Genomic DNA, 57,671 nt, shown 5'->3' with positions numbered 1-57,671 from the left:
GACGATCAGGCCGAGCGCGATGGGGAAGGCGGTCTCACCGGCCTGGTACAGGCCCATGAGGACGGTGCCGCCGGCCATCGCGCCGATGTTGCGGCGCAGGGCGGTGCGCAGGATGTCGGACCCCGGGCGGGGCCTCTGTGCGTCAGGAGTGGTCATCGATGTGGCGGGCAATCGCTTCCGGGGTGCGCAGGGTGAACAGGTCGCGGATCGTGACGACAGGACCGTACTCCCGGCGGAGCAGCCCGATCAGCCGCACCGCCAGCATGGAGTGCCCGCCGAGGGACACGAAGTCGCTCACCGCGCTCACCTCGTCGTCGTCCAGGTCCAGTGCCTCGGCGAAGAACTCGCACACCACGGTCTCGGTGCCGGCCCGTGGGCCCCGCTCCCCCGCCGTGGTCAGCGCGCCCAGCGGCTTGGCCTCCGGCAGCGCCTTGGTGTCGGTCTTCCCGTTCACCGTCAGCGGGATGGCGTCGACCTGGGCGTAGTGCGTCGGGCGCAGGAAGTCCGGCAGCCCGGCGCCCGCTTCGGCGGCCACGGTCGCCAACTCCGCCCCTTCCAGCACGAGGTAGGCGGCCAGCCGGTACGCGCCGTCGACCTGCGGGTCGGGCTGGGCGACCGCGGCGGCGAACCGCACCGCCGGATGCGCCGCGAACACGGCCTCGACCTCGCCGGGTTCGACCCGGTGGCCGCGTATCTTGACCTGCTGGTCGGTGCGGCCCAGGTACATCAGGTTGCCGTCCGGCCGGCGGACCACGAGGTCCCCGGTGCGGTACATGCGCTCGCCGGGCGCACCGAACGGGCACGCGACGAAGCGGTGCGCGGTCTGGGCCGGCTGCCCGAGATAGCCGCGCGCGATGCCGATGCCCGACACGTACAGCTCGCCGGGCACCCCGTCCGGCAGCGGCCGCAGCCACGGATCCAGTACGTACACGTCCGTGTTGTCGATGGCCACGCCCACCACCGGGTCCTGGCACTCGAAGGTGCCGACGCCGAGGGTGTTGATGGTGTACTCGGTGGGTCCGTACAGGTTGTAGCCGGCCGTTCCCTCGGTTTCGGCGAGCCGTCGCCACAGCGTCGGGGTGACGGCCTCGCCGCCCAGCAGCACCAGCGCCGGCCGCCGCCGCGGGTTGTCGAGCAGGCCCTCCGCCACGAGCTGCTGCGCGTAGGTGGGGGTCACGTTGACGACGTCGATCCCGTGCTCCAGGCAGTACGCGACCAGACGGGGCGCGTCGCGGCGCAACTCCTCGTCGCAGATGTGGACTTCATGTCCGTCGGCGAGCCACAGCAGCTCCTCCCACGACATGTCGAAGGCGAACGACACGGTGTGCGCGATCCGGAAGACCCGGTGGCCGTGTTCCGCCAGCACCGGCTCGAAGATGCGGCGCTGGTGGTTGACCAGCATGTTGGTGAGCCCGGCGTACTCGGTCACCACGCCCTTCGGCTTCCCGGTCGATCCGGAGGTGTAGATCGTGTACGCCGGGTGCCGCAGGCGGTGCGGGTCGTCGGGCGCGAACGTCGGGTACGGCTCGGCCTCGGGCAGGGGGCGGTCCAGCTCGATCAGGTCACCGGTGAGCCCGGCCAGCCGGGGCGAGACGGAGCCGACGGTGAGGATCACGTCCGGGCGGGCGTCCGCGACGATCGCCGCGATGCGCTCGTCCGGGTGGTCCAGCTCCAGCGGCACGTACCCGGCGCCGGTGCGCAGTACGGCGAACAGGGCGACGATCGAGTCGAGGGAGCGCGGGACCGCGAGGCCCACGGTCGTCTCGGGGCCGAGCCCGCGCCCGGCGAGCACGCCCGCCACCGCACGGCTGCGGTCCCGGAGCTCCGCGAAGGTCATGGACGAGCCGTCCGCGACGAGCGCGGTCCGCTCCGGGGCGCGGTCCGCCGCCCGGTCGAACCGGTCGACGACGGTGTCCGTGCCGATGTCCGTGCGCTCACCCGGCGACGGCTGCGCGCCGAGGCCCGGCAGTGCGCCCACCGGTCCGGTGGCCCGGGCCAGGTCGTCGAGCACGCGCAGGTAGTCGTCGAGGAGACGGCGGGCCTTCCCGGTGTCGCCGTCGCGGTGCTCCAGCTTGACCGTGAGCCGGTCGCCGGGCGTGACGACCCAGGTGAACGGGTAGTGCGTGGAGTCGTCGGCCTGCACCGAGGTGATGCCGTGCCTGGCGTTCATCTCGGCGAACGCGTCCATGTCCAGGAAGTTCTGCAGCACGAACAGGTTGTCGAACAGGGTGTCGTGCCCACTGGCCCGCTGGATCTCGCCGAGCCCCAGGTGCTCGTGCTCCATCGCCTCGACCCTGGCCGCCTGTACGGCCGACAGGTACTCCCGGACGGTGTGGCCGGGCCGTGCCCGGGTCCACAGGGGCACGGTGTTGAGCAGCACGCCGACGATGCCGGACAGTCCCTCCCCCTCGCGGCCGGAGACGGTCACGCCGAACACCGCGTCGCCGCGGCCGGTGTGCGCGCCCAGCAGGAGGCCGAACGCTCCGGTCAGCACGGAGTTCAGCGTGACGCCGTGTGTCCTGGCCGCTTCCCGTACCCGGTCGGACCGTTCGGCGGACAGGGTGTGCACGAGGGCGCGCGGAAGGTCGTCCGAGAGGGCCGGCGCCGGTCCGGCGAGCAGGGTCGGGCCGGGGAGTCCCGCCAGGTGCTCCGCCCAGAAGCGTTCCGACGCCGCGGTGTCCCTGGCGGCGAGCGCCCGGGCGTGGTCCTCGAAGCCCGGCGTCGCCGGGACCGGGTCGGCCAGCTCACCTGCGACGGCGGCCCGGTAGGCGTCGAAGAGGTCACGCAGCACGATCTCGCGGGACCAGCCGTCCCACAGCAGCAGGTGGTAGCTGAGCAGCAGGCCGTCGCGGTCGCCGGGCAGGCGCACCACGGTCAGCCGGATCAGCGGCGGCTCACCCGGATCGAACCCCGTGTCGCGGTCCCGGGCACGCAGCTCCTCGACCTCCGCGTCCGTCGACAGGGTGACCGTGCGGACGCCGGCCCGCCGGCCCGCCCTGAGCACCTGGACCGGGTTGCCGTCGTCGTCGGTGGTGAAGCCGGCGCCCACGACCGGGTGCCGCCCGATGACGTGGGCCATCGCCTCGGCGAGCGCGTCGGTGTCGAGGCGCCGGTCGAAGGTGAACCAGTTCTGCGCGACGTAGTGCCCGGCGGTGCCCGCCATCTGGGCCTGGAAGAACAGGCCCCGCTGGAGCGGGGTGACCGGCGCCGTGCGCTCGGCCGTGAGGGAGGCGTCCGCGATGTGCTCCAGCGCGCCCAGCCAGTGCCCGGTGATCTCGTCGGGGACCCCCTCGGCGAGGGTGAAGGCCGCGCGCAGGGTGTGGGTGGTCTCGTCGAGCCAGGCGTTGACCTCGACGGCGTAGGGGCTGCCCGGTTCACCGCCGGTGATGTGCAGCGCCCGGGACTCGCTGCCCCGGCCGAGGTAGTTGAACAGCACCTGCGGGCGGGTGGTGAGCAGCGGTGCCGTCTGCGGGTCGAGGTACCTGAGCCCGCCGTACGCGACGTGTGCGTGCTCGTCCGGCCGGCGCTCGGCCACCTCGCGCGCCGCCGCCACGGGGTCGGTGTGCGCCGTGAGGCGTACGGGCGCGATGGAGGTGAACCAGCCGACCGTGCGGGTGTAGTCGTGGTGTTCGAGGGCCGGGACCCGGCCGTGCCGCTCCAGGTCGACCGCGAGATCGGTGGGCGACGGCTGGATCCGGGTCAGCGCGGTGCGCAGGGCGCCGCACAGCAGTTCGGTGAGGCCGACGCCGAGCGCGGCCGGCGCGGTGCGCGTCACGCGGTCGGTCACGTCGGGCGGGAGGACGGCCGTGATGTCGCGCGGTCCCTGTGCCGTGGGCAGGAGCGGGGGCGCCCGGAGCGTGTCGAGCCAGTGTCCGAGGTCGTCGATCGCGTCGGCGGACCGGAGCGTCAGCGCCTCGGCGTATTCGGCGTACGGCGTGCTCGGCGGCGCGAGGGTCTCTCCGCGCAGGGCGGCGGCCAGGTCGTCGAGCAGGATCAGCCAGGACACCGAGTCGACGGCGAGGTGGTGCACGGTGACCACGAGGGTCCGGGTCGCCTCCAGCCACGCGAACGCGACGACGTCCCCGGACTCGGGGTCGAGCCGCCCGGCCGCCTCGTTCGCGACGGCCGTCGCGTCGGTGGTGTCCGGCCGTGCGACGGCGACTTCGCGGGCGGGCTCGGTGCGCAGGGTCCACACGCCGTGTTCGGTGCGCAGCCGCAGCCGCAGGACCGGGTGTGCGGCGACCACGGCGTTCGCGGCGCGCCGGACGTCCGTGTAGCCGGCGCCTTCGGGGACGTCGAGGGTCCTGGCCTGGACGAACCGGGTGAGGGAGCCGCCCAGTTCGCGTTGGCGGAGGATGATCGGGGTCGGTGGCAGGGGCCCGTCCTCGTGGCGGGCGGGAGCGGGCGCGGCACCGGCCCGGAAGGTCCGTGACCCCAGGCGCTCGGCGAGTGCGCGGGGTGTCCTGAGCAGGAACACGTCCCGGGGTGCGATCGGCAGGCCGAGCGCCCGGGCCCGGTTGACCACGGTGATGGCGACGATGCTGTCGCCCCCGGCGCGGAAGAAGTCGGTGTCGGCGTCCACGTCCGCGCCGGGCAGCGTCCGGGTGAAGACGTCCACGAGCGCGGCGGTGGCCGCGTGTTCGTCCGCGGGTGCTTCGTGGCCGGTCGCGCCGTCCCCCGCGTCCGTTCGGGCGTGTTCGGCCAGGGCCTTGCGATCGAGTTTGCCGTTGACCGTCAGTGGCAGGGCGTCGACCGTGCGGACCCGGCCCGGGACCATGTGCACGGGCAGCTTCTCGGCCAGCAGGACCGTGAGGTCACCGGGGACGCGGCCCACCACGTGCGCGATCAGGTGGTCACCGGTGTCCGCCACCGTGACGGCGGCGTCGACCACGCCGTCGAGCTCCCGGATCGCGGACTCCACCTCGCCCGGCTCGATGCGGAAACCCTTGAGCTGTACCTGGTCGTCGGCACGCCCGATGAACTCCAGCTCGCCGTCGAGGGTGCGGCGGGCCAGGTCGCCCGTGTGGTACATGCGGGAGCCGTCGCCCGCGAACGGGTCCGCCACGAAGCGGCCCGCGGTGAGGCCGGGCCTGCCCAGGTAGCCGAGCGACACCTGTTCGCCGGCGACATAGATGGCGCCCACCCGGCCGGGCGGCACCGGCCGGAGCCGGTCGTCGAGAAGGTGGGTGACCAGGCCGGGGAGGGGGCCGCCGATCGGGCTGACGTCGCCGCCGGGGCCGAAGTCCCCGTCGGTCAGCACCCGGTGGGTGACGTGGACGGTGGTCTCGGTGATGCCGTACATGTTGACCAGTTCGGGCGATGCGGTGCCGTGCCGCTCGACCCAGCCGCGCAGCCGGCCGAGGTCCAGCGCCTCCCCGCCGAAGACGATCCGGCGCAGCGCGGGCAGCGGCTCGCCGGCCAGCCGGTCGGCCTCGATGAACTGGTAGAACGCCGACGGGGTCTGGTTGAGCACGGTCACTCCGCGTTCGCGGACCAGACGGTGGAAGTCGACCGGGGAGCGGGTCAGCCCGTACTCGGGCACCAGCAGCTCACCGCCGTGCGCCAGCGCGCCCCACAGCTCCCAGACCGCGAAGTCGAAGGAGAAGGAGTGGAACTGGACCCACACGTCGTCCGGGCCGAAGTCCATGTCCGGCTGTGTGCCGGCGAGCAGGGTCACCACACTGGAGTGCGGGACGACGACGCCCTTGGGGCGGCCGGTCGATCCGGAGGTGTAGATGACGTACGCGGGATCGTGCCAGTCGGCCTCGGGTGCGGGCCCGGTGGCGCCCGTCGGTGGCGGCGCCTCTCCCTGGACGAGCACGCGGGCCGCGACACCGGCCCGGTCCAGGAGCTCCGTGAAGCGGTCGCGCTGCTCGCGGTCCACGAGGACCACCTGCGGGGCCGCGTCGGCGAGGACGTACTCCAGCCGTTCGTCCGGGTACGCCAGGTCGAGTGGTACGTACGCGCCGCCCGCGCCGACGATCGCGGCCAGCGCGACGACCTGCTCGACGGAGCGCGGGACGGCGACGGCGACCAGCTTGCCCGGGCCGACCCCGGCCGCGCGCAGGGTGGCGGCCAACTCGTTCTTCGCGTCGGACAGTTCACCGTAGGTCAGGGACCGGGTGGTGCCGTCGAGGCCGCACTGGGTGACGGCGGTGGCGGCGGGGTCGCGGCGCACGGCGGCGTCGAGGAGTCCGCCCAGGGTCGTCGGGGTGATCGGTGCGGTGCGTCGCCCGCGCTCCGGCTCCAGGTCCGCGACCGGGGTGTCCGGGCGGGCGAGCAGGCGGGTCAGCGTGCCCGTGAAGGTGCGCAGGATCGCCCGGGCGGTCGCCTCCCGCAGCAGTCCGCCGTCGTGGATGAGGTTGAAGCGCGGGCGGCCGTCGGGTGCGCGCTCGACGACGAGCGTCAACGGGTAATGCGGGGCACCCTCGTTGACGATGCCGGTGATGGCCAGGGTGTCGCCGGGCCGCCGCAGGGAGGCCACGTCGGTGGCCACGTCGAACACCACGAGGGTGTCGAACAGGGGACTCACGCCGGCCTGGCGGCCGATCCTCGCCAGTGACACGTGTTGGTGCGGCAGGACCGCGCCCTGGTGGTCGCGCACCGAGGAGAGCAGGTCGCCCGCCGTGGTGCCGGAGGACCAGCGGGCGCGTACGGGAACGGTGTTGATGAACAGGCCCACCATGTCGCCGATGCCGGGCACCTCGGCGTCGCGGCCGGACACCGTGGAGCCGAACACCACGTCGCTGCTTCGCAGGATGCCGCCCAGGGTCAGGGCCCAGGCGCTGTGCACGGCCACACTCAGCGGCACGCCGGCCTCGCGGGCGGCGGCGTCGATGTCGTCCGCGGGCTCCACGGTGGTGTCGGCGAACCGGTCGGACGGGGTATGGCCCTCGGCGACCAGCGACGGGCCGGGCAGCCCGGCGAGTTCCTCGCGCCACACCCGGTCGCTCTCGTCGGCGTCGTGTCCGGCGAGCCAGTGCACGTAGTCGGCGAAGCCGCCGGCCGGGTACACGGTTCCCGGCGCGTGGTACTCGGCCAGCAGCGCGCGGAGCATCGGCGGGACGGACCAGCCGTCGGCGATGATGTGGTGCACGGTCTGCACCAGGACGCTGCGGCCGGGGCCGCCGCGGACGAGGGTGCAGCGCATCAGCGGGCCGGTGGCCAGGTCGAAGCCGGCACGGCGGTCGCGTTCGGCGAGGTCCCGTATGTCCTCGTCGGTGATGCCGGGGCGGTCGATCACGGTGAAGGGTGCTTCGACGCCGTTCTCCAGCACGGAGACCACACGGCCGTCGGCGAGGGCCGTGAAGCGGGCGGCCAGGTTGGGGAAGAGCGTGAGCAGCCGGGTGGCGGCCGCCGCGAGCCGGTCGGCGTCCACCTCGCCGTCCAGTGTGAGCAGTTGCTGCTCAACGTAGGCGCCCGCCGAGTCGTCGTCGAAGACGGAGTGGAAGTACAGGCCCTCCTGCAGCGGGGTCAGGGGGAGGATGTCGCGCAGTGCCGGGCCGTCCAGGGCGTCGACGTCGCTCTGCGTGAGCGGCACCAGGGGGAAGTCGCTGGGCGAGTGGCCGCCCCGGTCGAGGGCGGCGAGTCCGGCGAGGGCGGTGCGGAAGTGGTCGCCGAGGGTGGTGATGTCCTCGTCGGTGAACATCCCGTCGGGCCAGGAGATCGTGGTGACCAGCTCGTACGCGCCGTCGGCGGCGGGCTCGGCGATCGCGTTGAACTCCAGGGCGCGCGGCAGGCGCATCCGGGGGTCGCGCTTCTCGCCCAGTTGGCCGGTGGTGCCCGCCAGTTGCCAGTCGCCGGGGGCGCCGGCGGCGAAGCGGCCGAGGTAGTTGAAGAGCACCTGGGGTGCGGGGGTGTCGAACTCCATGTCGGCCAGGTACCGCAGGGCGCCGTAGGAGACGCCGTTGTCCGGTACCCGGGCGAGGTCCTCCTTGACGGCCTTGAGGGCGGCGGTCAGGTAGGCGGGCGCGGTGAGGTCGGGCGCCGTTCCGGGGTCCACCGTCACCGGGAAGAGGGTGGTGAACCATCCCACGGTCCGGGACAGTTCGGGTTCGAAGCCGGCGGAGTCCGCCACGAACCCCGCCTCGCGGCCGTGGCCCTCGAGCTCGATGTGCGCGAAGGTCTGGTCCTGGCCGAGGTCGCGGCGCCGGCGGGCGAGGGCGACGGCGAGCGCGGTGAGCAGGACGTCGTTGACGCCGGCGTGGAACTTCGCGGGGATCTCGCCCAGCAGCGCGGCGGTGACCTCGGGGCCGACCGTGACGGTCCGCAGGCGCTCGCCCGCGACGGTGTCGTCCTCGGACAGGGAGCGCCGGCCCAGCGGCAGGTCCTCGCCCGGCAGGGGACGCCGGTAGGAGGAGCTGTCGGCGTCGAACGCGGCGCGTTCCAGCAGTTGCGTCCAGCGCCGGAACGACGTGCCCACCGGGGGCAGTTCGACGGGCGTGCCGGAGGTGAGCTGTTGCCAGGCGGTGGCCAGGTCCTCCATCAGGACCCGCCAGGACACTCCGTCGATCACCACGTGGTGCGCCACGAGGACGAGTTGGCGTGCCGCGCGGCGCCAGACGGCCCGCAGCATCACGCCGGCCGCGGGGTCCAGCCCGTCGGTGGCGAGGGCGAGGCACTCGTCGAGCGGACGGTCGCTCTCCTGCCAGCCGGCCGCGGCCCCGTCCGCCTCCGGGATGTCGAAGCTCCAGCGTTCGCCGCGCACCAGCCTGGCGCGCAGCATGTCGTGGTGCCGGACCACGGCGGTGAGGATCTCGTCGAGGCCGTCGGCGGTCAGGTCCGCCGGGGTGTTCAGCACCACCGACTGCACGAAGCCGTCGATCGCGTCGGTGGTCTCGCCGAGCCACCGCACGACGGGGGATCCGACGACGGAGCCGGTCGGGACGTCGCGGTGGTCCACGGTGGAGACGTCCTCACGGCTCGCCACCGCCGCCAGCGCCCCCACGGTGGTGTGGGTGAAGATCTGCCGTGCCGTGACGTGGAGACCGGCGGCGCGCAGCGCGCTCAGCAGCGAGATCGCCAGGATGCTGTCCCCGCCGAGCTGGAAGAAGTCCTGGTCGGTACCGACCTCTTCGAGCCGCAGCACCGCCGCGACCGCCGCGCACACCGCGCGCTCGTTCTCGGTGGCGGGCGGGACGAGCGTGCCCGTGGGGACCGCGGGTTCCGGCAGGGCGTTCCGGTCGAGCTTGCCGTTCGCGGTGAGCGGGAACTCCGTCAGGACGACGATGTGGGCGGGCACCATGTACTCGACCATGTGCTCGCCGGCCCACGCCTTGACCTCGTCGGCCCGCAGGTCCTCGCTTCCGGCGGCCGGGATGACGTACCCGACGAGATAGGTGCCGCCCGCCGTGTTCTTCTTCGGGACGACGCAGGTGTGCCGTACCCGGGGGTGCTCGGCGAGTCCGACCTCGACGTCCTCGATCTCCAGCCGCATGCCGCGGATCTTGACCTGGTTGTCGGCGCGGCCGAGGAAGTCCAGTGATCCGTCCGGGTTGTACCGTGCGAGGTCGCCGGTGCGGTACAGCCGGGACCCGTCGTCGGCGAAGGGGTTCGCCACGAACCGGGAGGCGGTCAGGCCGGGCGCGCCCACGTAGCCGCGCCCCAGGAGGAAGCCGCCCACGTACAGTTCGCCGCCGGCCCCGAACGGGACCGGGCGCAGTTCGTCGTCCAGGACGTACAGCCGGGTGTTGGGGTTGGCCCTGCCGATCGACGTGGACAGGCGTTCCGCCGCGCCCCGGTAGATGACGTGCGAGACGCCGATGGTCGTCTCGGCGGGGCCGTAGCCGTGGTACAGGGGGATGTCGAGCCTGGCGCGGAACCGCTCGTACAGCTCCGGGGTGAGCACCTCGCCGCCGCACCACACGTGCCGCAGGCTGTCCAGCCGGCCGGAGTCGCCGGCGATCTCCAGCAGCACGTCCAGCATGGACGACACCAGGTAGGTGAAGGTGACGCACTGCTCGGCGATCACGCTCAGCAGGTGGTGCGGGTCGCGTTCGCCGCCGGGCCGCAGGACCACCAGCCGGCCGCCGGAGACCAGCGGCAGGAAGATCTCGTTGATGGAGATGTCGAAGGACAGTGGGGCCTTGAACAGGGACGCGTCGTCGGGGCCGAAGCGCAGGATCTCGTCGACCTGCCACAGCAGGCGCTCGCTGATCGCCTCGTGCCGGATCATCGCGCCCTTGGGCCGCCCGGTCGAACCGGACGTGAAGATCACGTAGGCCAGGGCCTCACCGGGGAGGGGGACGCCGGTCCCGCCCGTGGGGTGGGAACCGTGGCGCCAGTCGGCGAGGTCGACGGCGACGGCCTCCGGTTCGGCCGGGTCGTGCTCGCCGGAGTCGTTGAGCTGCAGGACGACCCGGGCGTCCTCGACGACGACGGCCCGGCGCGCGGCCGGCCACTGCGGGTCGAGGGGGACGAACGCGCATCCCGCCTGGAGCACGGCGAGCAGGCCGATCACCATGTCGGCGGAGCGGCTCAGAGAGATGCCGACGACCTGTTCGGCGGTGAGTCCCCGGTCGATCAGGTGGTGGGCCAGCTGGCTGGAGAGCTCCGCCGCCTGACGGTAGGTCAGTGAGCGGTGCTCGTCGACGACGGCGACGGCGTCCGGCCTGGTGCGCGCCTGCTCGCGGAACATCTCCACGACGGTCGGGCGGGCCCGGTCGGTGTCGGTGTCGTTCCATTCGGCCAGCGTCGCGAGCCTCGCCGCCACACCGGACGGGCCGATGGTGCCCAGCGGCCGGTCCGGGAAGTCGGCGAGGTCGTCCAGGGCGAGCTGGGCGCCGGCCGGCAGGACGCCTTCGGGGGCGGTGACGCTCAGGCCGTCCGCACCGACCCGCCAGCTGGCGGGTGCGGTCCCGCCGTTGTCGACCCAGCCGAGGACGTCGGCGAAGAGGGTGCCGGGGGTCAGGTCGATGCCGTCGGGGCTCAGGCCCGTCGCCCAGTACGACAGCCCGATGGCACACGCCTGGGCGATGGTCCGGTCGGAGTAGTCGCCGACGCGCCGGCGTACGTCGGCCAGGCGCGCGGGAGAAAGCAGTACGACACGAGCGTTCGGTTCCATCGACGAATCAACGCCCCTTCTCGGCATGTAAGTTAGCCCAACCTAACTTAGGTTTACCTAACCACCTTCTCGCCAGGCCCGCCACAACCGCGCGTACCGGCCGCCCAGCGCCACCAGCTCCTCGTGCGTGCCCAGTTCGACCACGCGTCCCGCGTCCAGTACGGCGATCCGGTCCGCCGCCATCGCCTGGGTCAGCCGGTGCGCCACGAACAGGGTGGTCCGGCCGGCGCACGCGGCCAGCACGGCCCGCTCCAGCTCGGCGGCGCCCTCGCTGCCCGCCTCGGCGGTCGACTCGTCGAGCACCACCACCGGCGACCGGGCCAGCACCAGCCGGGCCAGGGCGATCTGGGCGACCTTGGTGACGTCCAGGCGTTCACCGCCCTCGCCGACCGGGGTGGCCAGACCGTCGGGCAGCGCCTCGGCCCACTCGCCCGCGCCGACCGTGCGCAACGCGTCCATCAGTTCGGCGTCGGTCGCCGTCGGCGCGGACAGCCGCAGGTCGTCGGCGAGCGGACCGGAGAACACGTGCGTCTCCTGGGTCAGGATGCTCACCAGGGCCCGCGCCCCGGCCTCGTCCAGTCCGGCGAGGTCGGTCGGCCCGATGCGCACCGATCCGGCCTGCGGGGTCCCGATGCCCGCGATCAGCGCGGCCAGGGTCGTCTTCCCGGCACCCGTCGCCCCCACCAGCGCGAGCGAACCACCGGCCTCAATGGTCAGGTCGACGTCCCGCAGGACCGGCTCGTCGGTACCGGGATAACGGAACGTCAGCCCCTCCACCGTCACCGGCAACGGCTCGGGGTCCGCCGGCGCGACCGCCGGGTCGCCCACCAGCCTGCCCTCGGCGGCCTCCCCCAGCACCCCGACCAGCCTGGTCAGGCTCGCGCCCGACTTCTGCGCCTCGTCGAAGGTGAACATGATCAGGCCCAGCGGGCCGAACAGCCGGTGGAACAGCAGCGGGGCCGCCGCCACCTCGCCCAGGCCGGCGGCGTCGGCCTCCAGCAGGGCGTACCCCACCAGGAGGATCAGCACCAGCCCGATGAACTCGGCGCGGTTCTCCCGGCCGACGAACCGGCCGAAGAACCGGAACACGTCGATCCCGAGGTCGCGGACCCGCCACGACTCCTCGGTGACCTTCTCGCGGAAGGCACCCTCAAGGCGGTAGGCCCGGACCGTGTCGATCCCGTTCAGGCCGCTGATCAACGCCTGCGCCCGGTCGGCCTGGGCCACCCGCTGCTTCTGGTACAACGGGGCGGAGCGCGGGAGGTACCAGCGCAGGGCCAGCGCGTACGCGGGCAGCGCGCCGGCGCCCGCCAGGCCGAGCCGCCAGTCCAGTCCGAACATGCCGAACGTGGCGATGGCGACCAGCACTCCCGCCGAGAACACCGTGGGGACGGCCGTGCGGATGCCCTTGGAGACGACGGCCACGTCGTCACCCACCCGGGAGAGCACGTCTCCCCGGCCGACCTGTTCGATCCGCGCGCTCGGCATTCCGAGGACCGCCCGGACGGCCCTCTCCCGCAGCCGTGCGAGCAGGTCCGCGCCCAGCCTGCCGATCAGATAGGTCGACACCGCGGTGGCCGCCGCTCCGAGCAGGGCGGCGGCCACCATCAGGGCGCCGATCGTGACGAGGATCGAGCGCGACTCACCCTCGGCCACCCCGTCGACGACCCGGCCGAGCAGCAGCACCGGGAGCACCTGGAGGGCCGCCCCGGCCACCGTGGTGAGCACGGTGGCCGTCGTCAGACCGGGCGCCTGCCGGCAGTGCGCCGCGACCCATCGGGCGGCCTCGCGGCCGGTCGCCGTGCGCAGGGCCGCCGGGGCGACGCGCGTGTCGGTCGTGCTCACACCGTGCCCCGGGCGGGCCGGCGACGGGACGTGTCGGCCGTCATCCTCAGCCGGCCGCCGACTCGACGAGCTCGTCGACGGCGTACGGCATGGACAGCAGGGTGCCCTGGGAGATGGCCGCGCCGACCGCCGGGCCCTCGCTGTCCAGCAGGTAGGACACGTTCCCCTTCTTCACGGCGTCCAGGTTGGCGAACAGCTTGAACTTCTTGAGGGCTTCCGTGTCCGCCTTGTCGTTGATGACGAAGACGCGGTCGACGTCGACGAGGTCGACACGCTCGGGAGAGAGCTTGGTGTAGAAGCCGCCGTCCGCGATCTTGTCGATCTCGGTCCGGTACGTGAAGCCGATGCCCGACACCAGCCGTCCGCGCACGTCGGTGGAGGTGAACGGCGCCACGGAGTTCTCGTACCAGGACAGCACGACGGCGGTCTGGTCGGCGAACTCCGGGTGTGCCTGCTTGGCGTCCTCGAGCTTGCCCTCGATGTCCTTCACCATCTTCTCGCCCTCGTCGGACTTGCCGAGGGCCTTGGCGATCTGGAGGGCGTTGTCCTGCCAGGGGGCGCTGAACGGCTCCTTCTCGGTCTTGGTGCGGCCCACCGTCGGAGCGATCCTGGAGAGCTTGTCGTAGGCGGCCTGGTCGACCTCGGAGTAGACCGCGATGATCAGGTCCGGGCGAAGGGCGGCGATCTTCTCGTAGTTGGGACCGGAGTCGCCGTTCTTCATGATGACCTCGGGCTTGGTGTCGCCCCACTTGTCCTTCACCCACGGCCACTGGGTGTTGATGTCGGGGCTCCGGCCCGCCGGGTTCGGGTACTGGTCGGTCATGCCGACCGGCTTGACGCCGAAGGCCAGCACGGACTGGTCGTCGGTGTAGCCGACGGTGACGACCCGCTCGGGTGCTTCGTCGACCGTCGTGGATCCGAATGCGTGCTCCACGGTGACCGGGAACGCGCCGGCCTGAGCGGTGGACTTGTGGTCGCCCGCCCGGTCCGCCGAGTCCGAGTCCGAGCCGCAGCCCGCGAGAAGACCCGCGCCGAGCGTCGCGGCGAACAGTGCCGCCGCCGGCCGCCGCCATGGCTTCCTACGCGTCGTTCCGTGGAGGAGCATCCGCAATCCCCTTGCTTCTCGCGCTGTCGCTACGCCCCGTGCGCAGGGCAGGCAAACCGTACCGCATCGAGGTAAGGCGAGCCTAGCCTAACTTGAACAACTTTCCTGGAAGCTAATCGAGTTGGACGTGTGTACGACCGATCGGCACGATGAGCGGCCGGTCGCCCACCGGATCGTCGATCACCTTGGCGCGCAGTCCGAACGCCTCGTGCAGCAGGTCGGCCGTGATCACGTCCCGCGGGTGTCCCTGGGCCAGGATCGACCCGGCCCGCATCACCACGAGGTTGTCGCTGTAGCGGGTGGCCAGGTTGAGGTCGTGCAGCACCATGACCACGGTGCACCCCGACTCGTGCAGGTCGTTCACCAGGTCGAGCACGTCGATCGCGTGCGCCAGGTCCAGATAGGTGGTCGGCTCGTCGAGGAGCAGCAGGTCGGTGCCCTGGGCCAGGGTCATGGAGATCCAGACGCGCTGGCGCTGTCCGCCGGACAGCGTGTCGACCGGACGGTCGGCGAGGTCGGACACCCCGGTCATGGCCAGCGCGCGCTCCACGACGGCGGCGTCGTCCGACGACCACTGCCGCAGCCAGCTCTGGTGCGGATGGCGGCCCCGGGCGACCAGGTCGGCCACCGTCAGCCCCTCCGGTGCGACCGGTGCCTGCGGCAGCAGGCCGAGCTTCTTCGCCACGTCCCTGGTCCTGAGCCGGGCGATGTCCTCGCCGTCCAGTACGACCGACCCCTTGGCCGGCTTGAGCAGCCGCGAAAGGGTCCGCAACAGGGTGGATTTCCCACAGCCGTTGGGGCCGATGATCGTGGTGACCCGCCCCGGCGGTATCACCACGTCGAGATCGTCGATGACGGTCCGGGCGCCGTAGCCGACCGTGACGCCCCTGGCTGCCAGCCGTGCGGCGCCGTCGACCGCGGACTCGGCTCCGGTGATGGACTGAGCGACCACAAGGCCCCCTTACTCAGGTCTGCCTGACTTTGTATCAGCTATCTGCGGTTGGCCCGCACCAGCAGGTAGACGAGGAAGGGGCCGCCGATCGCCGCGGTGACCACGCCGACCGGCAGGCTGACGGGCAGTGCCTTGCGCGCGACCAGGTCCGAGCCGATCAGCAGCAGCGCCCCCACCATGCCGGAGGCGGCCATCGGCGGCGTCGGGCACCGCGCCAGTCGCATCGCCACCTGCGGCGCGACCAGCGCGACGAACGGGACCGGGCCCGCCGCGCCCACCGCCATGGCGGCCAGCAGCACCGCGCACAGCAGAAGGACCGCCCGCACCGCCGAGTAACGGACTCCCAGGCCCGCGGCGACGTCGTCGCCGAGGTGCATCGGCTTGAACTGGAACGCGGCGCCGGTGACGACGATCAGAAGAACGAGCGTGCCCCAGAGCGCCGGCATGACGTCGTCCCACGACCGGTTGTCCAGGGAGCCGACCAGCCAGGCCTGGGCCTGGGCCACGTCCCTGATGTCGGCCGTGACCAGCAGCCAGGTCGTGATCGACTCCATCACGGCGCTCACCGAGATGCCGATGAGGATGAGCCGGAAGCCGTCGATCCCGCGTCGCCAGGCCAGGAAGTACACCAGAAGACCGGTACCGAGACCGCCCACGAGGGCCGCCGTGGACAGTCCCACGGAGTCGGTGATCGCCGCGGCAGTCCCGCCCGACACCGTCACCAGGAACACCGCGGTCGCGCTCGCGCCCAGGGTGATTCCCAGAACGTCCGGACTGGCCAGCGGATTGCGGGCGACGGACTGCGTGATCGCCCCGGAGACCCCCAGCGCGATCCCCACGACGAGTCCGGCGAGGGCCCGCGGCATCCGCAAGTCCATGATCACGAACTCGTCGACCCGTTCCCCCTGCCCGAGGATCGTGGCGATCACCCGGGGCAGGCCGATCGGGAAGTCCCCGACACCGATGGACACGCAGAACAGCAGGAGGCTCACGGCCGCCAGCAGGGCCGTGACGAGGACGGCCCGGGGCCGCCATACGAACGACACGGGGCCGAGCCGTACGCCCGGCGCCACCGGTGGCTTCACATCCGTCCCGTTCACGCGTTCCTGAACTTTCCGCGCCACACCATGACGGCGAAGAACGGCGCTCCCAGGAGAGCGACGAGGACACCCGCGTCCAGCTCGCCCGGCCGCACCACCACCCGGCCCACGATGTCGCAGACCAGGAGGACGATCGCGCCGAGGAGGCCCGCGCAGGGCACCAGCCAGCGGTAGTCGGGCCCGGTCAGATACCGGGCCACGTGGGCGACCATGAGCCCGAGGAACGCGATGGGACCGCACGCGGTCGTCGCCGCACCCGCGAGCAGCGTGATGGCGGTGACACCGACGGTCCGGCTGAGCGCGATGTTCACGCCCAGTCCGCGCGCCACGTCGTCGCCCAGGTTGAGCAGGTTGATCGCGGGCAGCGTGGTCAGTGCCAGCAGCAGCCCGGCCGCGATGAACGCGGTCATCGGCCAGATGACGTCGAATCCGACACCGGCCACGGAGCCCGAGTTCCAGAACCGCAGCGCGTTCAGGGACTTCCGGTCCGAGAGCGCGACGGCCGTGGTCATCGCCGCGAGGAACACCGTGACCCCCTGGCCGGCCAGTGCGAGGGTCAGCGGATTGCCCGCCCCCCGCCCGATGCTCGCCAGCCCGAACACCACGACACCGGCGACCGCCGCCCCCAGGAAGCCGAACCAGACGTACTGGAGCGGGTCGGAGAGGCCGAACAGGGCGATCACCGACACCACGGCGAACGAGGCGCCGGAGTTCACCCCCAGCAGGCCCGTGTCGGCGATCGGATTGCGCGTGTACCCCTGGATCAGCGCCCCGCCGATCCCGAGGGCGACGCCCGCCACGACCGCGAGCACCGTCCGGGGCACCCGGACGGTCCGCACGATGAGCCGGATCTCGGTGAGCCGCTGATCGGGATCGGGCGGCGCGGACAACCCGTGCCACACCTCGGCGGGACTCAACGCGCGCGCGCCGACGGCCAGCGACACCGCCGCCGCGATCACGAGAATCCCCACCAGGGTGGCCAGACCCACAACTCGCCGCCTCCGGACCTGTGTTGTGGCCTTGGAAGCGGGGCGCTCCACTGCAGTCGTGCCCATGTGGACGTACGTTATCCCTCTGATCAACCCTGGCGGGCGTGGTCGCCCGTGCCGCCGGCGACCGTCCGGGCCTCGTCGGAGGCCGACTTGCGGCCCCGGTCGAGGAGCGAGTCCAGGATCTCGCCGACCCTGATGGCGGTGTTGGACAGCAGGGACGAGGTGATGCCGTGCGTGTGCTCCGTACCGCCCTGCAGGTAGATCCCGCAGCGCAGTCCGGGGTCCGTCGCGACGCGGTAGTCGCGCTCGACACGGACCCGGCCCTCGTCGTCGCGCAGGCAGCGGTCGGCGACCTCGCCGAGCAGGCCGACGGGGTCGGCGGGGCCGTAACCGGTGGCGAAGACCGCTACGTCGGCGTCGAGGAGGGTCTCCTCGCCGGTGACGAGGGAGGTGACGGTGGCGCGCACCTTGTCCGGTGTCTCCTCCACGCCGGTGAGCCGGGAGACGTTGAGGAAGCGCAGGCGCTCGGTGCCGAGGACCTTCTCCCGGTACATCTGCCGGTACAGGTCGTCGATCAGGTCGATGTCCACCACGGAGTAGTTGGTGTTGCCGTGGTAGTCCATCAGCCGGCGTTTGACGGTCTCCGGCGCGGTGAAGAACTCGTCGACGGCCTCGGGGTCGAAGATGCGGTTGGCGAAGCTGCTGTCGTCGGCGGGGCTGTACCCGTAGCGGGAGAAGACGGCGCAGACCTCGGCGTCGGGGAACCGGCGGTGGAGGTAGGCGACGTTCTCGGCGGCGCTCTGTCCGGCGCCCACGACGACGAACCGGGAGGGTGAAGACCCCTCCAGTTCATCGACTCTCGACAGCAGTTCGGAGTTGTGCCAGACACGGGCGCCGCGCTCCACGCCCTCCGGCACGAGGGGGCGCAGGCCGGTGCCGATGACGAGGTTGCGCGCACGGTGGACCGCGAGTCCCTCCCCCGACCGGACCGTCACGTCCAGGTACTCCACGGCACCGTCGCGGACGACGGGCATGACGCCGACGACCTCGTGGCCGTACGAGACCATGTCGTCGACCTGGCCGGCGGCCCACTCGAAGTAGTCGTGGAACTCCACCCGCAGCGGGAAGAGGTTCTTGTGGTTGATGAAGTCGATCAGCCGTCCCCTGCTCTTGAGGTAGCAGAGGAAGCTGAACTCGCTGGCCGGGTTCCGGAGCGTCACCAGGTCCTTGAGGAAGGACACCTGCATGGTCGCGTCGTCGATGAGCATGCCCCGGTGCCAGCCGAAGCGCGGCTGCTGCTCGAAGAAGTGCGCGGTGAGCGCTTCCTCGCCGCCGACGCGTGCGTTGTGCTCGCTGAGCGCGATCGCCATGGCCACGTTGGACGGCCCGAAGCCGATACCAATGAGGTCGTGGATCAAAGGGGCGTCGCCGGGACGAGCCTGTGCCATGTCACTCCCATCGTGCGGTGCGGCGGCCGTGCGGGGGCAGGCAGCCGTTGGTCATGCATCGGGAAGTACGGACGTGAGGGCACGCCGAAGATCAGCCACCCTGAACTTAGGTAAGGCTAAGCTCATCTTTACGGAGCTGTCCATAGACAAAACGGACCCTCGGGGGCGCGTCGGCCGTCAACATGCCTTCGAATACGCCCCGTTGACCACTTAGGTAAGCCTTGCTTTACTGGCCACGGCCATTCCCTGCCCTGAGGAGGAACCCCATGCGGGTCGTCATGTTCGGCTACCAGACCTGGGGGCACCGCACCCTGCGAGCCCTCCTGGACTCCGAGCACGACGTGGTCCTGGTCGTGACCCACCCCAAGAGCGAGCACGCGTACGAGAAGATCTGGAGCGACTCGGTCGCCGACCTCGCCGAGGAGAACGGCGTACCGGTCGTGATCCGCAACCGCCCCGACGACGACGAGCTGTTCGACCGCCTCAAGGAGGCCGACCCGGACGTCATCGTGGCCAACAACTGGCGTACGTGGATCCCCCCGCGCATCTTCGGCCTGCCCCGCCACGGCACCCTGAACGTGCACGACTCGCTGCTGCCGAAGTACGCCGGCTTCTCCCCGCTGATCTGGGCGCTCATCAACGGCGAGCCCGAAGTGGGCGTCACCGCGCACATGATGAACGACGAACTCGACGCCGGCGACATCGTGCGGCAGGAGTCGGTGCCGGTGGGACCGACGGACACCGCGACCGACCTCTTCCACAAGACCGTCGACCTCATCGCACCGGTCACCATCGGCGCCCTCGGCCTGATCGCGTCCGGACGGACGGAGTTCACCCGGCAGGACCGCTCGCAGGCGAGCTTCTTCCACAAGCGGTCCATCGAGGACAGCCGCATCGACTGGACGTGGCCGGCCGCGGACCTGGAGCGCCTGGTCCGCGCCCAGTCCGAGCCGTACCCCAGCGCCTTCACCTTCCACAGGGGCAAGCGGCTCGAGGTCCTGGCCGCCGTCGTCTCCGAGGGGCGGTACGGCGGCACACCCGGCCGCGTCTTCTACCGCGAGGGGGACGGCGTGGTGATCGTCGCCGGCGCCGACGCCCGCACCGGCCGCAACCACGGCCTCGCCCTCACCCGCGTACGGTCCGAGGACGGCCGGGAGCTGCCCGCGACCGAGTACTTCACCTCCATGGGCGGCTATCTGACGAACCGCCCCTGAGCCGCCGGCGCCGCCCCCGCTCCACGGCCGGCGCGAGGCCGTCCGGCCGGACCGCGCGGCGGCGCCCGAGGTGTTCGAGGGCGGCGTCGGCGCTTGACCTGAACCGGACTTGAGCTCCTACGTTCGTCGCGCAGCCGCGGGGACCGTCCGGCGGTGCTCTTCGAGGAGGTTCGTCATGGCCGAACGCACAGACGGCATCGAGATCCCCGACCGTTACCGCTATGCCGTGATCCCGCACATCATGGTCGACGACGCCGCCGCGGCGATCGACTTCTACCGGCGGGCGTTCGGCGCCCGTGAGGACTTCAGGGTCGACGCTCCCGGCGGCGGGATCCTGCACGCCGAGATCACCGTCGGGCGGTCGGTGCTGATGCTGGGCGACGCGAGCGTGGACGAGGCGGAGGCGGGCTCCTTCGCCGCGCCGGCCTCGCTCGGCGGGGGCACCTCCGTCACGCTGCACGTCTTCGTGCCGGACGTCGACAGTCTGGCGGAGCGCGCGGAGGCGGCCGGCGCCGAGATCCTCCAGCCGCCGACCGACATGTTCCACGGTGACCGCACCGTCGTCCTCAAGGATCCGTCGGGCCACATGTGGGTCTTCCTGACTCACCTGGAGGACGTCTCGGAGGAGGAGCTGCGACGACGCCTGGCCGCCGCCGGGTGACCGCCCGCGGTGGGCACGGCCTGCGGAGGTCGTGGGTGCCGGGGGCGAGCGGTGTGGAGTGTCCGCCCACGACGAGGGCGGCCTCCACGCCGTGCGGGATGCCGACGCGGATCACCGCCGTGTCGCCGGTGACGGTCCAGTCGACGCGGACCGGGCCGTACGGCGTCCACAGCTCGGCCTCGGCGTGATCCAGGTGTCCGGCGAGATCGGGTTCGATCACGACGGACCGGAAGCCGGGCCCGGCCCTGGACGGGGCATGAAACTGGATGTGCCGGAAACCCGCCACGCGATGATCTTGACCGCTTATGGGCTCAGCGGAAGCGTCAGGCAGGTAGGGCGTTGACGCGGTTCTCGTAATCGCGGCGGGCCTTGCGCTGTGCCGGGACGGCTGGAGTCAGGCAGATCGGCGGCGGCAAGTCGTCAGCGGCTGACGAGAAGGCCGTCCACCAGGGCCCGGAGCCCGTCCTGGTAGGTGTCCTCGGCGGTCAGCGGCGCCCAGCGGCCCGCGACCCGCGCCAAGCGGGGCAGCTCGCTCGGGTCGAGATCGGCGAAGACCTGCTCCCGGTAGGTCGTGCGGTCATCGCCTGCGCGCCGCCGGGCCGCTGTTGTCCTGACCACGATCTCTCCGGCGGTGTAGTACCAGATCGAACGGTAGCCGTGCACGGCCCGGTCGAGGGAAAGGCCGCATTCAACCAGGCCGTCGACGATCTGCTCGACGAACCACAGCGCGGATGTGGACATCAGGTCGTCGGCGGTCAGTACCTCCACGATCCAGGGGCAGGCGGCGAGCGCCTCGTGGATCGCGGTGGCGGCGGCGACGACCCGCTCACGGGGGTGGGCCGGCGATTCGAATCGGCGCAGTGTCCGTGCGGCGTAGTCGTCCAGCAGGAGGACGAGCAGTTCTTCCTTGTCGCGGACGTGGTGGTAGAGCGCCATCGGCGTGCTGCCGACCTCGGTGGCCAGCCGCCGCATGGTCAGTCGGTCCACGCCTTCCTCGGTCACGATCCGGCGGGCTGTCTCGATGATCTCCTCGCGAGAGATACGGGGAGGCCGGCCCAGGGTTCTGCGTGGTGCGGACGGTTGCGGCATGCCCCCCATCATCCCCCAGGTGTCGACAACGGCCACCCCTGACGCTAACTTTTCTTACATGTATAAAAACTCTCGGGAGAGGCCAAGCGTGGTGCTGGCGGCAGCCGCCGTCGCCCAATTCGTCGTCGCCCTGGACATGGCCGTGGTCAACGTCGCGTTGCCCGCGATCCGCACCGCGCTGGGATTCGCACCACTCGACCTGTCGTGGGTCGTGCACGTGTACGCGCTCACGTTCGGCGGGTTCCTGCTGTTAGGGGGCCGCGCTTGCGACCTGTACGGCCGGCGTCGGATGTTCGTGCTGGGGATGACCGTCTTCGGGCTGTGCTCGCTGGCGGGCGGGCTGGCCCAGACGCCCTGGCAGCTGATCGCCGCACGCGCCGGGCAGGGCCTGGGCGCCGCCGCAACTGCACCGGCCGCACTGGCGATGCTCACCACCACCTTCGTCGAAGGCCCCCGGCGCGTCCGCGCGCTCGGAGTGTGGAGCGCGGTGAACGCCGCAGGTGGCGCGCTGGGCGTGCTGGCAGGTGGGCTGCTGACCGAATACGCGGGCTGGCGCTGGGTCATGCTGATCAACCTGCCCATCGTCGTGGCGGCTCTCGCGCTCGTCCCCGCAGGGGTGCCCGCCGGAACAGCACCCGCCCGGCGCGAAAGGCTGGACACGCTGGGCGCCGTCCTGGCGACCGGCGGAGTCGGGCTGCTGGTGCTCGGCGTCGTCCGCACCGACACCCTGGGCTGGGACTCCCAGGTCACGTGGGCGACCCTCGCTGCCGCGGCCGTGCTGCTGGCCGCCTTCGTCTTCGCGGAGTCGAGGGCCGACGCACCGCTGCTGCGCCTCGGCTTACTGCGCAGCCGCTGGGTCGCCGGCGCGAATGTGCTGGTGTTCCTGGCCGCGGCCGGGCAGTTCGCGGCGTTCTACTTCGTCTCCCTGTACATGCAGCAGGTCCTGGGCATGAGTGCCGCGGCGACCGGCACCGCATTTCTGCCCTTCTCCCTGGGCCTCGTCGCGGGAACCGTCGTCGCGACCCGCATCACCGCGGCACGCACCCCCCGCGCGTCCCTGGTGCCCGGCGCCCTGCTGGCCACCGCGGGCCTGGCCTGGTTCGCCCTCATCAGCCCCGACGGCAGCTTCCTCACCGACGTGCTCGGCCCTTCCCTCGTCACCAGCATCGGCGCCGGACTGGTCCTGGCCCCGGTCGCCGCCGCCGCGACCACCGGTGTCGCTCCGCGTGAGGCCGGCATGGCCTCCGGCCTCATGAACAGCTCCCGCCAACTCGGCGGCTCCATCGGCCTGGCCGCCCTGGCCACCGTTGCCGCGCACCACACCGGCACAGCCACCGACCCCGCCGCGCTCAACGACGGCTACGCCCTGGGCCTGGCCATCGCCGCCGCCGTTTTCGTGCTCGCGGCGGTCGTGGCGATCGGTGTGCTGCCGCGCCGCCGGGCCGTCGCACCTCTCCCGCGCCCCACCGACCCCGCAGAGAACCAGCTGGAAGGAACACCGTCATGAAGACCACCACTGTCGACCTGTTCGCCTCGGCGCTGCACTTCCACCCCGACGGCGACGTCCGAGCCGCCGAACGGCAGATGACGAACGGCGGCTCCGGCGCCTGGCAGATCGCCACGTTCCACGTGGAGACCGACGCCGACGTTCACGCCGACCACTGGGAGATGCACCCGGAGGCCGAGGAGGCCGTGTGCTGCCTGGCCGGCGGTGTTCGTCTCCACTTCCGTCCCGACGGGCCCGGTGACGCCGGGGAGATGGTGCAGTTGCGGGAAGGCACCGCCGTGATCGTCCCCCGCGGTCGCTGGCATCGCCTGGAACTGGAGGGCCCCAGCGACCTGATGTCGATCACTCTTCGCAACGGAACCCGCCTCGAAAAGCGAACCGGCACCCGCTGAGCGGACGGTGGCCCGGCGGATGTGCTGCCGGGCCACCGTAATCGCCCGGCGGTTCGGCGGCGCCCGGCCTGTCGGCACGCGTTCACGGGTGGCATCGCGCACCCGGCAGCCCAGGACCGCGGCCCCGTGTACGCCCTGTTGTGCCTTGTCAGGTCGGCCGTGCCCGACCAAGGCTCTGTGATCCGGTCCAGGCGGGTCACGCCACCTGGCCGTAGTCCGTCCGGTGCAGGCGGCCCGTCGCCGCGCAGCGGGCTGGATGCCTATTCCGTGGGGGGAGTATTCACCGAAGCGGCGGATGTGCTCGGTCGGGTACGGCGAGATGTGGGCCAGGTCCTCGGGACCGGTGGCGCGGCCTTCCTCTTGGAACTGACGCACGATCTCCGCGACGTCCAGGGCGTTGTGGAGGATCACCACACTCGTCTGCCGGCGACGTCTGAGGGGGCTCGACAGGAGTTCTTGGACCCCGGGCAGTTCCCCACACGTGCCGTGCCTTGATCGCATACAGTCAGCGAAGTTCAGCAGGGGAGGGAAACCCGCACGTGAAGCACCGCATCACCCACCGCGCCGCCACCGCGTTACTGTGCGCCGCCACCACCGTGATCATCACCGGCTGCGGCCCGGACAGTACCGGGGCCGGCACGAAGAGCACCGCGTCGGCGACCGGGACGGCACACGCGTTCGACACCATGACGCCCGAACAGATCGACGGTCAGGCCCGGGAAACCGTCAGGAACACCACCAGCATGCGCTTCACCGGCAAGGTCGAAAGCGACGGCCAACGGATGGAGGTCGACCTGGCCATGGACGTCCACGGCTCCTGCAACGGCACGGTGGGCTTCTCCCTGGGCACCATGCGCATCATCAAGAAGGGTTCCCTCGTCCACGTCAAGGCCGAGGAGGACTACTGGCGGGCCACCTTCAGCCGCGGGATGACAGCCGCGCAGACCGAGGAGATGGTCACCCACTTCAAGGGCCGCTGGATCAAGCCTCCCAAAATGATGTCGCAGACTTATGGGCGCATATGCGACGGCTTCGACGACGTGATCGGAACTCTGGACCCCATGTCCGGCGGAAGCGCCACCCGCGAGGCCGATGCCACCGTGGGCGGCCGTCCGGTCGCCGTGCTCGCCGAAAGAACCACGACCGAGACCACGACCGCCTACATCGCCAAGGAGGGCAAGCCCTACCTCCTGCGTCTACGGTCCACGGCCACAGGCGGTGATGTGCCCGTGGACCTCACCTTCACCGACCACGGCAAACCCGTCGACACCACCCCGCCGCCGCCCGACCAGGTCCTCGACCCCACCACGCTCCGCTGATCCCGCGTGCGCGCCCGCCCGGCCGGTGAATCCGCCGACCGGGCGCCCGTCCGTCAGATCGGGAAGTGCGCGTGGCCCCTGGCCTGCGCCGTGACCCAGCGCGTGTCGGTGAAGGCCTCGGCGCCGGCCTGGCCGCCGAAGCGGCCGTAGCCGGAGCTCTTCACGCCGCCGAAGGGCGCCTGCGGTTCGTCGGCGATGGACTGGTCGTTGACGTGGACGATGCCGGTGCGCAGTCGGCCGGCGACCTCCAGGCCCTTGGCCAGGTTCTCGGTGATGACGCCCGCGGTGAGTCCGTACGGGGTGTCGTTGGCGAGCGCGACGGCCTCGTCGGCGCTGTCGACGACGTGGACGACGGTCGCCGGGCCGAAGATCTCGTCGTAGTAGATCTTCATGTCCTTGGTGACCCCGGTGAGGACGACCGGGCGGATCAGGGTGCCCGGTTCCTCGATCTCGCCGGTGCCCGCGGCCAGTTCGGCACCTTGGGAGACCGCGTCCGCGACGAGTGACGCGACCCGGCGGGCGGCGGCCTCGTTCACGACCGGGCCGACCGCCGTGGCCGGGTCGCTCGGGTCGCCGCAGGGCAGTGCCCCGACACGGGCGGCGAACTTGGCGGTGAACTCGTCGGCGACCGTCCGGTGGACGACGACCCGGTCCACACACATGCAGATCTGGCCCGCGTTCATGAAGGAGCCGAAGACCGCGGCGTCCACCGCGTAGTCGACGTCCGCGTCCTCCAGTACCAACAGGGCGTTCTTGCCGCCGAGTTCGAGGACGGCGGGCTTGAGGTGCCGGGCGGCCTGGACGCCGATGGTGCGGCCGACCTCCGTGGAGCCGGTGAAGTTGACCATCCGCACCCGGGGGTCGGCGATCAGCGCGGAGACCACCTCGGCCGCGTCGGCGCGGTCGTTGGTGACGACGTTGAGCACGCCCGCGGGCAGTCCGGCCTCGTGCAGGACGTCCGAGATCAGCAGGCCACAGGCGATGGGCGCGTCCTCGCTGGGCTTCATCACCACGGTGTTGCCCGTCGCGATGGGTATCGCCACCGCGCGGACGCCGAGGATGACCGGCGCGTTCCATGGCGAGATCGCGGCGATCACCCCCTTGGGCACCCGCACCTGTGTGGAGTGGACGCCGTCGGCATTGGTGGCGAGGATCTGGCCGGTCGGGCGGCTGACCTCGGCCGCGGCCTCCAGCAGGATGTCGGCGGCCAGGTGGGCGTTGAAGCCCGCCCAGGGGGCGACGCCGCCGACCTCCGTGGCCATCAGCCGTACGACCTCCTCGGTGCGCTCGGACATCAGCTGCGCGGCGCGCAGGAAGACGCGGCGGCGTTCGGCCGGCTTGGTCGCGGCCCACGCCTCGAACGCGGCGTCGGCGGCGTCCACGGCACGGCGTACGTCGTCCGGGGTGCCCGCGGCGACCTCCGCGCAGACGGCGCCGGTCCAGGGGCTGGTGTCGGTCGTGGTGCGACCGGAGGAGGCGGGGACCTCCTGGCCGTTGATGATCAGTCCTCGGGAGATGGACAAGAAGTGCTCCTGTGGAAGAGGGGGAGGTGGGGGCTCAGGCCTCGGCGGGCGTGGGTGCGGGGGCGGTGGCCCGGCGGGTGCGCAGGGCGCGGTGGGCGAGGCCGACGAGGGCCGGGGCGACCACCGGCGCGATCATGTAGTTCCAGAAGTGCTCGTACGTGCCGGAGAGCAGGGCCGGGCCGAAGGCGCGCGCCGGGTTGATGCTGGCGCCGGTCACGGTGCCCAGGGTCGCGATGACCACGCCTACGCCGACGCCGATGGCCGCCGGGATCAGCGCCCCGAGGGCGGGCCTGGCCATCAGCAGCGCCACCGCGGTGAACACCGCGGCGAGCGCGGCGCCCTCGACGAGGAACAGGAAGTGCTCATGGGAGTCCTCATCAGGGGAAGGGGCGGCCCGGCGGATGCGTCCCGCAGCACACCGGACCACTGTTTTTTCGCTGAGTGAACTCAATTTCATTGACCGAGTGCGCCGAGTGTGTGCGATCGCCGGGACGCTGTCAATGGCCGGTACCGTTCTTCCGGAGACGGGTACGGCCTCATGCGCCGGGAAGCCGACATACAGGAGGAAGTGCCATGGCGCCGGGCGTTTCGAGGACGGCACCAAAGGCGCCTGCGGACCTCCCGGCGGAAGCCGCCGGCCCGCTGGAGCGTGGACTGGCCGTGCTGCGGATCGTGGCCGACGCCGCCCACTCCGTCCGCCCGGGCGACCTCGCCCGCGCGACCGGCCTGGCGCGTTCGACCGTCGACCGGATCGCCGCGACCCTGACCCACCTCGACTATCTGCGCACCGTGGGACGGGACCTCGTGCCCGCCCCGCGCCTGATGGAGTTCGGCAACGCCTACCTGCACGCGAGCGGCATGTCCCGCGCGCTGCGGCCGAGTCTGGAGCGGCTGGCCCGCATCCTCGACGAGTCGGTCTCGGCGATCGTCCCCGACGGCTGCGACGCGCGCATCGTCGGCAAGGCCGTCCCGCCCGGCCGGGTGATCCCCCTGGGCTTCCGCGTCGGCGACCTGCTGCCCGCCGAGCGCTGCGCGGCCGGTGCCGTGCTCGCCCCCGGATGGCAGCCCGAGACGTATGAGGCGTGGCGGGCCCGTCGTGCCGCCGACCCCCTCGACGAGACCTTCCCGGCCGTTCCCGCACGCCGCACCGCTCCCGTCCCCGAGCGGACGGAGGCCGACTTCGCCGCCTGGACCGCGGCGGCCGACGCGGACGGCTGGGCGCTGGACGACCAACTGGTCGCCCCCGGCCTGGTCGCGGTGGCGGTCCCGGTGCGCGACCCGGACGGCCGGCCCGTCTGCGCGATCAGCGTGCTCGCGCACACCAGCCGCCACAGCGGCGAGGAACTGCGCGCGCACGCGCTGGCCACGATGACGGAGGAGGCCCGGCACATCGCGGACGCGCTGTACGGCGCCTCGACGGCGGCCGCCGCACCGCCCGCCGTCCCCGCCTACGCCGACGCCAAGCCCGAACTGGGACCGTCCTTCCTGCAGGCGCTGGCCAGGGGCCTCGCCGTCCTGACCGTGCTCGGCCGGCGGTGCGGCGGACTCACCCTCGCCGAGGCCGCCGAGGCGTCCGGGCTCTCGTATCCCAGCACCCGCCGCAATTTGCTGACGCTTCGTCAACTGGGCTACGTGGAACAGCACGGCCGCCGTTTCCTGCCGTCCCCGCACGTCCTGGAGCTCGGCTACGCACGGCTGTCCACCCTCACCCTCGCCGACATCGCCCAGCCCCATCTGACCGAACTGGCCGGACGGGTAAGGGAGTCGGCCTCCCTGGCGGTCCTCGACGGCATCGAGGTCCACTACGTGGCCCGGGCCGCCGCCCAGCAGATCACCAGCGCCCGGATCATGCCCGGCACGCGGCTGCCCGCGTACGTCACCTCCATGGGCCGGGTCCTGCTGGCGGACCTGCCCGAGGCGGACCGGCAAAAACGCGTCGACGCCTCGCACCCTCAGGCCCTGACCCCGCGCACGCTCACCTCGCCCGACGCGCTCGGCGCCGAGCTGGACCGGGCCGCCCGCGAGGAACACGCCTTGGTCGAGCAGGAGTTGGAGGCGGGCCTGCGCTCACTGGCCGTACCGGTCCGGGACCGGAGCGGGCGGGCCGTCGGAGCCGTCAACATCGCCCTGCACGCCGGCCCCGAACCACCCGAGCACACCAGGGACACCCTCCTCCCCGCGCTGCGCGCCTGCGCCGCCCGCATCGAGTCGGACCTGGCGGTCGCGTTCGCCGACGGTCCTGTTCAGACGGGCTGACCGCCCCGGTGCCGACCGCAGCGGAGCTGAATCCTTTTCTGCCTCCGCCTCCTCTTATCCGTGAACCGGCCGCGCGGGCCGGCGGATACCAGGAGGAACGAAGCATGATGACCGCGATCATTGCCGTGGCCGGTGTGCTGCTGGTCTGCGTGTGCAGCGTGACGTTGCTCAAGCGGAGGAACCGGGGCCGTGGTTGATCCGCACCGGTCACGACGGCAGATCCCCGGACACGGGCAGGGCACATGAGCCGAAGCTCCCCTTGGCCCGACGAGCGGCTCGTCAAAGCCGCCCAGGACGGCAACATCACCTCGCTGACCACTGTGATCATGGAGTCGCAGCCCCACGTGCGCAGGTTCGCGCTGTCGCTGTGCGCCACACCGCAGGACGCCGAGGACGCGACTCAGGAAGCGCTGATCATCCTCTACCGGAAGATCGGCACGCTCCGCGCATCCGGCGCCCTGGCCTCCTGGATGTTTCGCATCGTGCGCAACGAATGCCTGCGGCACCTACGACTGCTCGCCTCCGCCTCCGCCTCCGTCGTCGAAGAGGCCGACGGCGAGCCGGCGCCCTCCGCGGAGACCTCGGTGCTGCGACGACTGGACGCCGAGCGGGTCGCCGTCGCGGTCAGTGGTCTTCCCCGCGATCAGCGGCAGGTGCTGATCATGAGGGACGTCCAGGGGTATCCGGGCCGTCTCGTCGCCCAGTCGCTCGGCCTGAGCAACGCGGCCATGAAATCGAGGCTCCACCGCGCCCGGGCCGCCCTGCGGCAGGCCCTGGCGACCGATGAAGCAGCCGAAGGAGAGGCACAATCATGAAGACCGCCGAAACCGGCAAGCCCGTCCGTGCGGAGACGGACTTCGCCGGCGCCTCCGTCCCGCGGCACCTGCTGCGCGGTGCTCTGGGCTTCGGCCTGATCATCGGCTCGATCGCCCTGGTGCCCTTCGCCGGCCCCGCCACCCTGCTGGCCGCACCCCTGGGCCTGGTCGCCCTCCGCGGCTGCCCGGCCTGCTGGATGATCGGCCTGGCGCAGACCGTCTCCCGCGGCCGTCTGGAACGCAGTTGCACGGACGGTGTCTGCACCCTGACGAAGGCGGGCGGCACTGCCGCGACGTGAACCACCTGCCCGGCAGTCCTCGGAAGGTACAGGCGACGGGCAGGCTCCACGCCTCACGCACCGCGATGCCGGAGTGATCACTCATCCCTCGGCGGGGCATCAGGAGGGGTCACCTCGGGGACTCCGAGGGCCCGCGCCGCCCGAGGTTTCTCACCTTGCCGGCCTCGGCTGCGGGCCCTCTGCTTGACCTGAATCCCGGTTGAGGTCCTAGCGTGCGGCAGACATGATCACCGGCCGACGGCGGGAGAAGACAACGATGATCCTCGTGACGGGTGCCACCGGAAACATCGGAAGCGCTCTGGTGCGGCAGTTGCACGGGTCCGGCGCCTCACCCGTGCGAGGCCTGACCCGCGACACCGCCCGAGCCCCGTTCCCTGACGGAGTCGAAGCCGTGGAGGGTGACCTCGCCCGGCCCGCCTCGCTGAAGCCGGCGCTGGACGGAGTGCGTTCCCTGTTCCTCGTGCCGGGGATGGGCGCGGACGCGGACGTTCTCACGGCCGCCCGACAGGCGGGTGTGGAGCACGTGGTGCTCGTGTCCTCCATCACGGTGCGGACCCATCCGCACCTGTCCGCCGCCGCCGAGAACCTGGCCGTCGAGCGGCTGCTCCAGGACAGCGGGATGAGCTGGACGATCCTGCGCCCGACACAGTTCACGTCGAACGCCCTGTGGTGGGCGGAGTCGATCCGGAAGCACCGGTCGATCCGGGTGCCCTATGCGGACATCGGGCTTCCCGCCGTCCACCCCGCCGACATCGCGGCGGTGGCCCGGGCGGCGCTGACCGAGCAAGGGCACCACGGACGGACGTACCCACTGACCGGACCGGAACGGATCACGCCCCGGCAGCAGGCCCGGGCGATCGGGACGGCCCTGGGACATGAGGTGTCCGTCGAGGAGATCAGCCGGGAAGAGGCGCACCGGCAGATGGCGCCCTTCATGGGAGAGCAGACCGCGCACGCGGTGCTCGACCTGATGGGCGGGGACGTCAACGACGAACTGCTCACGGTGCACGACACGGTTCCGCGTGTCACCGGCTCCCCTGCCCGGCCCTTCCGGCAGTGGGCCGCGGACAACGTCGCCGCGTTCCGCTGACGGCCCCGGTAGGACCGCTCCGCGGCAGGGGGCGGGTGTCAGGGCTTCAAACGGCGCATGGGCGCCCGGTCCAGTATCTCGATGCACATGATCCGGCCGTCCACGACATCGAGGACCAGCATGCCCTCCGAAGGCGAGAGCGGTACGCACCGGTGGCCCTCGCCGTACGGCTTGCCCTTCGGGTGCGCCGCCGTGCGGATGCTCTGACAGAAGTCGTCGCCGCAGTCGCACATGGCGACCAGACGGACATCCCGCACGACGATGGCCGGCTCATGCTCTCTCTCGTCTTCCAAGAGGGTGGTCAACTCGGCGACAAGGTCGGGGAAGACGTCATGGACGAGGGGATGGTCCTGCTCCATGCAGGGAGGGTAGCCGGAGCGGCACACCGAGCTTCGTCACGAAGGTGTGGGAGGCGCGGTGGACGGTTCGGCCGGGGATGCGGAGCAGCCGCTGGACGCACGGGCAGCGTCTTGCTCCGGCCAACCAGGGTGTCCGACCGTCAGGATGCTGGGCGTTATGGCCTCTGGCGGGGTGGTTCGAAGGTATTGCCGAGAGCGCAGGGTGTTCCGCCCGCTCCGCCAGTTCCGTGATCGCCACTGACTTGTTCGTAGAGCATGCGAGCCTCCGGCCGAACTCCGATGCCGAAACGCCTGACGGTTCCGCCCTGGGTGCGCTCGTCCCGGGTCGTCGCGCGGGACGGCTGTCAGCCGAAGTCGTCGGGGACGATGCGGAGCTTTTGTGCGATGCGGGCGAGGGCCTTCTGGTCGGTCGTGTTGAGCGAGTCGAGGGCGACGCGGCGTACGGCGCGCAGGTGTGTGGGCGCTGCTTGGTGCACGATGTCGAAGCCGGCGTCGGTGAGTTCGGCGAGGGTGTAACGGCCGTCGGCCGGGTCGGGTGTCCGTACGACCCAGCCGCGCTGTTCACAGCGTTTGACGACGTTGGACAGGCGGGAGAGCGACCCGCTGGCGAGGAAGGCGAGTTCTCCCATCCGCAGCTTGCGCTGCGGGGCCTCGGAGAGGTGGCTGAGCACGAGGTACTCGAACAGGGTGAGGCCGTGTTCCTGCCGCAGCGGCGACTCCAGCTTGCCGGGCAGCAGCAGGACGAGGGAGATCAGCCCCGTCCACGCCGCCTTCTCCTGCTCGTCGAGCCATCGCAGCTCCTCATTGTCCTCGTGTTCGCCCGCGCCGCTCATGGGCCCTTCCGTGTTGCTCATGGATCTTCCCGCCCTTCCGGCGAAATCCGCCATCACTTTACGCTTGAAGTCATTCCGTGCTAGCTTCACTTTACGTGTGAACTCACGCAAGAGGAAGCGCACCCCCCATGGACGGGAAAAGGAAGCATCATGAGCACCGTCACCTTCGGCATCACTCCGGGCTACGGCGAGAAGCTGCACGAGGCCCTCGGCTACAGCGGGGCCGTCCGCGTCGGCGACCGGGTCGAGATCTCCGGCCAGGCCGGGGTGGATGACGACCTGGTCATCCCCGACTCGCTGGAAGACGAGATCATCCAGGCTTTCGACAACGTGGAGCGCACGCTCGCCTCGGTCGGCGCGACATGGAAGGACGTCATCCACGTCAACTCCTACCACAAGGTCGCGCCGGGAGATGACGCCATCGGCGACGACCACAACAGGGTCATGGCCGAGCAGTTCCGCCGTCGCCTCGACGGCCGCGCGCCGATCTGGACCGAGACCGGCGTCACGGTCCTCGGCCTCGCCGCCATGCGCGTGGAGATCCGCGTCACCGCCATCGTCGGCTCCGGCAACTGAACCATCACCTGACCGAACCGTAGTCATCCGCAAAGGCCCTCAGGCCAAGTGGTCGAGGAAATCTGAGAACTCGGCTCGGGCTGACGGCGCCGGCTTGCAAGTGCACCCAAGTCCGCCTGCGTCAGCAGCTCTCGCCGAACTTGACGGCCCCGATCGTCACCGGCTGTCCGTCGAGCCGCTCCCCGGCCGCCGGGGCGGTCGAGCAGACCTGCCAGTTCGACTCGACGAGCACCATCCGGTCCTGGCCGGAGACGTCGTCGACCGTGATGCCGGTGGAGCCGTCGAGCGCCTGCCGGGCGACCTTGACGGACTTCCCCGTGAAGTCCGGCATGGTGGAGCCGGCCTCCTCGGGCTCGCCCTGGTCACCGCCCTCGGGACAGCTCTCCTCGAGCTTGACGGTGCCGAAGTCGACCTCCGTGTCCGTCGCGTGTGTGCCGGGCTCAGGCGTCTGGGAGCAGACCTTCCAGCCCCGGTCCAGGATCTGGTTGCGGCCCCGGCCGAGCGCGTCGTGGGACGTGAGGAGGTGGAAGCCGGCGGCCTGCGCCTCGTCCTGGGCGCTCTGCAGGCCCTTGCCGACCATGTCCGGCAGCGTCCCGGAGGACTTGGCGTCGGCCGAGGGCTCCTCGGCCGCCTCGCCGGCGGCAGACGCCTTGGGGGTGGGGGTCCCGGACTCGGTGTCCGTACCGGTGTCGGCGGTCGGACCGCAGGCGGTGAGTGCGGCGAGCAGCAGTGCGGCGACTGCCGATGTGCAAGTGATACGCATGGTGAACCCCAAGGACGTTACGGACGAGAGCGGCTCACCGTACGGATACGGACGCAGTCCGCTCCTTTGGTCAAGTCCGACAAGGTGCCCGGTGGCACCACCCCTGACCCAGTATGCAATTTGTGCACTAAGTTCACAACTTCATGTCGTGAATCTGACGTGCACCTCCACCCGTTCTCGTACAGGACGCTTGGGCTTTGCCCCGGCTCGGTGCCGAGTGCCGGGAGGGGGAAGGGCGATGAAGCGGGACGCGCTGAAGTACGAGCAGGCGCCGGACGCCGTGGTCGACATCCCGTGGGACCGGGCACGCGCGGGTGCGGCACCGCGGCCGCACAGCGACCCCGGCGCCGAGTCGGCCAAGCCCGGTCATCGAGTCCCGGCCCACGAAGGCCCGGCGGGCCCTTCCGCGTACCCCAGGTCCCTTGGGAGGCCGGTACGGGCCCCTCGTCCGCCTCGGAGAACTACAGCGAACAGAGTGCGTTGGCGCAGTCGGAACACTCCCAACGCCTCATGCCGGGCGGCGACCACGATGCGCCCGGTCCCGCGGGCCGGTAGTTCACCCGCTCCATGTCCAGGGTCGGCTTACCGCAGAACGTCCGGTCGCCCACGTCGCCGGAGGTGTCGGGATCGACTGGTGCCGCGTGTACCGCCTCGACCCGCGCAACCGGATCGCCCGGGTCGAAGTCCTCGGACAGTTCCTTGCGCAGCTCGCGCAGCACGACGATCGCCATGTGACCAACCTTCGGCGCTCACCTCGGCCGCCGCATCCCGGGCGGGGCGGGTCGACGACACCCCACCCCCCTCGGGGCGTCGTCAAGGCGCCTTCTTCGACACCGTGCGGTGTCCCAGAGGTCGCGGGCCGCCGGACACGACCTGCCGGAGACCCCCTGCGCCGACAGGCGTGACGGGCCGTGGGGCAGCGGCAAGGCGGCGAAGGCGTACTCGTCCCCGGTGTGCTGGGGTGCGGCTGGGACACGTCCCGCCCGCTGTCATACGGGCACGGCGACCGACTTGTTCAGCTCCGGAAACGTTCTGCCCATGTGATACCCATCACATGTTCGAGAATTCGGCCACATGTCCGGAACGGCGGGAATGAATGGCTCCGTGCGGCCTGAGGCATACGTTCCCGCAGCTCGCACGTGGTGCCTAAGCGGTAACTTAACGCCGTGGTCTATGCCTGTGCGTGGTGAAGCGATCACGGGTCGTAAAAAAATGGTCGGGAAGGGCATGCGCGTTTGGCCCCTCTCATCGGAAATCCTGCAGCCGAGGACCCAGAGCGGTGTCCTCCGCAGCGTCATCTCCCCATTGCACAAAAGGAGTTGATGCCGCGTTGGCAGGAGAGGACCAGGTCCCGATGACCGTGAACGATCTGCTCGCGCTGCTGGCGGCCGCCACTGCCGCGCGTGTCTTCCTCCCCGACGTCGCCGCTGGACTGCGCCGGATGCTGCGCGCCGGAGCCCGTGTCGGCGTCGCCGAGCTGCTGAGCACACAGCCGGCGCGCACTGCGGCCACCGAGGCCCTCACCGCAGGGACCGTCCGGGACGAGGAGGCATGACGATGGCCATCCCCGAGGACAACAACGCCCCCTACACCCTCCCCGAGGACAGCAACGTCCCCGACGCCCTCCCCGCCCAGCCCCGAGAACTGAACTCGCTGCAGGGCGTCCACTACGAGATGCCGTCCGACCTTGACGCCTTCTATCGCATGTACGCCCGGCCGCAGCTGCGCTACGCCGCCACCGTGCTGGGCGACATGAAGGCCGCCCAGCAGGTCGTGCGCCGCCTCTACAGCCACCTCGCCCTGAACTGGGCCGTCGTCCTGCTCGAGGACGGCGGACCGGAGGCCTACGCCTGGCGCCTGCTGAAGATGCGCGTCGAACTCCACCTGCGCATGAACCTCGGCCCCGCCGCCGACGGACGCAGCACCGCTCCCGCCGGAACCGCGCGAACCACCGCCGTCCACGACGCCGTCCGTGCCACGCTGGAACGCATGCGCACGCAGCTGGCGGCCATAGAGTCCCCCCTCGGTCTCTACACCGCCATCGCCACCCTGCCGGAACGCCAGTTCGACGTGATCATCCTCCAATACGTCCTCGGCTACTCCTGCAAACAGGCCGCCAACACCATGGGCATCGCCCCGGCCACCGCCCGCACCCACCGCCGCCTGGCCCGCAAGCGCATCGCCGCCAAACTCGGCATAGACCTGGGTGACGACGAGGAGAAGGAGTAACACCGTGCCACGCAGCATCGACGACTACCTCGACCAGACCGCCCTCGCGGACATGGTCACCGACGCCGGCCTCGACACCCTGCAGCAGGAGATCGTCCGCGACGTCACCGCCACCCTCATGTTCGGCGCCCGCCCCGCTCCCGAGGGCTACTACCCCACCGCCCTCGACGAGGCTCAATCGGCCCTGACAGCCCTCTCCAGCGAACTCATCCGCCGCACCGACGCCGCCGGACACCTCGCCCGCATCGCCGACGTCCCCTACGACGCCGACGGCGCCCTGTACTTCGGCTGCCTGCTCAACCTTGCCCAGGAACCCGAGAGCGCCCTGTGGTGGTGGCAGTTCGCCGCCGGCGCCGACAACGCCACCGCCGCCTACTGCCTTCACCTCCACCACCTACTGCGCGGCGAACTGCGCGACGCCGACCACTGGGCCCACCAGGCCCTCCACCTCGACGACGACATCCACCTCACCCCCACCAACCCCTGGCCCACCCGCCGCCTGCCGCACCCCGCTCTGGCCCTGCGCGAAGCAGTGGAACGCCTCAGGGTCGAAGAGGAACTGGCCGGCGCCCCCTTCCACCACCCCGACCACCGTCTCGCCGACCAACTCGAGGAGCTCACTGACGCCTGCCGAGGAGAGAGTTGGAATTGACATTCCAACTTTGCGCCGCCGATGATCCTGGAAAGGTCATTCCACACCGGACGGCCGTTCCTTCGGATAGGTGAGCGCCATGTCCCTCGACCCGCAGATCGAGACCCTGCTCAAGCAAGTGACCGCAGAAGGCGGACCCGCGCCCGAGACTCTGACGGTGGAGGAGAACCGCGCGTTCGGGCGCGCCTTCGGCGGCCTGGCCGGTGCTCCCGTACCGGTCGCCGACGTCCGGGACACCACGGCCGTCGCCGACGGCCGCGGCATACCCGTCCGTATCTACCGGCCCGTCACCGAGCCGAACGCCGGGCCCCTGCCCGTGACGCTCTTCTTCCACGGCGGCGGGTGGGTCTTCGGTGACCTGGACACCCAGGACAACATCGCCCGCACCGTGGCCGGCCGCTCCGGCACGATCGTGGTCTCCGTCGACTACCGGCTGGCACCCGAGCACCGCTTCCCGGCCGCGGTCGACGACGCCTACGCCGCACTGACCTGGGTCGCGGACAACGCCGCCGGCTTCGGGGGCGACGGAGAGCGCATCGCCGTGTTCGGCGAGAGCGCCGGCGGCAACCTCGCCGCGGTTCTCGCACAGGACTCCCTGCGCCGCGGGGGACCTCGCATCGCGCTCCAGGTGCTCGCCTACCCGGCGGTCGACCGGTTCGACGACAGCCCTTCGATGTACGAGAACATGGCGGGACCGGTTCTTTCCCGTTCCTACCTCGAGTGGTTCTGGGGCGCCTACCTCAGCACCCCGGACCAGGGCGCCGACCCGCGGGTCTCGCCGGCGCGCTCCGACGAACCGGCTGGACTCGCTCCCGCCGTCATCGTCACCGCCGAGAACGACCCCCTGCGCGACCAGGGCGACCGCTACGCCCGCAAGCTGGCCGACGCAGGCGTGCCGGTCCAGCACCTCCCGGTCGAGGGAGCCGTTCACGGCTTCCTCTCGTTCACCGGCTCGGTGCGACTCTCGCGGGACATACTGAACCGGCTCTCGGACGCTGTGGCCACGGCCTTCAACTGACCCGGCCTGTGCGGCACCGCCAGTCGCCAGACCTCCGCGGCACGCAAGCAGGACAGCGACCACCACTGTGCCGGCCCTCGCTGTGAAGCGGCCGGTCCGCGTAGCCCCGGACCGGCCGCTTCGTCCGCGGCAGCTCGTGGCCATCCCGACCGATGAGCCGTTCGGCGAGCGGTCACGGTGACTGTTCACCGAACGGCAGGCCCTCCCGCCCGGAGCGCCGAAACGGACCCTGACCAGCCCGGAAGAAGGTTCAAGAACAGGCACTGACGGACACCGGTGGTGTGGTGGTCAGGCCGCGAGGGCGGCCTCGTACTCGGCGGGGCGTTGTCACGTTGTCGGGTGCGTGACTGCCTGATGGCGCGTCGGGACGCGGTGGGCACGCGGTCCTGACGTGTGTTCGGACTGGCCGCCGAGCAAGGACAGAAGCCCGTGCCGATCGTAGTCACAGCCGGGCAGAGGCAGTAGCCGGTCTCGTACTCGACGGGTGGGACGTGTCCTCTCCCACCGCGGAATCGGCGGTGGCAGTACCGGTCGACCCACTCGACGGTGGTCAATTCCACCTGGGAGAGCGGCTTCCAGGGCCGCTGCGGCTTGATCGACTCGTTCCGGCGGGTTACTTCCGGGTGACGTCGGTGCAGTGGACGTCCTTGTCCGGCAGGTGGCCGGTGGCCAGGAAGCCGACGGTGACCTTGTCGGCGCAGGCGGAGCCTTCGCCGTAGACGTAGTGCCCACCGTGTCGGCGCACTGCTTGGCTGCGGCTTTGGCGAGGGCCACGTTCTTGGTGATCGAGCCGTCCGCGGCAGGATAGGGGAAGAGCCCGGACACGCCGGGGTCCCGCAGACCGCAACTCTGCGGGGTGCTGTGTTCGACGCCGCGCGGGTCGAAACCGATCAGGTCGTAGCGGTCCAGCACGGACTTCGGCAGTGTGGACGCCATGGTTTCGGGCATGCCGAGACCGCCCAGAGCCGGCCCGCCGGGGTTCAGCAGCAGAACGCCGCGTCGCTTCCCGGGCTGTGCGGTGGACAGCCGGGAGACCGCCACGTCGATCTTCGTGCCGCCCGGGTTCCGGTAGTCGAGTGGCACCTTCAGCGTTCCACAGGCCAGGTGGGGGTCACGGGTTCGTCCCTCGGCCAGGGCCGGGCACTTGCCCCAGGTGATCTTGGCGCCGCCCGCGGTCCCGCCGACGCTCTTGCCGGAGACCTTGGCCGGTTGCGGACCCTTGGCGTCGGCGTCACACGCCACCAGCGCGGTTCCTGCCAGCGTGGAAACCAGCAGAGCTGTGGCGATTCGGCGGCCTCCGGGGAAACCGTGCTGCGCGGAACTGCGTGTCGTGGTCATGGTGTTGTCCTTAGCCGCTGGGCTGGTCGGCCTTGTCCGGCCGTTGTGTTGACGATTCGAGTCAACAAGGGACCACCGGTGGCGGGCGTCACCCCGAAGAGGACAAAACAGGTAGCTCGCTCGGGGGATCCTGAGCCGATCCTGGGCACTGTCACGTCGGCTGACCGGGTGGGATGATCTTCTGGTTGGTCCTGCCGGGAGGGGTCGTCCGTGGACGGCGCGCCGTCGTCGTGCAAGGGGCACCGGTACCCGGTGGAGATCATCGCGCACTGCGTGTGGCCGTACTTCCGCTTCCCGCTCGGCTTTCGCGAAGTCGGGGAACTGATGCTGGAGCGCGGCGTGCTGGTCTCCCATGAGACGGTCCGCCGCTGGTGCGCCACGTTCGGGCAGGCCCGCGCCGGCGCGCTGCGCCGCCGGCGGCCACGCCCCGACGCACCATCGGACAGTCACACACCCGACAACGTGACAACGCCCTACCGGGCGAGGTTCTCGCCGAAGAACGGGACGGTCTCGGCGAGGACCCGGTCGACGTACCGGGGCACGTCGTAGAAGTCGATGTGCGTGCCGCCGTCGACGACCACGAGCTTCTTGGGGCCGCGCACCCGGCTGAACAGCTCGGTGGAGTGCCACAGCGTTCCCGCCTCGCTGCCGGCCACGATGAGGACCGGCTGGGTGAGCAGGTCCTCGACCAGGTGGAAGGCGTCGAACGCGGCGATCTTGGAGAAGCTCCGGGTGAAGAGGAACTGGTTCTTGGTGTTCGGGTGCTGGGCGCGGGGCGTGAGGTAGTAGTCGTGGGCCTCGCGCATGTCGTGGCTGGTGTTCTCGTCGGTCTCGGCCGGCACGTACGGGATCATGGCGGGTTCGGCGCCCCGGGCCTCGGCGGTGCGCTGCTTGGCGGCCCCGTCGAGGACGGCTCCGGCGGCGGAGTCGGGCTTGTCGCCGTAGTAGTCGCGGCGGAGGCCGGTGCCGATGTTCATGGCGACGACGGTGGCGAGTGCCTTGATGCGGCGGTCGGTCATGGTGGCGTTGACCGTGTAGCCGCCGCCCGCGCAGATGCCCAGGGCGCCGATGCGCTCGGCGTCCACGTAGTCGAGCGACTGAAGGTGGTCCACGGCCGCGCGGACGTCCTCGACACGGGCGTAGGGATCCTCCAGGAAGTGCGGCGCGCCACCGCTCTCACCCTGGTAGGAGGCGTCGGCCGCGAGGGTCACGAAGCCCTGCTCGGCCAGCCGGCGCGCGTACAGGCCCGCGGTCTGCTCCTTGACGCCGCCACCCGGGTGGGCGACCACGATCGCCGGGTAGCTGCCGTTCGCCTCGAAGTCCTCGGGCAGGTAGAGGTGGCCGGCCAGCATCCGCTGGTCGTCGGTGGGAAAGGTGACGTTCCGCATGGGGGTGCTCCCTGGGGGTTCGAAGGGTGTGCCGGTTCCTGGACCTGCCGCCCGGATGGCCGGGGGTCCTGGCAGCGGCTTCCACGGGATGTGAGCGATGAGGCGTATCCGCGCTCATCCCGCTCATCCATCTCGTGAGGGCTTCAACCGGCCTGCAATCCAGAGAACCATCCGCAGGCCCTGCGTGGGGCGTCGTGAAGGGCACCCCTCTTCCGGGGGTCTGCCAGTACCCCTTTCACTCCCCTGACCTGCCCGGTACGGCCGTACCGTGGACCCATGGACCGCAGCAGCGAGATCCGCGAGTTCCTGCGCACCCGCCGGGCCCGGATCACCCCCGGACAAGCCGGCCTCACCCCACACGGCGGCGCCCGCCGGGTGCCGGGCCTGCGCCGCGAGGAGGTCGCCCAGCTTGCCGGGGTGAGCGTCGACTACTACGTCCGCTTGGAGCGCGGCCGCACCCGAGGCGTCTCCGAGACCGTCCTGGACGCCGTCGCCCGCGCCCTGCGGCTCGACGCCACCGAACGCGCCCACCTCTTCGACCTCACCCGCCCCGCCACGGGCGCAGTCCACCCCCGCCGCAAGCGCTCCCTCGCCCCGCAGAGGGTCCACCCGGTCCTGTACCGGACCCTGGACGCCCTCGACGTCCCCGCACTCGTCATGGGCAGGCGCACGGACGTACTGGCGGGCAACCGGCTCGCCCACGCCCTTTACACCGACTTCCAGGAGCGTCCCCACCGGGAGCGCAACTTCGCCCGGTACGTCTTCCTCGACGACGACGCCCGCACGCTCTACGGCGACGCCTGGGACAGGGCCGCCGCCGAGTGCGTGGCCACGCTCCACCGCTACGCCGGACGCCACCCCGACGACCCGCGACTCACCGAACTCATAGGGGAGTTGTCCGTTCTCAGCGACACCTTCCGCCGCCTGTGGGCCCACCATGACGTCCTCGTCCAGACCACAGGAAACAAACGCTTCCACCACCCGCTCGTCGGCGACCTCACCCTCGACTACGTCAGCCTGGCAGTCGAAGGCGACCCCGACCAGTCCCTGATCGTCCTGACCCCCGAACCCGCCTCCCCCACCGCCGAAGCCCTCTCCGTCCTCGCCGGCTGGACCGGCATCCCCGCCTCCCGGCCCCAGGCGCCCGAGGAGACACGCGACCCAGCCGGCTGACCCGAGAGCTCCCGCCGGGCAACGGCACGAACCGCATCAGGTCCGGGTCCTCCGTCGCGGCACCTCGTAGCGCACGAGCGCCTTGGCGAAGGGCTCGCCGGCACGACGCGCGTACGCCATCCGCTCGCGCACCTCCCTCAGCGTGCGCGGACGGTACCCGGGCCCGCCGCAGCAGCCCTTGTGGAAGCGGACACCCGCGTGCAGCAGGACGGACAGCACCCTCCATGCCTCGGTGTCCCGGCGCGGCGGCGCGGCGAAGGCCGCTCCCACGTGGATCAACGGCTCCGCACAGCGGGGACAGACCCTGTGCGGCCTGTCCCTGTCGTAGGGCTGCTTGTACGAGGCCCGACAGGGCAGGCAGACGTAGGAGGTCTTCGCGGGGGGCATGCGGCAAGGGTAGGCGGCACCTGTGCGGGGCTCGACGCATTTTCAGGAGCAGGGGCGCTCCCTGGAGGTCTCCGGGGAGCCTCACGGACGGTGGCCGTCGGGGTGGCGCACGGTACGACCGGAAGGAACGCCCCGCACGGCGACGGGCGGACGGGACCGGGACGGCTGTCACCGGACCGTGCCCGAGAAGCTCACCCGCACCGCCACCACGGAACCCGACGCGTCCAGGTCGGCAAAGACGGGGAAATGCCCGTCTCCCCAGGTGGTCATCGTGCAGAGCAGCCGGGCGTCGCCGATGTCCACGGTCCCGGTCTCGAGTTCGGAGGCGCGGATCTGCCGCATCACCTGCCAGTGGTGGGAGTGCGGCCGGAAGTCCACCCTCATGCGGCGTCCGGTCTGTTCCTTCCAGCTCATCAGGGCGCGAGCCCTGTCCACCGCTTCCGCCACGGCCAGCCCCGTCCACCCCCGGACACCGTCCTCACCGGGCTCGCCCAGCTCCGGGGCTCCGAAGACCGTCGCGGCCTCCTCGGCGGCGGCGCCCCAGAACGCGACATCGGCCAGTCCGTCCGCCGCTTCGTCGTGCTGCCAGGCGCCCAAGGCGTCGGCGTCGCCGAAGAGGACCCGGGCCCAGTCGACCCCGACGTCGCCCAGCGGCACGGAGGACTCCACGGGGCCCTCGCCCAGCTGCACGCGTATCCCGGACCAACGCCGGCCGGTAACGTCGCCGGGTTCGACCCGCGATGCGAGCACCGGCAGATCCCGGTCACGGGGCATCCCGCCCACCGCGACCACGGGGATGCCGAACATCAGGAAACCGCCGCCGCCTTCGGAAGCGGTCCGATGCGCGCGTCGGGCATGTGGCTCCCGGCTCGGCAACGCCCCCAGGCGGGCGTCCGGCCCTGCGGCCCGGCAGTGGTCCTCGAACATCGCCTTGAGCCCCGCTGCCCGGGACGCCGGGACGTCGTGGAACATCGCACCGGGCTGCCGGCCGAAGGTGCGGGCCGCTTCCGAGGCGTCCGGTCCGACCACGGCGAAGTCGACCGAGCCGAGGACATCGGCGGCCGTCTCCGCGTCGTCCACACCGAGCAGGGCGGGATCGATCTCCGCCGGCGACCTCTCTCCGCTCCACGCCCCCAGGTGACCGCCGTCGATGACGACCAGGGTCCCGGACGGACATCGGATCCCACCCAGTCTGAAGGGCACAAAAGGCGAGGTGAGCGGAGTGACCGGTTGGAGATTCGCTCCCATCCCTCTGGCCGGCGCAGCGTGACCGGGCAACGAGCGGCGGCCCGCCGAGGTCGCGTCTTACCCGAGTGCATACCGGCCACTTGAACACCTACCCTGCGCCAGGGCTGTTGAGCCGGAACGGGGGATCGACGATGAGCATGTACTTCGAGCTGGGTGACGAGACGCTGTGGAACCCGTCGAACGGCGCCGGCCGCCTCTTCATGCGGCAGGTGGAAGTCTTCGAGGCGGAGCTCGGGCTGCCTTCGGGAATCGGCCAGGGAAAGTACTGGGGTGACCCGGACACACTCGCAGTCGATCCGGTCGCGTACGCGGAGTTCGTGCGCGGCCTCGTCGCCTGGCATTGCGGGACGAGCCACTCCGTGATCCTCACGCTCTCCGAGGGGTTCGCGGCGACAGCGGTCGCGCTCGCGCGGCGGGCGGGGATCGATGTGGAGATGCCCGCGTCAGAGGCCGGCCATGTGGGGGGTGGCGTCCGACGCGACGTGCAGGTTCCCGGCAATGCCCGGGTCTCGTCGGCCGCCGTCGTCGACGCCCTGGACACGCGGGCGCGGGAGGTGGACCGCTGGATGGCCCGCTGAGCCGGTTCGCCTGAAACCGTCGTTCGCCTCTCCCCTTGCCCGTCGCCCGTGGTCGTACGGGATTCCGTACGGCTGTTGTACGGGGCCGGGGCCGTGCCCATGGCGTCGCGGCTCGCGTTGAACAAGGTCCCGGCGGCGGGTTGAGCGTCGCCGCGGTGCGGGTGAGCGGGGTGCGGTGCGGGACGGAAGGGCGTGAGGCATGAGCACGGTGCGGGAGACACGGGGCGGTCGGGCGGCGAAGGCGAAGGAGGAGGGCGGGGGTGACCTGCCGGGGGCGTGGGCGGCGTACGGGAGGCTGCTCCAGCATCTGCGGAAGCGGGCCGGGTTGAACCAGCAGCAGCTCGGGGAGGCCATCGACTGCTCGCTGGAGCAGGTCGCCTCGGTCGAGCAGGGGCGGCGGCCGGCGAAGGCGGCGTTCACCAGGGCGGCGGACCGGGTGCTGGAGGCGGGCGGGGTTCTGGAGGTGCTCCAGGACGAGGTGGACCGGGCGAAACTGCCGCGCTTCTTCCGCAACTTCGCGCTCATCGAGGCGGAGGTGGTGAGCCGCTTCTCGTACGATCCGCTGCTGGTGCCGGGGTTGTTGCAGACGGAGGGGTACGCGCGGGCGGTGTTCGCGGGGCACTGTCCGCCGTTGAGCGAGGAGATCATCGAGCAGCACACGGAGGCTCGGTTGAGTCGGCAGAAGCTGCTGACTCGAGTGCCGCTGGCGGAGCTGTCGTTCATCGTGAGTGAGGAGGCGTTGCGCGATCCGGTGGGCGGCCCAGAGGTCATGGGCGAGCAGTGGCAACGTCTGTTGGAGGTCAGCACGTTGCGGAACGTGGAGGTGCAGGTCATGCCTGCCGGACGGGGGTTCCATCCGGGGAAGAACGGTCCGTTCGTGGTCGTGGAATCACACGAGCACCGGCTCCTCGGGTACTTCGAATCCCAAGGGGTCGGGTGCGTCGTCACGGATCCCGCCGAGGTCAGCGCGTTCTCGTTGCGATATGGCAAGCTGCGATCGCAGGCCTTGAACGTCGAGGAGTCTGCACGACTCATCGAGCGGATGGTGGGAGAGACGTGAGCGTGGAGCAGGTGACCGAGAACGTGGACGGGCTGCACTGGTTCAAGAGCAGCTACAGCGGGTCGGACGGCGGTGACTGCGTGGAGGTGGCCACCGGTCTCGACGCCGTGTACGTACGGGACTCCAAGATTGCGGGCGACGGGCCGGTGCTGCGGGTCGGCCGAGGCGAGTGGGCGGCGTTCGTGGCGCTCACGGTGGGATAGCTCCGACCAGGACTCCCGAGCGGAACAGCGGGCTGGTTCGCGTCACTTGAGAGGACGCAAACCAGCCCGCTGTCATGCCGCCGGCTCAGAAGAGGACACCCTCGGCGCCCTCACCGAAAGCGGGCCGGCAATACGGCGATCTCGTACCGGGTGTCCAGCACGTCGAACCGGCCGTCGTCCTGCTGGTCGAAGAGGAATTCGAGGGTGGTGCCCTCGATCAGTTCCATGACCAGGCAGCAGGTGCCGTCCGTGACCGACGCGTCCAAGACGGTGGTCGTGTTGGGGTGGTGGAGGCGTGCCGCGGCCTTCGCCTCCCGCCGGAAGCGCCGCAGCGCCTCGTCCCGGCTCCGAGGGACGGCGAGCAGGTCCGCCGCGACGGTCTTGACCGCCACGGGGCGCTCCAGGCGCAGGTCAAGCCCCTGCCAGACGTGTCCCATCACCCCACGGCCGAGCACCGAAGTGAGCCGATAGCGGTCCAGGAGCACCGCTCCCGGCGTGATTTCCCGGATTTCCCCCGTCCTCCGCACTCCCCGCACAGCGACTCCGGATATTTGTACTGTAAACAGAGTCAATGAGCGTAGTAGCCTCTCATGTACAACCACACAGAGCCCCGTCCACCGCCGGTCCGCACGCAAGCGCCCCAGCACCTCGGAGACTGTCGATGAGTACAACCGATCCCGTACCCGTCAGCCTCGCCGAGATCGCCCGGATCGCCGGCGTGGGGCGTGCCGCGGTGAGCAACTGGCGGCGGCGCCACGACTCGTTCCCCACGCGCATCGGGGGCACGGACGTCAGCCCTCAGTTCTCCCTGGCCGAGGTCGAGCGGTGGCTGAGGGACAACGGCAAACTCGACTCCATCGGGGGGCGCGAGCTCCTGTGGCCCCGGTTCGAGGCGCTGGGCAGCAGGGACGAGTCGGGCCTGGCCATCGCCGAGGCGGCCCTCCGCATGCACTCGCCCCGGGCACGCGGGTCGCACAGGGAACTCACTGCGGAAGCCGAGGAGTTGGCGGCCGAGGCGGCGAAGCTGGGGCGGAACGAGGGGGCGCGCGAGACGTTCGAGTTCCTGCTGCAGCGGTGGCTCGAGACACACGTACGTCAGCTGAGCACGACGCCTCCGCCGCTCGCCTCGCTGATGGCGCGGATCGCGCTCGGCGTCCGCGTCGGCGGGCGCGGCGAGGAAGCCGGCGAAGAGCTCACCGTTCTCGATCCGGCTTGCGGAACCGGGCACTTGGTGGTCGCGGCCGTACAGGAGGGCGCGGGCTCGCGCCTGTCGGTGCGGGCGTGCGAGCGGGATCCCGCCCTCGCCGCGCTGGCGTCCGCGCGGCTGGATTTCCTCAAGGACGACCACGACGTCCGTGCGGAGATCGCCACGGCGGACGCCCTGCGCGAGGATCCGTTCAGCGGGGCGCGGGTGGACGTCGCCCTCTGCAACCCGCCGTTCAACGAACGCGACTGGGGCTACACGGAACTCGCCACCGACCAACGCTGGACACACGGTCTTCCGCCTCGCACCGAGCCGGAACTGGCCTGGGTGCAGCACCTGTTCGCCCATCTCAAGCCGGGCGGTGCGGCCGTCGTCGTCCTGCCTCCGGCGGTCGCCTCGCGCAAGGCGGGCCGACGCGTCCGGGGCTCTCTGCTGCGGACCGGCGCCCTCCGCGCCGTGGTGGCCCTCCCGCCGGGCAGCGCCCAGCCGCACAGCGTCTCGCTCCAGTTGTGGGTTCTCAGGGCGGCCCCGGACGGCACGGTGGCGGTTCCGTCCGCGCAGGACGTGCTCCTGGTCGACGCGACACGCTTCGCGAAAGCCGGCACGCGTGAGTCCGGTCCCCACTGGGAGCCGCTGCGGGCCTTCGCCCTCTCCGCACTGGAGGTCCTCGACCGCCCGGAAGCCGACCTGCCGGACGGAGCCGTCCGCGTTCCCCTCATCGAACTCCTGGACGACGAGGTGGACGTCACCCCTGGTCGTTACGCGTCGGTGACCGCCGAACCGTCCGGCCTCGAACTCGCGGCGGCCTGGCGGGAAGCGGGGACGGCACTGACCGACCTGGCCCGTCGAGCCGAACGGCTGTCGGAACTGAGGTTCTCGACCGACCGGCCGCAGACCACGACCAGCGTGGGCGACCTCGTCAAAGCCGGTGTCCTGTCCTTGCGTTCCGGACAACAGACGGTGGACGGTGCGACGCCGCCCGGCAGGGACTCCGTGCCTCTCCTCACTGTCGCCGACCTGTTGACGGACGGCACTCCCAGCGGGCTCGTCAGCGCCGGATCGGCGCCCGTGATCGTCGAGAAGGGCGACGTCGTGGTCGCCGGTGTCGTACGCGCGTACCGGGCATGGGTGCACGAAGGGCCCCCGACGGCCCTGGGTCCGCAGCTGTACGCCCTGCGGGTGGACTCGGCCAAACTCGACGCGCATTTCCTCGCCGGCTGTCTGCGCGCGCCCTCCAACGGACGTCAGGCGGGCACCCACGCCTCCAGCTCGTCACGGGTCGACATCCGGCGCCTGCAGGTGCTCCAGCTCCCCCTGCGGGAACAGGAAGCGTACGCCGAGGTCTTCCGGGGTCTCAGGGACTTCGAGGCACGACTCGGTGCCGCCGGGGGCCTGGGCAGGAGACTGGTGAGCGACGTCTCCGACCTGCTCGCGGCGGGCGGGCTCGACGTCTGACCTCAGCCGAGGTCCTCCAGCAGCAGATCGAGCGCCGCCTCCTCGTGCAGGGCGATTCCCAGGGCGTTCATGGTGGGTGCCAGTTCCGGATCCCATGCGGCCTCCACCGGCGGACCGGTGAGGGGAAGGTGCGGGACGCCGTGCAGCTGGGCGCGGGTCGCCAGGTACTCGTAGTCGGGGGCGCGCAGGCGCCACGGTTCGGCCGCGTAGCGCCGGGTGACGCGGTTGGCGAGTGCGATGCCGGGCCAGTCGAAGTCGCCGTGGTAGGCGAAGGTGCAGCCGGCCTCCGCCAGGGCGTCGAGGAGGGTGAGGACGACCGTCGTCGCGCTGCCCGAGGTGCAGACCAGGGGCGCCGTGCGGCCGGCGTCGGCGGCGGCCTCGACCACGCGGGGGTTCTCGCAGACGTGGACCCGGGTGCCGGACGGCATCGTCGGACGCAGCGTGCGCAGTTCGCGCAGGGTCAGGTGGGTCTCCCTGTGGTGGTCGGCGCGCTCGCGCAGGGCCGCCTCCTGCCAGGTGCCGCCGGTGGGGCGCAGGCCGTGGGTGAGGACCGTGCTGGAGACCTCGTCCGGGGTGACCGAGGCCGTGCGCCACAGGGCCCGGCGGGCGGGGGCGTCGGTGGGGAACTCCGTGTCGTGCGCCAGGGCTATGCCGCGCAGGACCAGCCGGGACAGCAGCGTGCCGTCGTCCAGGCCGTGGGCGGAGCCGGTGGCACGGGTGGCCAGTTCGCCCCGGCCCCAGGAGACCGAAGTGGGGTCGGCGACGGTGGCGGGGAAGAGCACCGCAAGGGTCTGGATCGCTTGGACGACGACCGTGGTCGCGGTGTGCGGGTCCTGGCGGGCGAGGGTGCCGCCGCGCCGTAGGTCCTCCAGCCACCGTGCCACCCAGGGCTGGGACGACAGGGAGGTGGATTCCGCTTCCGTCTCGGCCGTCGACCACACGCGGGCCCGTTCGGCCGCCGCCGCGTCGCGGACCGCCCTGCGGTCCGTCAGGGGCGGGCCCAGTTCCTCCAGGGTCGCGGCCAGGCCCCGTCCGGCCGCGCTGGCGCGCAGTCGGGTGTCCAGGTCCGGCAGGCGGATCGTGGCGGTGGGGCCGGTGACCGGTCGGGCGAGGAGGAGGGACAGCGCCTCGCGTTCCGGTGCGTCCAGGTGCTGGAGCCTGAGGGTTCCGGTCGGCTGGAGGCCGTTGCGTTCCAGGCGGGCGCGTGCCTGCGTCCAGAGGCGGGTGAGGCCCGGCCTGGTGAGGAAGGCGAGCGTTTCGGCGTCCAGGGAACCGCCGTCGGCGCGTCCGGGACGGCTCATACCGGCATCAGTCTCCGCTGCCGCCCGTTCCACGTGTAGTGGAGCGTGGCCACGCCCCGTACGTGCGGATCGCGCAGGCACTCGTAGATGTGGAGGGACGGCACGTCGGGCCAGTTGCCGATCAGGCGTTCGCTGGTGAGGACGAAGTCGAGGTCCAGGTCGACCAGGATGCGGCCGAGGCGGGCGTGCGTGGGCTCGTCGACCTTGGCGAACGCGTCGTCGAGGAGGATCAGGCGGGGGGTGTGCGGGGCGGAGTCGGCGAGTCCGGTGAAGTGCGCCGCCGCCGCCGCGAAGAGGACCAGGTAGGAGAGGACCCGCTGCTCGCCCTGGCTCAGGCCGGTGCGGCCGGAGAGTTTGCGGCGGCTGGTCGGCGCCGCGTCGTTCACCACCCAGGGAGTGAAGGTGAACCAGTCCCGGTAGTCCAGGGCGGTGCGCAGGTGCGCCGCGTATCCGGCGGCCGGGTCGGCGCGGCGGGCGTCCTCGATACGGCGCTGGAGGACTTCGCGGAGCTGCTCGGACTGTTCACGGGTGCGCAGGCCGGAAGGGCTGCGCAGGAGGTCGACGGCCGCCTTGACGTCCGCTTCCACCCCGTCGGCGAGCTTCCAGTCGAGGGTGACGCCGAGGCCGTGTGACGTGCGGACCGTGGCGAGGGTGGTGTTGAGGGCGGTGACCAGGGCGCCGGCCGCCAGCACCTGCGCGGACAGGTGGTCGCCCAGCTCTCCGGTCAGGAAGCGCTGGAAGACCTCGCGCTCGCGCTCCGTGAGGCGGTCGCGTGCCTCGGCGGCCTCGGTCGCGATCAGCTCGCCGACCTCGGCGATGTCCCGCGGGCCCTGGTCGTTGACGAGCCGGCACAGCTTGATGCCGTCCTTTTCCTCGATGGTCGCGTCGTAGCCGCCGGAGAGCTGGTCGCGCAGTTCGGTGTGACGGTTGAGGAGGGTGGTGTCGGAGACGTCACCGCGCTCGGCGTCCAGGCCGCGGCGCACCACGTCGGTCAGCAGACCCAGTGCCGTGATGCGCGCCCGCACGTCCTGGTGGACGGGGTCCGGGGACTTCAGGACCGCTCCCCCGTCCGCGTCGGTGCCCAGGCCCGCTCCCTTCAGTACGCCCGGCAGCGCGAGGGCCGCGCGCAGTCTCCTGCCGCGGGCCAGCACCTCGGTCTCCTGTGCGGCGAGCGCCTCGTGCCGCTTCCGCTCCTCCTCCTCGGCCCGTACGCACAGGTCGTGCACGTCGCCGCGGTCCCTCCGGGCGGGCGGCAGTTGACGTCCCACCGCGTCCAGGCGGCGTTTCGCGTCGGCCTCCCTGGCGAGGATCTCCTGCTCCGTGGCGCCGAGGGCGTCCTCCAGGGCCCGGACGGTGCGGCGGGCGGCCTCCAGGCGGCCGAGGTGCTCGGCGTGGTCCGCCTCGGTCTCCCGGCGCGCCGAGGCGGTGCGCTCGTAGTCGGTCCGGCTGCCGCGGTGGTTCTCGGCCGTGGACAGGACCGCGCGGATCCGCCGTCGCAGTTGCCGCGTGCCCTGTCCGAGGCGGTCGAGGGCCAGGCGGACCGTTTCGAGTGCGGCCGGGTCCGCCGGGAGGCCCTGGGCGTTCGCCGTCGCCTCGGTCTCGCGCCGGGCGGCGACCGCGCGGGCACGCGCCCGGTGCGCCTCGCGGGCTGCCGTGGACGCCTGCGCGGCGAGGGATTCGGCGGCGCGCTCGGCCTCGGCGGTACGGGCCCAGGCGTCCGTCAGTCCACGGGCCGAGGGCGGTCGGCGCAGGATGTCGCCGACCTGGTCGCGGTGGTCGGTGAGGACACGCAGGGCGTGCCGGCGCTCCTCCACCTCGCCTTCCACCTCGCTCAGCCTGCGGTCGATGTCCGCCAGTGCCCGGCGGCGGGTCTGTGCGCGCACTTCCGCGCCCACGTACTCGGCGGTCTGCTTGGCGTGGCGGCCGCGGGCGATGCCGAGCCGCCAGGAGCCGTCGGTGCCGATCACGGTGTGCGGTCCGGTCTCCGCACCGGCGGCCGGGCCGGCACCGGTGACAGGGACTCCGCCCTCGGCGAGGGCCACCGCCTCCAGCAGGCGTCGCACCTGCTCCGCCGTCACCCCGCTGTCCGGCGCGGCGACGGGCCGCAGCACCTGGGCGAGTGCCGGCCCGGGCGCGGGGGGCCCGGGAGTCAGGAGGGTGTCCCGGGTGGCCGGGTCGAGGACCGTGCCGTCGGCGCGTACCCAGGCGTCGAGCAGGCCGCTCGCCTCCAGCGCGGCTTCCAGCCCGGCCCGTGCGTCCGGTGCCAGGTCGGGGGCGAAGTCCACCAGGCGGTACAGGGGTGCTCCGGTGCCGGGCGTGCGGGACGCCGTGCGGTGGGGCGGGGGCGGGGGTTCGGGGTCGGTGCGGCGCTCCCACTGCTCGCGCCGGCGCCTCAGGTCGTTCCGTTCGGTCTCCCGTGCGCGAACGGTCAGGGCGAGGACGTCGCGTTCCTCGGCCAGGTCCGTCAGCCAGGGGTCGACGGCGGACCTGGCGGTGTCGGCCACCTCGTCGGGGGCGTGGGCGGGCAGCGGGCCGTCGGCCGGGTCGTGTGCGACGAGGGCGAGTACGTCGTCCAAGGGCAGCCCGGTGAGTTTCCGCAGACGCCCGGCCCACGTTCCGGCCGCGTCCGCGTACCTCTCCGACTCGCGCACGGTTTCCTGCCGGCGCTGTTCGGTCCGGGTGCGCGCGTGCTCCACCTGTTCTTCCAGGCGCTCCCGGGTGGCATCGGCCTCGTCCGCCTCCCGGTGGGCCGCGTCCGACCGCTCGACGAGGGCGCCCAGTTCGGTGACGAAGCGGACGCGGTTCCTGATCAGCGGCTGTGCGGCGTCGAGCCGGGTGTCCCAGGCGTGCAGCGCGGTCGTGCAGAGCTCGGTGTCGACCGCCAGCACTTCGCTGTGCCGGACCAGGTGGAGGTCGCCTCCCGGGGCGGTCAGTTCCGCCGTCGTGGCGGGTGCCACCGGCGCGACGGGGGTCGCCATGGGCTCCCCCAGGTGCGCGGGGTCCACTCCGGACCGCTCGGCCTCCCGTACCGACTCGGTGTGTACGGTGCTCAGTTCCACCAGTTCTTCGCCGAGCCGTCCGGCCTCGGCGGTGAGGCGCTGTCCTGCCTCCTCCTCGCCCAGGTGTGCCTGGCGGACGGCCTTGAAGGCGGCGCCGGCCGCGCTGTGCAGGGCGGTGACGGTGTCGCGTTTCTCTCCGAGTTCCCGCAGGCTGCGGTATCCGGTACTGGCGTGCAGCGCGGCCAGGTCCGTCTCGGCCGCGGCCGACTCGCCTTCGAGGGTCTCGATGCGGGCATCGAGTTGCTGCTCGCGCTCGCGGAGTTCCGCCGCCTTGCGCACCGCGTCGGCGGCGGACCTGCGGTACTCCGTCAGCCGCTCCAGGTCACCGCTCACCTGGTCGGTGCGGCGGCGCAGGGAGCCGTGCAGGTAGCCGCGGTAGCCGGTGAGGAAGGTGCGCAGTGCCCGGTCGGTGCGTTCGAGGCGGCCGAGGTAGGCCCGGACGGAGTCGAGGTCGTCCAGGCTGCGGGCCACCTTCTCCACGACCTCGTCGTCGAGGGCGGGCAGGGTCTCGGCGAGGACCTGGACGAGTCCACCGGAGTCGATGCGGTCGCCGATGGTGGGACGGCGCAGCCGGTGCAGCAGGTGCAGCAGGTTGCGGTAGCGCGCCGGGTCGGTGAGGCCGAACAGGTCACGGGCGACCGTGGCCCGGTGCTCGACGGCGCGGTCGGTGACGTTCTCCGGGCCGACCAGTGACTTCAGCTGGTCGACGGTGAGGGGGCGGCCGGCGGGGGCGAGGTCGAGGTCCTCGCCGACGCGCAGGTGTGTGGTGAAGAAGAAGGGCTTCGCCGTCCTGGTCGACCGGGATGCCCGGACGGCGGCGCCGACGGTCAGATGGTGGTCGTTCCCCTGCTCGTCCGTCCGCGCGAACTCCAGCCACAGATAGCCCAGCCGGTTGGTCTGCGCGAAGCCGTCGAGCATCAGCCAGGTCAGGGTGGTGCGGCCGGTTCCCGTGGCGTCCAGCGCGCGGGCGTCACCGTCGAGGAGGTAGGGCAGCAGCATCTCCAGGGCCTTGGACTTGCCGGCGCCGTTCTTGCCGCGCAGCAGCATGCGGCCCTCGCCGAAGGCGAACTCCTGGTGGTCGTACTGCCACACGTTCCGGATGCCCGCGCGGTGCAGTCGGTAGCGGTGCGGGGACGGCGAGGGGTTCATCGGGGCGGCTCCTTGGCGGGGTCATCCGTCGGCGACGGGGCGGTACGCGGTCCGACCGCCACCGTGGTGGCGTAGCGGGCGGCCGCGGCGAGCAGGATCCAGCCGCCGGCGGCGCGGTCCTGGCCGCGTGCGCCCGAGACGTCGGTGACGGAGCGGCCGCCGGCCGCCGGCCCGCCGTACTCCTCGGGCAGGCCGTGGCCGTCCGCGCGGACGGGGCCGGCGGGGGCGATCAGGCGCATCCTGACGAGGAGGTCGAGTACGGCGGCGAGGAATCCGTCCCGGTCCTCCAGGTGGCCGCGCTGCCAGGTGCCGCGCTTTCCGTACTCCTCGACGAGTTCGTCGAGGAGTACGGGCAGCAGTCCGTCGGGGACGGGTACGCCGATGACGAGCCGGCCGCCGACCGCGGGATGGCCCGCTTCTTCGGGGCGCAGACGGTCGACCAGCCGCTCCACGAGGAGCAGCGCGGCCTGGGCGACCGTGCCGGTGCCCGGGAGGTGCAGGTCGGTGAGTTCGTCGTCCGTGTCGATCAGGGCGATGCCCTCGGCGCGGATCTCGGCCTCCAGGCCGAGCAGTTCGGAGAAGGCCTGCGCCTCGCGCCGCTGCCGGGTGCGCAGCCACTCGCGCTCGGCGTCGGTGAGGTCGTCGAGGTGGACGACGGGGGTTTCGACGAGGCGCCGGCGGACGTACGTACGGGGTCCTCCGAAGCCGGGGTCGGCGGCCCGGCGGACGAGGTCCGCACCGTCGCGGCTCTGGGCGAGCGGACCGGCGACGACAGCCCGGGCGATGTCGCGGTCCACGGTGAGCAGTGCCTCCCCGGCGCGTTCCTCGGCGACGGCCGTCACCTGGCCCTCGGTCTCCACCAGGACGCCCCAGTCGACGAGTTGCCGCAGGGCGGCGGCGAGGGTGCGTCGTTCGGCCTGCCGTCCGGTGCCGGTGATCTCGATACCGGCGTCGACGGCCGCGGCGCGCAGGTCGGCGACGAGCTGGGAGAGCAGGAGCTGTTCCGGGGCGGTGACGAGGACGGACAGGGCGAGGGCGAGGTAGGCGTACGTCCGTGGGGTGAACGGTGTTCCGGTCGACGGCCGTTCCATGCGGTGGCCCGAGTCCGGGCCGAGGCCCGCCTTGAACAGCCGGGCGTAGGACGCCTCCACCAGCAGGCGGTAGCCGAACACCTGCTGGAAGCGCTGGGCGAGCCAGTCGGCGTGGCGGCGGATCAGGGGGAACGTGTCGCTGTGCGGTCCGGTACTGGTGACCAGGGGGTGGGACAGCAGGAGCCGGGCGGCGGTGCGGCGCTCGGCGGCGAGGGCGACGTCGTGGGCGGAGGGCAGGGGCATCAGGCGCTCGCCTCCCCCCTCGTGACTGCGGACGTGCTCTCGACGGCCACGGTGATGTCGTCCGCGGTCAGATCGCCGTCCACGGACCGCAGGACCGTGGACCGGCCGGGTGTGCGCCACGCGGTCAGCCGGATGCCGAGGTCCGCGTCGTCCGCCTGTGCGCCGTCGATCAGGAAGCCGTCGGTCTCCTTGTGCAGCCGGGCGTTGCCGAGAGCGGTGGTGAGCAGCTCCAGCAGCAGCCGCATGGCGGGGGCGCCGAGTCGTACCTGGTCGAACCGGCCGGACGCGCTGCGCAGTTCTTCGGCCGCCGTCCGCCGGGCCTCGGCCTGCTGCCGGGCCTGCTCCATGAGGCGGCGTTTCTGCTCGGAGTGGTCCTCGGCCGCCGCCGCGCGTCCGCGCGGTGACCTGCTGCCGCGCTCGCGCAGCGCCACCGGCACGTCCACCACGGGTCCGGTCCACCAGCTCGTATGGGCCGGTACGGACCGGTCGGGGTTCGGCGCGACTCCCAGGTGCCGTGCGCCGTAGAGCCCGAAGGCGGCGACCGCCATGTCGTGGGCCTCCTCCGGCTCCGCTGCGTCGAACCAGGCCGCGAGCCTCAGCAGGTCCTTGCGGCGGGACATCTCGCCGGAGGCCGAGCGCAGCATCCTCTTGGCGTTGGCGAGGAGGGACTGCAGGGCACGCAGGGTGGCGTCCCTCAGCTGGTCCACCTGGCTGGAGTGCGCTCCGCCGGGGGTGAACCACTCGCGCAGTCCCTCCCAGTCCGCCAGGTCCCGGCCGCGGCTGCGCTGCACCCGGGTCTCGGGCAGTCCGTCGGCGAGTGCTCCGATGCCCGCCGTGTGCGCGTCGATCCGGTCGAGCAGCGCGGGCAGGTGGGGCCGGACGGCGTCCAGGTGGGCCGCGATGCGCGGGGCCCTGAAGGAGACGTCCTCGGTGATGGCCTGCACGTAGTCGAGCAGCAGTTCCTTGAATCCCTGGTACTCGGCCGAGTCGAGGTCGTAGCGCGCCAGCACCTGGCCCAGGTAGGCGTAGAAGTCGCGGACGGACTCGGCGAAGCCGGTGAACTGGACGAAGAGGGTACTGATCCGCTCCAGCGCCCGCTGCGGGTCCGCGCCGCCCGGTGCCGCGGCCATGGCGGCGATCTCGCGCAGACCGCGGTCGACCAGGGCCAGCAACTCGCTGCTCACCTCGCGGGCCGCGTCCGCCCCGGACAGCACCTCGTCCGCGTCGCGCTGCACGCGCTCCCCCAGCTTGGAGAGCTGGTAGCGGGAGCGGGAGCGCTGGTACTCGGAGATGCTCGCCGCCCTGACGGTGTGCGTGCTGCGCAGCAGGTTGCCCCAGCGCACGAGCTCCTCGAGCCTGCGGGTGAGGGTCTCCGCGTCCGGTCCGGCCCCCGGGCCGCCGCGCTCGGCCAGCCTGCCGATCAGGTCGGGCACGGACAGGTCCGCCAGCAGCGTGCCGCAGAACACGCGCATCACCGCGATGTACTCCAGGCGCTCGGGCGCGCTGAGGTAGGCGTACGCGCTCAGCCGCTGCCAGTCCTCCGCGTCCGTTTCCTGCCCCTGCGGTGCGTTTCCTTCTTTCCCGTCCACACCGTCGAGACTACGGACCGCCACTGACAGCGCACAGCGGGGTGGGGGATGACCCGCCTGCCGGGCGCCTCATTCGATCACATGGAGAAATGACCGGTCGAATTCTCGCTGTTTTCGATCATGAGTCACGGGTTGCCCAGGTAGGAGGTCGCCTCCACCTCGTTCAGGTGGATGAGGATGTCATGGGCCTCGCCGAGGGCGATCCTGTATTCCATGGGGTCGGGCCAGCCGGCGCCTATGTTCCAGGTGGGGCGCGGCTCGGCCAGCCAGGTGCGTACGGAGTGGGGAGCGGTGCGCAGGTCCAGGACGTAGTCGCGTTGGCGGGCCTGGTCCAGGGTGTGTTCGTTGGAGCCCGGCCGCGCGGCGTCCACGCGGTAGGTGCGGATCACGTCGTCGCCGGTGCCGAACGCCTTGAAGGCGCCGCTGTGGAAGCTGAAGCCGATGCTGGCGTAGTCCCCGCCCAGCGAGTCGCGCAGGAAGGCGCCTTGAGTCTTCGGGTAGCGCGGGTCGAAGGCGTCGTAGGAGACGTGGGTGTTGTGGGCCGACAGCAGGATCCGGTCACCGGTGTGCCGGTGCCACCAGGCCACGTTCTCGGCCATCACCCGGTCGCGGTACTCCATCATCTCCGTGACCTGGGCCTCGTCGGTGATGTCGTGGGAATAGCCCTTGGCCATCTGGTGGATGGCCCTGGCGTGCTGGACCGTCCAGACGTGTTCCTGCCTGCTCGTGCCGGGGGCCGGGCGCTGCTTCTGGAGCAGTTCGAGCACCTTCCGGGTGCGTTCGGCGCGCTTCTCGCGTTCGGACAGGGGCAGTTCGAGGTAGCGCTCCAGGTACGTGGCGGCGTCGGCGGTGGGAGCCAGGCCGTCGTAGAGGGCGGTGACGCGTGACCGCAGGTGCGGGTGGGCGCGGGTCACGTGGTCCGTCACCCGCCGGTACAGCTCCGGTCCGGCGTAGCCCATGTCGTTGCCCGCGAAACGCACCGGGTCGGTGGGGTGGTGGCGGTTGTGGGCGCGCATCCACTCGATGAGGTTCAGGTAGTCCGCGTTGTGCCAGATGCGGTAGGAGCCCTGGAACTCCTCGCGCGCTATGCGGTCGAGATCGCCCTTGCCGTACAGCACGTACTCGTTGACGCGGACGCCGCTGCTCCAGGGCAGCTCCAGGGAGAAGGTCCGGAACCCCTTCTGCTCGACCAGGTAACGCAGGACCCGGTGCTTCATGCGGAAGAAGTCCCGGGAGCCGTGGGTGGCCTCGCCCAGGCCCACCACCCCGGCGTCCCCCACCATGCGGCCCAGCGGGCCCAAGTCCCGCAGGCTGCCTCCGGGTTCGGTGCTCCTCAGTGTGTGAGCGCTGCGCTCGATCGCGTCGACCACGCTCGTCGTGGTCCGGCCGGAGGAGTGCTTCGGCATGTCGGCGGTGGCCGGGGTGGTCACCGCCACGGCGCCCAGGGAGAGGAGGAGGGCCGAGGAGAGTACTGCCGCCTTGCGTGGTGTCATGCCAGTAGGTTTCCGCGCGTACGGCCGTCCGCGCCAACCCCCGTACTGCCCAACCCCGGTACCGCAGGCACTACCGCGTCCCCGCGTCGGGTGGTGCGGGTCCCTCCGCGTCGCGGTGGGCCGCGGACCCGGCGTGCCCGAGGCTGCGGCTCACGGCCCTGTGGTCGTGAGCCGCCGTGTGAACCGGGAGTGGTACGGGAGCGGACGGGGTCGGGGGCGGACGACGGGGCCCGTAGTCGGGGCCTTCCGGGTGCCGACGGGATCGCCGCCCCCCGCACCTCGGCGCGGGCACGGTGAAGACCCGTCTCACCGACGTCCGGAGCGGACTCGGCGCCCGCAACCGGGGCGGGACAGCGGCCGGGGCCCGGGAGCCGGGACTCGCCCGCTGACCGGACCGTGAGCGGCGGCCCCGCGGACGGGGCGGACCGGCGCGGCCGTTCGGCCTCCTCCGATCCGCCCGCACGGCGGATTCCCCCTCGCACCGGCTCGACGGACGAGCTGCCGACCGCGGCCCGGACGCCCGCGCGATCGGGCCGCCCGGGGCGCCGACCGCGCGCTGCCGGCTCCGGACGTGAGGAGCGGGCCGGCCCGGACCGCACACGCGGTCCGGGCC

45 protein-coding genes and 2 pseudogenes (1 of these 47 running past the window's edge) are annotated in these 57,671 nt (G+C 71.7%); 20 read left to right on the top strand and 27 right to left on the bottom strand.

Going from position 1 to position 57,671, the window contains the following annotated elements; genetic code table 11:
- From ACFXAE_RS21255 to ACFXAE_RS21220, 8 genes are all read right to left on the bottom strand, one after another.
- On the bottom strand, nt 1–156 hold the beginning of the coding sequence (locus ACFXAE_RS21255; protein ID WP_384716984.1) for an ABC transporter ATP-binding protein. The gene continues 1,545 nt to the left of window position 1, outside the view; only the first 156 of its 1,701 coding nucleotides appear in the window; its start codon is at nt 154–156; its stop codon lies beyond the left edge, outside the window.
- Complete coding sequence (locus ACFXAE_RS21250) at nt 143–11,062, bottom strand: amino acid adenylation domain-containing protein (protein WP_384716981.1); 10,920 nt, start codon at nt 11,060–11,062, stop codon at nt 143–145. The genes ACFXAE_RS21255 and ACFXAE_RS21250 overlap by 14 nt, the downstream gene beginning before the upstream one ends.
- A gap of 57 nt (nt 11,063–11,119) precedes the next feature.
- Nucleotides 11,120–12,907: an ABC transporter ATP-binding protein gene (locus ACFXAE_RS21245; RefSeq protein ID WP_384716977.1), complete on the bottom strand. Its 1,788-nt coding sequence runs from the start codon at nt 12,905–12,907 to the stop codon at nt 11,120–11,122.
- Between the two features lie 46 nt (nt 12,908–12,953).
- Nucleotides 12,954–14,012 (bottom strand): iron-siderophore ABC transporter substrate-binding protein, encoded by a 1,059-nt coding sequence (locus ACFXAE_RS21240; RefSeq protein WP_384716974.1) that lies wholly within the window; start codon nt 14,010–14,012, stop codon nt 12,954–12,956.
- A 112-nt stretch (nt 14,013–14,124) separates the two neighbouring features.
- Complete coding sequence (locus ACFXAE_RS21235; RefSeq protein WP_384716971.1) at nt 14,125–14,964, bottom strand: ABC transporter ATP-binding protein; 840 nt, start codon at nt 14,962–14,964, stop codon at nt 14,125–14,127.
- Between the two features lie 38 nt (nt 14,965–15,002).
- Nucleotides 15,003–16,064, bottom strand: coding sequence for a FecCD family ABC transporter permease (locus tag ACFXAE_RS21230; RefSeq protein ID WP_384716968.1), 1,062 nt, complete (start codon nt 16,062–16,064; stop codon nt 15,003–15,005).
- The gene (locus ACFXAE_RS21225) at nt 16,061–17,119 is read right to left on the bottom strand and encodes a FecCD family ABC transporter permease (protein ID WP_384716965.1); all 1,059 of its coding nucleotides are present in this window, start codon (nt 17,117–17,119) and stop codon (nt 16,061–16,063) included. The genes ACFXAE_RS21230 and ACFXAE_RS21225 overlap by 4 nt, the downstream gene beginning before the upstream one ends.
- Before the next feature lie 23 nt (nt 17,120–17,142).
- On the bottom strand, nt 17,143–18,504 hold the full coding sequence (locus ACFXAE_RS21220) for a lysine N(6)-hydroxylase/L-ornithine N(5)-oxygenase family protein (RefSeq protein WP_384716962.1): 1,362 nt from the start codon (nt 18,502–18,504) through the stop codon (nt 17,143–17,145).
- Nucleotides 18,505–18,770: 266 nt separating this feature from the next.
- Between ACFXAE_RS21220 and ACFXAE_RS21215 the strand changes: the two genes are divergently transcribed.
- Nucleotides 18,771–19,718, top strand: a complete 948-nt coding sequence (locus tag ACFXAE_RS21215; protein ID WP_384716959.1) for a methionyl-tRNA formyltransferase — start codon at nt 18,771–18,773, stop codon at nt 19,716–19,718.
- Between the two features lie 175 nt (nt 19,719–19,893).
- Nucleotides 19,894–20,379 carry a VOC family protein gene (locus ACFXAE_RS21210; protein ID WP_384716957.1) on the top strand — a complete coding sequence of 162 codons (486 nt, stop codon included), beginning with the start codon at nt 19,894–19,896 and terminating at the stop codon, nt 20,377–20,379.
- Here ACFXAE_RS21210 and ACFXAE_RS21205 read toward each other — a convergent pair.
- Entirely contained in the window at nt 20,285–20,665 is a 381-nt protein-coding gene (locus tag ACFXAE_RS21205) for an alpha-L-rhamnosidase C-terminal domain-containing protein (RefSeq protein WP_384716954.1), read from the bottom strand. The two genes, ACFXAE_RS21210 and ACFXAE_RS21205, sit on opposite strands and share 95 nt — an antisense overlap.
- A 134-nt stretch (nt 20,666–20,799) precedes the next feature.
- Nucleotides 20,800–21,468, bottom strand: coding sequence for a TetR/AcrR family transcriptional regulator (locus ACFXAE_RS21200; protein ID WP_384716951.1), 669 nt, complete (start codon nt 21,466–21,468; stop codon nt 20,800–20,802).
- Between the two features lie 58 nt (nt 21,469–21,526).
- Between ACFXAE_RS21200 and ACFXAE_RS21195 the strand changes: the two genes are divergently transcribed.
- Together ACFXAE_RS21195 and ACFXAE_RS21190 are read left to right on the top strand one after the other, a co-directional pair.
- A complete protein-coding gene (locus tag ACFXAE_RS21195; protein ID WP_384716948.1) occupies nt 21,527–22,975 on the top strand; it encodes an MFS transporter in 1,449 nt (482 codons plus the stop codon).
- Complete coding sequence (locus tag ACFXAE_RS21190; protein ID WP_384716945.1) at nt 22,972–23,367, top strand: cupin domain-containing protein; 396 nt, start codon at nt 22,972–22,974, stop codon at nt 23,365–23,367. The genes ACFXAE_RS21195 and ACFXAE_RS21190 overlap by 4 nt, the downstream gene beginning before the upstream one ends.
- Nucleotides 23,368–23,655: 288 nt before the next feature.
- Here the strand turns inward: ACFXAE_RS21190 and ACFXAE_RS21185 are convergent.
- A pseudogene (locus ACFXAE_RS21185) lies at nt 23,656–23,868 on the bottom strand (Tn3 family transposase); the annotation flags it as partial.
- Nucleotides 23,869–23,906: 38 nt separating this feature from the next.
- Here ACFXAE_RS21185 and ACFXAE_RS21180 point away from each other — a divergent pair.
- Complete coding sequence (locus ACFXAE_RS21180) at nt 23,907–24,686, top strand: hypothetical protein (protein WP_384716942.1); 780 nt, start codon at nt 23,907–23,909, stop codon at nt 24,684–24,686.
- A 53-nt stretch (nt 24,687–24,739) separates the two neighbouring features.
- Here the strand turns inward: ACFXAE_RS21180 and ACFXAE_RS21175 are convergent, their stop codons facing one another.
- Together ACFXAE_RS21175 and ACFXAE_RS21170 are read right to left on the bottom strand one after the other, a co-directional pair.
- A complete protein-coding gene (locus ACFXAE_RS21175) occupies nt 24,740–26,209 on the bottom strand; it encodes an aldehyde dehydrogenase family protein (RefSeq protein ID WP_384716939.1) in 1,470 nt (489 codons plus the stop codon).
- Nucleotides 26,210–26,243: 34 nt separating this feature from the next.
- Nucleotides 26,244–26,636: an aquaporin gene (locus ACFXAE_RS21170; RefSeq protein WP_384716936.1), complete on the bottom strand. Its 393-nt coding sequence runs from the start codon at nt 26,634–26,636 to the stop codon at nt 26,244–26,246.
- 146 nt (nt 26,637–26,782) lie between these two features.
- Between ACFXAE_RS21170 and ACFXAE_RS21165 the strand changes: the two genes are divergently transcribed.
- The 4 genes from ACFXAE_RS21165 (at nt 26,783) to ACFXAE_RS21150 (ending at nt 30,669) form a co-directional block, all read left to right on the top strand.
- Nucleotides 26,783–28,465: an IclR family transcriptional regulator C-terminal domain-containing protein gene (locus ACFXAE_RS21165; protein ID WP_384716933.1), complete on the top strand. Its 1,683-nt coding sequence runs from the start codon at nt 26,783–26,785 to the stop codon at nt 28,463–28,465.
- Nucleotides 28,466–28,707: 242 nt separating this feature from the next.
- Nucleotides 28,708–29,280 carry an RNA polymerase sigma factor gene (locus tag ACFXAE_RS21160; RefSeq protein WP_384716930.1) on the top strand — a complete coding sequence of 191 codons (573 nt, stop codon included), beginning with the start codon at nt 28,708–28,710 and terminating at the stop codon, nt 29,278–29,280.
- A complete protein-coding gene (locus ACFXAE_RS21155; protein ID WP_384716927.1) occupies nt 29,277–29,579 on the top strand; it encodes a hypothetical protein in 303 nt (100 codons plus the stop codon). The genes ACFXAE_RS21160 and ACFXAE_RS21155 overlap by 4 nt, the downstream gene beginning before the upstream one ends.
- A 256-nt stretch (nt 29,580–29,835) precedes the next feature.
- Complete coding sequence (locus ACFXAE_RS21150) at nt 29,836–30,669, top strand: SDR family oxidoreductase (protein WP_384716924.1); 834 nt, start codon at nt 29,836–29,838, stop codon at nt 30,667–30,669.
- Nucleotides 30,670–30,707: 38 nt separating this feature from the next.
- Here ACFXAE_RS21150 and ACFXAE_RS21145 read toward each other — a convergent pair whose 3' ends face one another.
- Together ACFXAE_RS21145 and ACFXAE_RS21140 are read right to left on the bottom strand one after the other, a co-directional pair.
- The gene (locus tag ACFXAE_RS21145) at nt 30,708–31,028 is read right to left on the bottom strand and encodes a hypothetical protein (RefSeq protein ID WP_384716922.1); all 321 of its coding nucleotides are present in this window, start codon (nt 31,026–31,028) and stop codon (nt 30,708–30,710) included.
- A gap of 344 nt (nt 31,029–31,372) precedes the next feature.
- The gene (locus ACFXAE_RS21140) at nt 31,373–31,882 is read right to left on the bottom strand and encodes a MarR family winged helix-turn-helix transcriptional regulator (protein ID WP_384716919.1); all 510 of its coding nucleotides are present in this window, start codon (nt 31,880–31,882) and stop codon (nt 31,373–31,375) included.
- A gap of 129 nt (nt 31,883–32,011) precedes the next feature.
- Between ACFXAE_RS21140 and ACFXAE_RS21135 the strand changes: the two genes are divergently transcribed.
- On the top strand, nt 32,012–32,437 hold the full coding sequence (locus ACFXAE_RS21135) for a Rid family hydrolase (RefSeq protein ID WP_384716916.1): 426 nt from the start codon (nt 32,012–32,014) through the stop codon (nt 32,435–32,437).
- Nucleotides 32,438–32,558: 121 nt separating this feature from the next.
- Here ACFXAE_RS21135 and ACFXAE_RS21130 read toward each other — a convergent pair whose 3' ends face one another.
- Nucleotides 32,559–33,200: a PASTA domain-containing protein gene (locus tag ACFXAE_RS21130; protein WP_384716913.1), complete on the bottom strand. Its 642-nt coding sequence runs from the start codon at nt 33,198–33,200 to the stop codon at nt 32,559–32,561.
- Nucleotides 33,201–33,661: 461 nt separating this feature from the next.
- Nucleotides 33,662–33,931 (bottom strand): hypothetical protein, encoded by a 270-nt coding sequence (locus tag ACFXAE_RS21125; protein ID WP_384716910.1) that lies wholly within the window; start codon nt 33,929–33,931, stop codon nt 33,662–33,664.
- A 599-nt stretch (nt 33,932–34,530) separates the two neighbouring features.
- Between ACFXAE_RS21125 and ACFXAE_RS21120 the strand changes: the two genes are divergently transcribed.
- From ACFXAE_RS21120 to ACFXAE_RS21105, 4 genes are all read left to right on the top strand, one after another.
- A complete protein-coding gene (locus ACFXAE_RS21120) occupies nt 34,531–34,755 on the top strand; it encodes a hypothetical protein (RefSeq protein WP_384716907.1) in 225 nt (74 codons plus the stop codon).
- A complete protein-coding gene (locus tag ACFXAE_RS21115; protein WP_158717701.1) occupies nt 34,752–35,429 on the top strand; it encodes an RNA polymerase sigma factor in 678 nt (225 codons plus the stop codon). The genes ACFXAE_RS21120 and ACFXAE_RS21115 overlap by 4 nt, the downstream gene beginning before the upstream one ends.
- Before the next feature lie 4 nt (nt 35,430–35,433).
- Complete coding sequence (locus ACFXAE_RS21110) at nt 35,434–36,081, top strand: hypothetical protein (protein ID WP_384716904.1); 648 nt, start codon at nt 35,434–35,436, stop codon at nt 36,079–36,081.
- Nucleotides 36,082–36,160: 79 nt separating this feature from the next.
- Nucleotides 36,161–37,099: an alpha/beta hydrolase gene (locus ACFXAE_RS21105; protein ID WP_384717041.1), complete on the top strand. Its 939-nt coding sequence runs from the start codon at nt 36,161–36,163 to the stop codon at nt 37,097–37,099.
- 613 nt (nt 37,100–37,712) lie between these two features.
- On the opposite strand, the gene ACFXAE_RS21100 is transcribed toward ACFXAE_RS21105, so the two are convergent.
- Nucleotides 37,713–37,844, bottom strand: coding sequence for an alpha/beta hydrolase (locus tag ACFXAE_RS21100; RefSeq protein WP_384716901.1), 132 nt, complete (start codon nt 37,842–37,844; stop codon nt 37,713–37,715).
- Nucleotides 37,845–38,647: 803 nt separating this feature from the next.
- Here ACFXAE_RS21100 and ACFXAE_RS21095 point away from each other — a divergent pair.
- A pseudogene (locus ACFXAE_RS21095) lies at nt 38,648–38,866 on the top strand (IS6 family transposase); the annotation flags it as partial.
- Nucleotides 38,867–38,910: 44 nt separating this feature from the next.
- On the opposite strand, the gene ACFXAE_RS21090 reads toward ACFXAE_RS21095, so the two are convergent.
- Entirely contained in the window at nt 38,911–39,825 is a 915-nt protein-coding gene (locus ACFXAE_RS21090) for an alpha/beta hydrolase (protein ID WP_384716898.1), read from the bottom strand.
- 276 nt (nt 39,826–40,101) lie between these two features.
- On the opposite strand from ACFXAE_RS21090, the gene ACFXAE_RS21085 reads away from it, so the two are divergent.
- Nucleotides 40,102–40,998, top strand: coding sequence for a helix-turn-helix transcriptional regulator (locus ACFXAE_RS21085; RefSeq protein ID WP_384716895.1), 897 nt, complete (start codon nt 40,102–40,104; stop codon nt 40,996–40,998).
- Nucleotides 40,999–41,034: 36 nt separating this feature from the next.
- Here ACFXAE_RS21085 and ACFXAE_RS21080 read toward each other — a convergent pair whose 3' ends face one another.
- A complete protein-coding gene (locus ACFXAE_RS21080; protein ID WP_384716892.1) occupies nt 41,035–41,385 on the bottom strand; it encodes a deoxyxylulose-5-phosphate synthase in 351 nt (116 codons plus the stop codon).
- A gap of 168 nt (nt 41,386–41,553) precedes the next feature.
- The gene (locus ACFXAE_RS21075; RefSeq protein WP_384716889.1) at nt 41,554–42,588 is read right to left on the bottom strand and encodes a hypothetical protein; all 1,035 of its coding nucleotides are present in this window, start codon (nt 42,586–42,588) and stop codon (nt 41,554–41,556) included.
- Between the two features lie 176 nt (nt 42,589–42,764).
- Here ACFXAE_RS21075 and ACFXAE_RS21070 point away from each other — a divergent pair, with 176 nt between their 5' ends.
- The 3 genes from ACFXAE_RS21070 (at nt 42,765) to ACFXAE_RS21060 (ending at nt 44,474) form a co-directional block, all read left to right on the top strand.
- Nucleotides 42,765–43,211 (top strand): DUF6086 family protein, encoded by a 447-nt coding sequence (locus ACFXAE_RS21070; RefSeq protein WP_384716886.1) that lies wholly within the window; start codon nt 42,765–42,767, stop codon nt 43,209–43,211.
- 199 nt (nt 43,212–43,410) lie between these two features.
- Nucleotides 43,411–44,271, top strand: a complete 861-nt coding sequence (locus ACFXAE_RS21065; RefSeq protein ID WP_384716883.1) for a helix-turn-helix domain-containing protein — start codon at nt 43,411–43,413, stop codon at nt 44,269–44,271.
- Nucleotides 44,268–44,474: a DUF397 domain-containing protein gene (locus ACFXAE_RS21060; RefSeq protein WP_384716880.1), complete on the top strand. Its 207-nt coding sequence runs from the start codon at nt 44,268–44,270 to the stop codon at nt 44,472–44,474. Before ACFXAE_RS21065 ends, ACFXAE_RS21060 begins: the two co-directional genes overlap by 4 nt.
- A gap of 110 nt (nt 44,475–44,584) precedes the next feature.
- Here ACFXAE_RS21060 and ACFXAE_RS21055 read toward each other — a convergent pair whose 3' ends face one another.
- Nucleotides 44,585–44,959 (bottom strand): protein kinase, encoded by a 375-nt coding sequence (locus ACFXAE_RS21055; RefSeq protein WP_384716877.1) that lies wholly within the window; start codon nt 44,957–44,959, stop codon nt 44,585–44,587.
- A 176-nt stretch (nt 44,960–45,135) separates the two neighbouring features.
- On the opposite strand from ACFXAE_RS21055, the gene ACFXAE_RS21050 reads away from it, so the two are divergent.
- Nucleotides 45,136–47,133: an N-6 DNA methylase gene (locus tag ACFXAE_RS21050; RefSeq protein ID WP_384716874.1), complete on the top strand. Its 1,998-nt coding sequence runs from the start codon at nt 45,136–45,138 to the stop codon at nt 47,131–47,133.
- 2 nt (nt 47,134–47,135) lie between these two features.
- On the opposite strand, the gene ACFXAE_RS21045 is transcribed toward ACFXAE_RS21050, so the two are convergent.
- The 5 genes from ACFXAE_RS21045 to ACFXAE_RS21025 all read right to left on the bottom strand — a co-directional run bounded on the left by ACFXAE_RS21045 (nt 47,136) and on the right by ACFXAE_RS21025 (nt 57,058).
- Nucleotides 47,136–48,434, bottom strand: a complete 1,299-nt coding sequence (locus ACFXAE_RS21045; RefSeq protein ID WP_384716871.1) for a TIGR02679 family protein — start codon at nt 48,432–48,434, stop codon at nt 47,136–47,138.
- Nucleotides 48,431–52,642 carry a TIGR02680 family protein gene (locus ACFXAE_RS21040; protein ID WP_384716868.1) on the bottom strand — a complete coding sequence of 1,404 codons (4,212 nt, stop codon included), beginning with the start codon at nt 52,640–52,642 and terminating at the stop codon, nt 48,431–48,433. The genes ACFXAE_RS21045 and ACFXAE_RS21040 overlap by 4 nt, the downstream gene beginning before the upstream one ends.
- Nucleotides 52,639–53,976 carry a TIGR02678 family protein gene (locus ACFXAE_RS21035; RefSeq protein ID WP_384716865.1) on the bottom strand — a complete coding sequence of 446 codons (1,338 nt, stop codon included), beginning with the start codon at nt 53,974–53,976 and terminating at the stop codon, nt 52,639–52,641. The genes ACFXAE_RS21040 and ACFXAE_RS21035 overlap by 4 nt, the downstream gene beginning before the upstream one ends.
- Nucleotides 53,976–55,565, bottom strand: a complete 1,590-nt coding sequence (locus ACFXAE_RS21030; protein WP_384716862.1) for a TIGR02677 family protein — start codon at nt 55,563–55,565, stop codon at nt 53,976–53,978. The genes ACFXAE_RS21035 and ACFXAE_RS21030 overlap by 1 nt, the downstream gene beginning before the upstream one ends.
- A 125-nt stretch (nt 55,566–55,690) precedes the next feature.
- Nucleotides 55,691–57,058: an erythromycin esterase family protein gene (locus tag ACFXAE_RS21025; RefSeq protein ID WP_384716859.1), complete on the bottom strand. Its 1,368-nt coding sequence runs from the start codon at nt 57,056–57,058 to the stop codon at nt 55,691–55,693.
- Nucleotides 57,059–57,671 lie beyond the last annotated feature (613 nt).

Origin of the sequence: Streptomyces sp. NPDC059454, from assembly GCF_042749965.1 — a bacterium.
Taxonomy (GTDB): domain Bacteria; phylum Actinomycetota; class Actinomycetes; order Streptomycetales; family Streptomycetaceae; genus Streptomyces.
This window is presented reverse-complemented; position numbering and strand designations above follow the sequence as displayed.

Coding starts and splice junctions, on each gene's coding strand:
- ACFXAE_RS21105 (WP_384717041.1), top strand. CDS start 36,161: ATGTCCCTCGACCCGCAGATCGAGACCCTGCTCAAGCAAGTGACCGCA.
- ACFXAE_RS21150 (WP_384716924.1), top strand. CDS start 29,836: ATGATCCTCGTGACGGGTGCCACCGGAAACATCGGAAGCGCTCTGGTG.
- ACFXAE_RS21125 (WP_384716910.1), bottom strand. CDS start 33,931: ATGGCGATCGTCGTGCTGCGCGAGCTGCGCAAGGAACTGTCCGAGGAC.
- ACFXAE_RS21225 (WP_384716965.1), bottom strand. CDS start 17,119: ATGGGCACGACTGCAGTGGAGCGCCCCGCTTCCAAGGCCACAACACAG.
- ACFXAE_RS21140 (WP_384716919.1), bottom strand. CDS start 31,882: ATGAGCAACACGGAAGGGCCCATGAGCGGCGCGGGCGAACACGAGGAC.
- ACFXAE_RS21085 (WP_384716895.1), top strand. CDS start 40,102: ATGGACCGCAGCAGCGAGATCCGCGAGTTCCTGCGCACCCGCCGGGCC.
- ACFXAE_RS21115 (WP_158717701.1), top strand. CDS start 34,752: ATGACGATGGCCATCCCCGAGGACAACAACGCCCCCTACACCCTCCCC.
- ACFXAE_RS21190 (WP_384716945.1), top strand. CDS start 22,972: ATGAAGACCACCACTGTCGACCTGTTCGCCTCGGCGCTGCACTTCCAC.
- ACFXAE_RS21050 (WP_384716874.1), top strand. CDS start 45,136: ATGAGTACAACCGATCCCGTACCCGTCAGCCTCGCCGAGATCGCCCGG.
- ACFXAE_RS21200 (WP_384716951.1), bottom strand. CDS start 21,468: ATGCCGCAACCGTCCGCACCACGCAGAACCCTGGGCCGGCCTCCCCGT.
- ACFXAE_RS21025 (WP_384716859.1), bottom strand. CDS start 57,058: ATGACACCACGCAAGGCGGCAGTACTCTCCTCGGCCCTCCTCCTCTCC.
- ACFXAE_RS21215 (WP_384716959.1), top strand. CDS start 18,771: ATGCGGGTCGTCATGTTCGGCTACCAGACCTGGGGGCACCGCACCCTG.
- ACFXAE_RS21240 (WP_384716974.1), bottom strand. CDS start 14,012: ATGCTCCTCCACGGAACGACGCGTAGGAAGCCATGGCGGCGGCCGGCG.
- ACFXAE_RS21195 (WP_384716948.1), top strand. CDS start 21,527: ATGTATAAAAACTCTCGGGAGAGGCCAAGCGTGGTGCTGGCGGCAGCC.
- ACFXAE_RS21145 (WP_384716922.1), bottom strand. CDS start 31,028: ATGGAGCAGGACCATCCCCTCGTCCATGACGTCTTCCCCGACCTTGTC.
- ACFXAE_RS21070 (WP_384716886.1), top strand. CDS start 42,765: ATGAGCATGTACTTCGAGCTGGGTGACGAGACGCTGTGGAACCCGTCG.
- ACFXAE_RS21040 (WP_384716868.1), bottom strand. CDS start 52,642: ATGAACCCCTCGCCGTCCCCGCACCGCTACCGACTGCACCGCGCGGGC.
- ACFXAE_RS21155 (WP_384716927.1), top strand. CDS start 29,277: ATGAAGACCGCCGAAACCGGCAAGCCCGTCCGTGCGGAGACGGACTTC.
- ACFXAE_RS21065 (WP_384716883.1), top strand. CDS start 43,411: ATGAGCACGGTGCGGGAGACACGGGGCGGTCGGGCGGCGAAGGCGAAG.
- ACFXAE_RS21090 (WP_384716898.1), bottom strand. CDS start 39,825: ATGCGGAACGTCACCTTTCCCACCGACGACCAGCGGATGCTGGCCGGC.
- ACFXAE_RS21165 (WP_384716933.1), top strand. CDS start 26,783: ATGGCGCCGGGCGTTTCGAGGACGGCACCAAAGGCGCCTGCGGACCTC.
- ACFXAE_RS21220 (WP_384716962.1), bottom strand. CDS start 18,504: ATGGCACAGGCTCGTCCCGGCGACGCCCCTTTGATCCACGACCTCATT.
- ACFXAE_RS21045 (WP_384716871.1), bottom strand. CDS start 48,434: ATGAGCCGTCCCGGACGCGCCGACGGCGGTTCCCTGGACGCCGAAACG.
- ACFXAE_RS21210 (WP_384716957.1), top strand. CDS start 19,894: ATGGCCGAACGCACAGACGGCATCGAGATCCCCGACCGTTACCGCTAT.
- ACFXAE_RS21080 (WP_384716892.1), bottom strand. CDS start 41,385: ATGCCCCCCGCGAAGACCTCCTACGTCTGCCTGCCCTGTCGGGCCTCG.
- ACFXAE_RS21130 (WP_384716913.1), bottom strand. CDS start 33,200: ATGCGTATCACTTGCACATCGGCAGTCGCCGCACTGCTGCTCGCCGCA.
- ACFXAE_RS21035 (WP_384716865.1), bottom strand. CDS start 53,976: ATGCCCCTGCCCTCCGCCCACGACGTCGCCCTCGCCGCCGAGCGCCGC.
- ACFXAE_RS21135 (WP_384716916.1), top strand. CDS start 32,012: ATGAGCACCGTCACCTTCGGCATCACTCCGGGCTACGGCGAGAAGCTG.
- ACFXAE_RS21160 (WP_384716930.1), top strand. CDS start 28,708: ATGAGCCGAAGCTCCCCTTGGCCCGACGAGCGGCTCGTCAAAGCCGCC.
- ACFXAE_RS21250 (WP_384716981.1), bottom strand. CDS start 11,062: ATGGAACCGAACGCTCGTGTCGTACTGCTTTCTCCCGCGCGCCTGGCC.